This window comes from Photorhabdus heterorhabditis (assembly GCF_001280945.1).
Taxonomy (GTDB): Bacteria; Pseudomonadota; Gammaproteobacteria; order Enterobacterales; family Enterobacteriaceae; genus Photorhabdus; species Photorhabdus heterorhabditis.
Window position 1 is genome coordinate 1 of sequence record NZ_LJCS01000035.1, and the last position, 50,266, is coordinate 50,266.

Here is a 50,266-nt window from a genome sequence, read left to right on the forward strand (position 1 = left end):
GCGTGCTAAACTACTTATTACAGGCGGGAGATACTGCCGATCCAGAGGGTTTTATCCGGCGACTGGCAGAACAGTCCCCGAGGTATGAGGAGGTACTGATGACAATAGCGCAGAAACTGGAGCAGAAAGGGCACCAGAAAGGGTTTATTGAAGGACGGCAGGAAGGACTCCAAGAAGGATTAAATAAAGGCGAAAAACGGGGGATCCTGAAAATCGCGTGTGCGATGATCGACATGGGTATCGACCGTGAAACGATAATGAAAACGACCGGGTTGAGTCAGAACGAACTTGAGCAAATACGCCACTAACTCGTGCTGAGAGTTCTTAATCAGTATTCAATGATTCATGTTAAAAGAGGATCTTACGGTGACTGTCAGAACAGTCACCGAAGTGCGAGTATCGACCGTGAAACAGTGATGAAAATCACCGGACTAAGCTTGAACAAATGTCTGACAAACTTACTATTGATACGTTATCGGCATAAAAATGCTTGAGTCAATGCACGAAACGCATAGAAGCGGCGCATTTACATTCCAAGCGATAAGACTGGGTCTGAATCTACGTGCTTCTGAAATCTCTGTTCTTAAGCAGAGCTGAAGTTATTTATTTTCCAAACTGTTTAGTGGAATTATTGTCTTTTCATCTTTATTTGGACGGTTATTTTAGTAATAACAGTGGGAAAGGGAGCCGATATTTCAAATGGAATAAACGACAGGCTGAACCGAGGTATATGGCTCAGCCTTGGTTTTAGTGTTTTTTTAATGATTCATAATAACAATGGGCTAATCATCATATTCACTATGTACTATATTATCGTTACCAACATCCCAGGCTAATATCTGACCATTCTGTCGTAAGACTGCGAAAGATTTACCTGTTGTACTTAGGCTGACGATATCCTGTAATCGGGCTATCCCAGATGGGAGTTTGACGTTTGGACCACAGTGTCCCCAAGAGACCACGCTACCATTCGCCCGTAAGGCAGCGAACGCATCATTTGCTGCACTTAGGCTGACAATGTCCGTTAAGTTGGCGATTTCGGGTGGGATGCTGGTACTTGCCCCCCAGATGACTACGCTGCGGTTTGCCCTCAAGGCAGCGAATGAGCCTCTTACTAGATGTGAACTTATTGCGGGATGTAGGCTGACTATATCCTTTAATGAGGCAATTTCGGGTGGAACCTGACCGCCAGAGTTCGGATTACCCCAGGTAACTACACTACGGTCTGCCCGCAGGGCAGCAAATGCTTTGTCTGTTGCACTTAGGCTGACAATATCCTTCAAATTGGCAATTTCTGTCGGAACGCTGCCGCCTGATTCTCCATCTCCCCAGGAGAGTACGCTACCATCCTTTTGCAGGGCTGCGAAAGAAGCCCATGTTGAACTTAGGCTGACGAAATACTTGTAGTCTATATTAGAAGGTACAGAATATTTACCCCAGGAGACTACTTGATCATTCGCCCGCTGGGCCACGAATGTGTTCGCAGTTGTACTTATTCTGACAATGTCCTGGGCAATGTCAGATGGGACTTGCCCTCCTTGATATGGATTTCCCCAGGCGACCACATTACCATTCGCTCGTAGGGCGGCGAAGGCAGAATGTGTTGAACTTAGGCTGACAATGTCCTGTAATTCAGCAAGATCGGGTGGGATTGGGCTTCCACAATTTGGCGCTTTCTGATCTGGAGCTCCCCAAACGACTACACTACGGTTTTCCCGCAGGGCGGCGAAAGCACTCGACGTTGAACTCAGACTGACAATATCCCGTAATTTGGCAATTTCTGGTGGGACTTCGCCGCCCTTGTCTCGATCACCCCAAGCGACCACGCTACGGTCTGCCCGCAGTGCGGCTACAGCAGAGGTTGTTGAAGTCAGGCTGACTATATCCTGTAATTGAGCAATTTCGGGTGGGATATTTCTGACATCATCATCTCCCCAAGCGATCACTCTGCCATTTGGTAATAACATGGCGGTTGACCAGGCCGTAGGGACGATGCAGATCTTGTCGTTGGAGTTACTATTACCGTATGTCCCAAATTGTTGGTATAACTTTATAGAATTATCGCGGATATCCATGTTTGGTGAGAAATTGTTATTTTGGTTCATCTTCTTCTCCTAATAAGGTCATATCGGATTTACCTTTTCTGTACCGTAAAACTTCTGCTCAATGGATTAACTAACTATCATATTCATTATGTAGTTTATTGTCGTAAATAGAGCCCCAGCCTACCCTCTGACCATTGGTTCGCACTATTGTGAATGAGTTTCTTGATGCACTAAGGCTAACGATATCTTGTAATCGAGTTATCCCGGGAGGGACTTGATTGCCTTGATAATTGCCATATCCCCAGGCAACGACGCTACCGTTCATCCGTAGGGCTGCAAATGCGGTTTCTGTTGCACTTATACTGATAATATCCTGCAATACGGCAATTTCGGGTGGAGTTTTGATATCATTACCTTCCCAGACAACCACACTGCGATCTGCCCGTAGGGCCGCGAAAGCACTCGATGTTGTACACAGACTGACAATATCTTGTAATTGGGCAATATCCGACGGAATATTGCCATCCGAAGATGGGGCGCCCCAAGTAACGACACTGTGATTTTCCCGTAGAGCCGCAAAAGCAAAATTTGTTGCGCTTATGCTGACAATATCCTGCAATTGAATAATTTCTGGTGGGATTTGAGTACCTAAGTCTTGGAATCCCCAGGTGACGATGCTGCGGTTTGACCGTAGAGCTGTGAAAGCAGAAGCTATTGCACTAATACTGACAATATCCCGCAATTGGGCAATTTCTGGCGGAACCTGACCTCCCCAATTCTTAATTCCCCAGGCGACTACGCTGCGATTTGCTCGTAGGGCTGCAAATGCGTTTATTGTTGAACTCAGGCTGGTAATATCCTGCAATTGAGCAATTTCATCAGGTACTTGACCGCCAGAAAATTCATTGCCCCAGGCGACTATGTTTCTGTTTGCTCGTAGAGCCACGAAAGCAGAATTTGTTGCTTTCAGGCTGACAATATCCGTTAATTGGGAAATGTCGGGTGGAACTTGGCCATCGTTACCTTCGTTTTCGTTTCCCCAGGCGACCACGCTCCGGTTTTTCCGTAGTGCCGTAAAAGTATCATCTGTTGCACTCAGGCTAACGATATCCTGTAATTGAGCAATGTTGGGCGGGATTTGACTACTAGGGCCATTTCCCCAAGCGATCACTCTGCCATTTGGTAATAACATGGCAGTTGCCTCTTTAGTAGAGGCGATGGGCGTATTATTATCAGCGTCACTATTCCTGTTTGGTTGCCAATATTGTTTTATAGGATTATCGTTGGTATCCATATTTGGTGAGAAATCGTTATTTTGACTCATATTATTCTCCTAATGAAGGTTATATAGAATTTATCTTTTACCCACAGGGAGTCTATGTCATGAAATCTATCCCTTGCGGGTTAAGCTGCATTTCTACTGATATGAAGAACGTTGTCTATTCTTTAAATATAATAGGAAAAATAATTAATACCTAATGACAAGTCTATTTTTTAATCCGGCTTCAATTGTTTTTCTACCAAATAAGTGACAAAAACTACAATTTTTAAGTTTGATTAGAAGAACTTAGCGGAAATATAAATAACATTCCAAAATAGTGCTATACCTTGTACAACGTATAATCCTATGTATAGTAAGGGTCGAAGATCATGTGTGTATCAGAATTATGAAACCTTATTTATATCATTATATACCCTTCATCTTTCAAGCTGCTGCTTTGTTGGCTGCGTTTACTTACCCCAGTCACATCGTTATCTATGCTCCTGGGGATGCGTTCACTTGCCGCCGCACTGCAACTTGAAATCTATTGGGTATAGTTGCTAATAATATGTAAATGTATAAATTAATTTACTAATGATTAATCACAAAGCTGGAAATGTATAATTATTAATATTTTTGTCGTAATATTTGTTCTATATAATTTATAAAAAGTCCGTTATTTTTGGGTAGTGTTTTCTTTTCAAACTATTTCGTGAAATTATTGCCTTTTGATATTTATTTGAAAGTTGATTTTGATAATAACATCGGGAATACGCAATGAGATTTCAAATGAATATTCGATAGGCTGAGTTATTATATTTTATTCCGTCATTGATTAGTGGTTTGTGATAACAAAATAATACTTAATAGATTGACTAACCGTATCGCTATGCACTTTGGTATTGAAGCTTACCCAGCTAACCCTTCGGTTGTTCACCCGCATGGCTATTACAAAAGAAAACAAATATGAAAAACACCCGAAGATGCTTTTCTATATCGCTTGGATTAAATTGTTTTGAAACCAAAATGCAGTTCACAATTGCAAGCTCTGGCGTAGTTCAATAGTGTTTTAAGTGTTGGGTTTCCATTTCCTTTTTCAAGCCTGGAAATATTCGCTTCTTTCGTTCCCATCCGCTGTGCAACTTGATTTTGAGTTAAACCAGCAGCACGCCGCATGCGTAATAGAGTATTAATTAACTCGAATTCTGGTTCTAGCGCATCATACTCAGCTTTTACATCTGGGTTAGCTAATGCTTGGGATTTTAGAGACTTTAAGCTACTCATTTTGTAACCTCTTTCATTCGTTCATAAGCGAGATCAAGATCCTTTTTAGATATCTTCTGGTTTTTCTTAATAAACGCATGAAGGACAATGATATTTGAACCTTGTAGATAGCAAAACAATCCGCGTCCTAGACCTTCTTGCGCTTTGGCGCGAATCTTGAATAGACCTTTTCCCATTGACTTAGTGTGTGGCTCTCCAAGATTAGCGCCATGTTCTTCAATGAGCTCAAGCAGTTTTAGCATGCGAGCCTGAATTCTGGGTGGCATATTGAGGATTGCATCCTCGACGCCATCATAGAGTTCAATGTTCCAGTTCATATTCAATATTGCCCTTAATCTTATCTTATGTGATAAGTTTGTAAGTTGTCAAGACTCTGTTTTCGATGAAAACCACTGGGGGCGGAGATTATTGATAGCAGCACTGAACCAAGTATTAAATACATCAGGTTTTCACCATGATATTCGCTCTATGCAGTATATGAAAAAGTTCGTTATCTTGGGATTTCAGGAAGTTATTCCTTCGAACCGCTTCGCAAAGTTATTATTTCAGCCTTGGACAGCCTCTCTTTATCCTCTATTTTGTTGTTATGCATGGATAGTCAGGGAGCAACGGATGCTTAATTTATTGATATTAATTCTGTTCATTATTTTCAGTGCACCGATAGTTGTCGATGAGACATTGAATACAGAGAAAAATTGCCCGGATTGAGCGGGTATTTTTTACATTCTCCGCACGAAGGGGTCTGACGGTTCTAGTTATCTTTCTTCTCTTTGCGGGTTCAGGTGTTCGTTATGATGGCATCGAGGGCTGAGATAATTTCATTTCTGGATGAGGCTACGTTGCATACAAAATCTGATTTGTTGATTTTTTTTGCATCCAGAAACGTTATTGCTGGTGTAAATATATAATAACTATTATTATTAATGACCACCTGAGGGGTGATTCTTTTCTGGTTGAGGCTAATGTCATTTTTAGATACCAGAGGAACAATAATCCTTGTTGTTAAATCATCAAAATAATCATTCTGGATAATAAGGTAAAACGGCCAAAGCTTGTTTGTTTTGGCCGATGGATTACGATACACATCAAATTGCTGTGGCATTACAGGCTCCCGAAAAATTCATCGTCTGTAAGCATTCCAGCTTTCGCCATGAATATGTTCATAGCCTGCATATCTTCTTTCTCTTTCTCTCTCTCATCCTGTTTAGCTTTTATAGCCTGCGCCAGAAGGATATCTAGTGTTGCTGAGAGATTCATGTCCATACTACGGGCTTTATCGACCAGTGAAGCTGTCAGGTACACGTTGGTGCTTCTTTTGGTGCTGTTACGGGGAGAGGTAACGGTATTCATGGTGTTTACTCCTATGCGCAAAAGTATGCGCATAAGTATGATGGGTAACGGAAAAACAATCAAGTATCCTGCTTCTTGAAAGACTTAGAATTTAATTATTAATTGCAATGCAACAAATAGTTAAATGAATCAGATTTTCACCGTGATATCCGCTCTATGCAGTATATGAAAAAGTTCGTTATCTTGGGATTTCAGGAAGTTATTCCTTCGAACCGCTTCGCAAAGTTATTATTTCTGTCTTGGACAGCCTCTCTTTATCCTCTATTTTGCTGTTATGCATGGATAGTCAGGGAGCAGCGGATGCTTAATTTATTGATATTGGTTCTGTTCATTGTTTTCAGTACACCGATAGTTGTCGATGAGACATTGAATACAGAGAAAAATTGCCCGGATTGAGCGGGTATTTTTTACATGATGACATATTCAGGCGCTATGATCGTTCTAGCGCCAGCTCGCTCGCAGCTAGATGGATATACCCGTTATCTTTCTGGCTGCACTCGTTCACCCCGGTCACATAGTTCGCTATGCTCCCGGGGATTCGCTCCCTTGCCGTCGCGATCCATCTTGAAATCTATTGGGTATATATCAGAAACAATGTAAGAAAAATTTTATCACCGTGAATAGCTAGGGCCATTGCCGGGCGGTATGTAACACTCTGAGTACCTGTAAAAGGTTTCTCCGAACCTGGTAGATCATCACGTAATGGGGATGAACGACAGCCTCCCGTGTCCCTTTTACCCTACCAAGTTTATACATATTGGGATGTTGGCAGGCCATTTCTGCCGTCACTTCAAATTCATTATCCAGTTCAATTGCAGCCAGCGTATTATCCAGCGCGATATATTCCATAATAGCTTCACGATCAGCCAAAGCCATTGGCTTCCATTCCAGCTCCATTATATCTCCTTACGTAGGGCCGCTTTTTTGGCTGCAAACCGTGCTTTAACTTCCTCATGAGGAACACTGGGGTGGGGATCATCGATAGCTGCCTGAACTTGCTGACGGAACCATGCATCATAGGCAGCAGCCTTATGCGCCCGTTTCAGAGCTTCTGCACGGTCTGGACGGGCCGTTTTCGTTGGTGTACCCAGATTATAATTGGCTGCATCTACATTGAACTGTGCAATGCCTATGTCTTTAAGATAAGTGACAAGGGTTTCCAGTCGTTTAAACAGGCGTACTTGGCGGCTGCGCTGGGCAATCAGAGGACGCTCCACCGCGCCATATTTCACCATCAGAGTCCATCCATCGTTATGGCCTACCACATGTACCGAGTTAACAGCGCCGGCTTCAACCAGCCGATTTAGTGTGGAATGATCGATTGTTTCTGTGACCATAAATGCTCTCCTGAGTTATTTATATGCAAGTATACCCGTTATCTTTCAAGTTGCCTTTTTGTTGGCTGCATTCACTCACCCCGGTCACAGAGTTATCTATGCTCCCGGGGATTCGCTCCCTTGCCGCCGCGATCCATCTTGAAATCCATAGGGTATATTTAGAGTAGCATATGCATTTAATTATTAATTGCAATGCAACAAATAGTTAAATGAATTAGGTTGTCACTGTGATATCCGCTCTATGCAGTATATGAAAAAGTTCGTTATCTTGGGATTTCAGAAAGTTATTCCTTCGAACCGCTTCGCAAAGTTATTATTTTAGCCTTGGACAGCCTCTCTTTATCCTCTATTTTGCTGTTATGCATGGATAGCCAAGGAGCAACGGATGCTTAATTTATTGATATTAATTCTGTTCATTATTTTCAGTGCACCGATAGTTGCGGCTGAGACATTGGATACAGAGAAAGATTGCCCTGCATGGTCGCAAGACAAATTACAACGTGAAACAAAAAGTCTGATGCAACAGATGGCTCAATGGGATCAACTCTATCGTCAGAAAGGGATCGGCGAGATCGATGATGAAGTTTATGATCAATTAATGGCGGAGCTAATTCATTGGCAACTCTGTTTGAAACAAGTACCTCATTCAGATTTTCCTGTGGCAGTTATTACGGATAATAAGCTTGTTCATCCGGTTGCTCATACTGGATTAAGTAAACTAAAAGACGAACGGGAAATTAATCGATGGTTGCAGGGCAGATTACCTGTCTGGTTACAGCCAAAGATTGATGGCGTGGCGGTAACATTGGTTTACCAGAAAGGAAAATTAGTTTCATTAATCAGCCGGGGTAATGGTTCTGAAGGCATAGATTGGACAGCGAAAAGCCGACATATTCCCGGTATTCAGCAGAATATAGAAAATGCACCGCCTTATATGGTGTTGCAAGGAGAGCTTTTTCTGCATAAAGAGGGGCATAGACAACAATTATCCGGCAGTGATGGTGCCCGTAATCGTGTTGCGGGTTTGATGATGCGCAAGGAGCATTCGCCAGAATTAAAGCAAGTAGGTTTGTTTATCTGGAGCTGGCCGGATGGTCCTGCCGAGATGGAAAATAAATTGCGAAAACTAGCGGATATGGGTTTTCCATTAGCGCTTCGCTATAGCCATAAAATAGAGAAACCAGAACAAGTACAGAAACTGCGGATGCGCTATTTTGAACAACCTATGCCTTTTGCCACAGACGGTATCGTGCTGAAACAGGAAATTGAACCTAAAGGAAATCAGTGGCGGTCTGGATCTAACAGTTGGGCTGTGGCATGGAAACACCCTTTGCGCCATCAGGTCACACATGTCAGGGAAGTGAGTTTTACTATTGGCAGAACGGGCAAAATCTCAGTTGTGCTTGGGCTGGATAAGGTAAAACTGGATGACCGACAAGTCAGCCAAGTCAATATTGGGTCGGTCCGTCGTTGGCAACAGTTGGATGTGTTGCCGGGGGATCGGGTGACTCTTACACTAGCCGGTCATGGTATCCCGAAATTAGATCAAGTGGTGTGGCGGATTAAAGAGCGTCAGGATATTCAGCCACCCGATAAGCAGCGTTATCATGCGCTGAGTTGTCTGACGTTAACGGCGGGCTGTGAACAACAGTTTAATGCGCGACTGAAATGGCTTGGTGAAAATCTGCACATGACAGGTGTCAGTAGCGGTAGCTGGGCAATGTTGGCTGAACAGAAATTAGTCACTGATTTAACCGGTTGGTTAGCGCTTTCAGTTCAACAAATTGAGGCTTTACCGGGAATTGGGGATAAACGAGCACGGGCTATTTATTCACAATTCAGCAAGGCAAAAAATCAGCCTTTTTCTTATTGGATGAAAGGCATTGGGGTGCCTTATATGGCTAAGCTGTCCGACGATGTTGATCACTGGCGGCAGCTGGAGCAGAAATTAGCCGGAGCACAGTTAAAACAACAGTTCACTGCCGGGCAATTGAAAAAATTGTCTGATTTTATCAATGACGCACAGATTAAAATGATTGCAGATAAACTGTCAGTAGCAGGGATAACGGGTTTTGACCGGGAAAATGGGGTCGTGGTTAACCCCGTTGATATGGTTCAGTGATCGGAGTGCTCATAATTAAAGACAGGTAATCCAAGACGGTAGCGAATAGCAACCAATCTTGCTGTCAAACCTGCGATCAGGGTAATCAGAACAATGCCGTTTGGCGGTAACGGCGTGTGTTGTAAGCCAATATATAACCAGGCAGCGGCAAAGGAGACACCGGCATAAATCTCTTTCTGGAAAACTAACGGAATGGTGTTACATAACATATCGCGTAACACACCACCGAAAACGCCGGTGATAACCGCAGCAATAGAAGCAATGATCGGGCCATAGTTCATATCCAATGCAATCTGGGCGCCGATAATGGAGAAAACAATCAAACCAATGGCATCAAGGATCAGGAACAGACGGCGTAAATGTTTCATCATGGGGGCGACCCAGGTAGTTATCACAGCGGCGCAGGCGACGGTTACGATATATTCAGGGTGTTTAACCCAACCAAGGGGATAATGCCCAAGAAGTATGTCCCGAACGGAGCCACCGCCAATGGCAGTGACCGAAGCAATAATAATCACGCCGAACATATCCATCTTACGGCGGCCAGCGGCTAAAGCGCCTGTCATCGCTTCAGCAGTAATACCAATGATATAAAGAACACTCAGTAACATAGATTATTCGATGTGCACAGCGTAAAAAGATAAGGGTAATGTCGAAATGGTAAAGTCTCGACTGAAATTTTTTAGTTCTATCTATTTCGGATTACTATTATTTATCCGAAAAAAACCTGATATAAGGATAATGTAATGGCCTTTCAGGAACGGCAAATCACGTTTGACAATCGTAGCCACCAGCTTACTAATATTAATGTCTGGACACCAGACAGCCAGTGGTTAGTTTATGATGTTCGTCCCCATGGGGCTTCTTTTACCGGTTTAACAATAGAAAAAATTCATGCATACAGTGGCAAAACAGAAATTATCTATCAGGCCAAAGAGGGCGCTCATGTTGGCGTGGTGACGGTCAGCCCAACAGAACCCGTCCGGTACGCGTTTATTCATGGGCCTGAATTCCCAGATGAGCAATGGCATTATGATTTTCATCACCGGCGAGGGGTGATTGTCAGTGAGGATTTACCCAGAAAAGCGGTCACATTGGATGCCATGGATATTACCGCACCTTATACACCGGGAGCGCTACGCGGAGGTAGCCATGTTCATGTATTCAGCCCAGATGGTAGTCGTCTGAGTTTTACTTATAACGACCATGTTATGCATGAGCTTGATCCAGCATTGGATTTGCGCAATATCGCCGTAGCGGTGCCTCTCAAATCTGTTGAATCATCTAAACGACATCCCCGTGAACATGATGGTAGCTATTTCTCCGTTGTAGTCAGTAGTACAACACCTCAGCCAGAGCCGGGTAGTGATGAGATTAACCGAGCCTATGAAGAGTGTTGGGTCGGTCAAGCTGGATATCGTAAAGAGGATGACCGTTGGCAGCGTTGGGCGTTAGCATTTATTGGTGATACTATTTCCCCTGAAACAGGGAAAAAAGTACCAGAAGTTTATATTGTTGATTTACCCGAACAGGATGCTGATTATGCAATAGCAGGGGAAAAACCACTGGAAGGTACGGAAACAACATTGCCTGCTCCGCCTGCTGGCGTAAAGCAACGCCGTTTAACATTTACCAATCACAAACGCTGGCCGGGGGTGGTGATTAATCCGCGTCACTGGCTACGGGCTTCACCGGATGGTGAGCAGATTGGTTTTCTGATGAAAGATGACAATAGCATTATACAACTGTGGACAATATCGCCAAATGGGGGCGAACTGTGTCAGATAACTAAAAGTAATTATGGTATTCAATCTGCTTTCAGTTGGGATCGAAGCGGTCAGTATGTTGTTTTTATTTGTGATAACAGTGTGATGTGGTGTGATGTACAAAATAGTCAAATGCAGCGTTTGACAAAGCGTACCGAGAAAGCACCTGCGGCGGATGCCGTTGTGATTTCACCTGATAGCTGTCATGTTGCCTTTATGCGTGAAGTTGATGGCTATATGCAAATTTTCCTGGTGGAGACCGGACTAAAATAAATATATTTGCTACCAGTTGGCTCTATCCATTGGTGCAATCAATCAGAACGAGTGATTAATTGGTTTTAGGCTAATTTTGTGCTTTTTCTATTTTTTCAATGCGTTCTTTTGGTGAACTTGCTGACTGGTCCTCATCAGATTTTATATAGTCATAAGGTAATAAAAGGGTATCTAACAGCGCAGAAAAAGGGAGGTCAATCGCTAGCAATGGCCTCACTACCCAGCCAGTATCATTATCTTTCAGCATTTCGATATTTGCTTTGGTGCCGGGATAATAACCGCGGCTAGGTCCTGAGTGCATCATGATGCTGGTACATCCGCTGGTTAACAGCCATCCTAATGTGACGCAAAATAGAATTAATTTATTACTCTTCATCGGTTCTATAGATCTCGTATGGTCAAACAGCCAGAATATTCCACTTTACCTAAGTTCTCTGTTACTTGTCGGGTGACTAATATTTACCAAGAGAGCTTAGCTAAAGGCTTCTATATCAACTACTATAATCACACTATGCAACATTGAACATAGGACGAACACCTGAGAATGGTGAATTTTTTATGTCACACGATTTTTTCTATATCTTTTTGATGAATAAAAAGCAATTCAAGCCATATAATGCGTTATGTAGCCTATTAATTTAAACCATCTTTAAGGGTAAAGTAATTTGGTCTGAGCTAATACACTTAATTGTTTCCATTTTTTACCCGATTGACTAGTGGCATGTGAAATTTGTTGGAACACATCAGCAATATGATGCGATAGACGCCAACATAATTGAGCCGGAGTAAGCTATGAATATTAAACCAATCAGAACAGAGCAGGATTATAAGGCAGCTTTAAAAGCCATCTCACCATGGTTTGATAATCAGCCTGAAATTGGATCTCCCGAATTTGATTATATGGAAGTTATGGTTTTGCTGATTGAAGCTTACGAGACTGAACATTTCCCGATTGGCCCGCCAAACCTAATGCTTTGCACTAGCCCTCAGTAAACGCACAAAAACCGGCCTATTCAAGCTATTGGATTTATAATTTTCTGATTAAATAGCTACTGTTTAAGAAGAGTAGATAGATAAGGAATGTTTATTCTCTTTTTCTTAATGCATAACACATTCTACAAACTCTGATAATAATCATGTAAAAGTCCTCGTTGTCATTTAGCTCCTGCATTTCCCAGCAGGAGCTTTTTATTGTTAATGTCAGGCGGCTTGCTGATGTGCCAGTTCAATCTCTTCCGCCAGAATTGCAATACCTTTTTCGATACTTGTTGGGTCAGGAACATAGTTCATACGCATACATTCGTGAGCATGCGGCCAGTTCTGTTCCAGTCCGGGGAAGAAATAGTGACCTGGAACCATTAGCACACCGCGTTTTTTCAGTCTTTGGTAAAGCGTTTCTGTTGTTATCGGCAGGTTTTTAAACCATAACCACAGAAAAATGGCACCTTCTGGTTTATGGATAAGGCAAAGCTCTGTTGGCAGATAGCGACGGATAATCTTAATCACGTCCTGAACTCGTTGTTGATAGAACGGGAGGATAACTTCCTGTGACAAGCGAAGCAGGTCATTGCGACGGATCATTTCCAATGCCATTGCTGGACCAACACCACCTGGTGCAAGGCTGATGATACCGTTCATGTTACTGACCGCATTAATGATTTTATCGTTAGCGATAATAATTCCGCAGCGTGAACCCGGTAGACCTAATTTGGATAAGCTCATGCACAGAATAATATTGGGATTCCACAATGGCGTGGCTTCGCTGAAAATAATACCAGGGAAGGGGACGCCATAGGCATTATCAATCAGCAGTGGGACTTGATGTCGCTGGGCCAAGCGATCTAGCCGTTGTAGCTCTTCATCAGTGATAACGTTACCGGTTGGGTTGGTTGGGCGGGAAACACAAATCAAGCCAATATCTTTGGTAATATTCAGATGGTCAAAATCAACGTGATATTTGAATTGACCTTCTGGTAATAATTCAATATTGGGTTTATTGGCAACAAATAAGCCGTCATCTAGCCCTGAGTCAGAATAACCAATATATTCCGGTGCCAGTGGGAACAGCACTTTACGAATAGAACCATCTTCACTGCGCCCAGCAAGCAGATTAAACAGATAGAAAAATGCACTTTGGCTACCATTGGTCAGGGCAATATTTTGTGTGCCAATTTCCCAACCAAGCTTTTCGCGCAACATCTCAGCCAGTGCCTGAATTAGCGTATCTTTACCTTGAGGACCATCATAGTTACATAGCGTGTCAGCCAGTTGACCACTTGCGGCCATCTCAGTGAGTAATTGCTGAAAATAGTCATCCATTTTCGGGATATGTGCCGGATTGCCACCGCCTAGCATAATTGCACCGGGAGTCCTCAACCCTTGATTAAGATCATTCATCAGGCGGGTTATACCTGCATCTTGTGTGAATTTGTTGCCGAATTGAGAAAAAATCATAGCCGTGTTCGTTATCGGTGTGTTGTTTGAATTAGGAGAAATAACACCATACCCCGCGTATTATCGGGGTGCAATCTGGAAAATTATGACTATTGGTTATTTAATATTGCATTTAATTTAACATTTAAAATAAAGAGCTAAGCGTTTGTTTAAAGTCCATCTTTATTACTCGTTGAATCTAAGGAGACAATGGCAATTCACTGAATTTATTTTCTACAAAAACAGCTTGTTATGTGATCATTGATTAAACCTACAGCCTGCATAAATGCATAACAAGTGGTACTGCCGATAAATTTAAAACCTCTGTTTTTCAGCGCTTGTGATAATGCATCTGAAATCTCTGTTTTTACCGGGACCTCTGTAATTGTTTTCCACTGATTAATAATGGGTTTGTTATCGACGAAGCGCCAGATAAAAGTGCTGAATTCTTCTCCTTGTTGCTGCATCTTAAGATATGCTCGCGCATTGTTGATAATGGCGTTAATTTTGGCACGATTACGGACAATGGCGGGATCAAGCATCAGCCGTTCAACATCATTTTCATCCATAGCGGCAATTTTTATCGGATCAAATTGATGAAAGCATCGACGATAGCCTTCGCGTTTTTTCAAGATAGTCAGCCAAGATAACCCAGGTTGTTGGCCTTCCAGGCAGATCATTTCAAACAGCTTCTGGCTGTCTTTTTGTGGCTTTCCCCATTCGTGGTCGTGATAAGCCAGATAGCTAGGATCAGAGGTAACCCAATGACAGCGTGTTAATTCCATGGTTATAATTTCCTGTGCTGTTGGTTGAGAATTGATCATACTTTAACTGTATATACATACAAGTGAAATAGTCAGATGAGGATTTTTTTATTTCAGGGCCGAATTGAGCATTAATTCAGGGCTGTATATCTTAAGGTCAAAGGGTATACTGACCCACTTCCTTTTAAATTCATATGTATCGCGTGCGAATCCAACATGCAAAAGTTTGATACCAAAACCTTTCAGGGGCTGATCCTGACATTACAGGATTATTGGGCGCGCCAGGGCTGCACCATTGTCCAACCATTGGACATGGAAGTTGGCGCTGGTACTTCTCATCCAATCACTTGCTTGCGTGCACTTGGCCCGGAGCCAATAGCTGCGGCTTATGTGCAACCTTCCCGGCGTCCGACGGATGGCCGTTACGGTGAAAACCCTAACCGTTTACAACATTACTATCAGTTTCAGGTCATTATTAAGCCATCACCAGACAATATTCAGGAGTTATATCTGGGTTCTCTGAAGGAACTAGGATTAGACCCAACGGTTCATGATATCCGTTTTGTCGAAGATAACTGGGAAAACCCAACCTTGGGTGCTTGGGGACTGGGTTGGGAAGTGTGGCTTAACGGGATGGAAGTGACTCAGTTTACTTACTTCCAACAGGTAGGTGGCCTTGAATGTAAACCCGTCACCGGCGAGATCACTTACGGTCTTGAGCGTCTGGCAATGTATATCCAAGGCGTAGACAGTGTTTATGATCTGGTTTGGTGTGATGGCCTGCTGGGCAAAACCACTTATGGTGACATTTATCACCAAAATGAAGTGGAACAATCCACCTATAACTTTGAGCATGCGGATGTCGATTTCCTGTTTACCTGCTTCGAACAATATGAAAAAGAAGCTCAGGATTTGCTGGCGCTGGAAACACCACTGCCTTTGCCTGCTTATGAACGAATTCTCAAAGCCGGTCATACATTCAACTTATTGGATGCCCGTAAAGCTATCTCGGTGACTGAGCGTCAGCGTTATATCCTGCGTATCCGCACCCTGACCAAAGCTGTTGCAGAAGCGTATTATGCCTCCCGTGAGGCGTTGGGTTTCCCTATGTGTAAAAAGAATCAGAACTAAGAGGCTGTCATGACTCAACAGACTTTCCTGGTGGAAATCGGCACAGAAGAGTTGCCGCCGAAGGCTCTTCGTTCATTGGCTGAAGCATTTGCCGCTAATTTTGCGGCGGAGTTAGATAACGCGGATTTGGCGCATGGTGAGGTGAGCTGGTTTGCAGCCCCGCGCCGTTTGGCACTGAAAGTTGTTAATTTGGATGAAGCTCAGGCCGACCGTGAAGTCGAAAAGCGCGGTCCGGCGATTGCTCAGGCATTCGATGCCGAGGGTAAACCGACAAAAGCGGCAGAAGGTTGGGCTCGTGGTTGTGGTATTACGACGGCTCAGGCTGAACGGTTGGTAACAGATAAAGGTGAATGGTTACTGTATCGTGCGCTGGTTAAAGGCCGCAGTGTCAAAGAGTTGTTGGCGAATATGGTCAACCATGCACTGAGTAAGTTGCCAATTCCTAAACTGATGCGTTGGAGCGATAAAGAGACTCAGTTTGTTCGCCCGGTTCATACCGTTACCATGTTGTTTGGTAATGAATTGATTGAGGGAGAAATTCTGGGAATTAAATCCGCTCGTGTCATTCGTGGTCACCGTTTTATGGGTGAATCTGAGTTTACGATTGATAACGCGGAACAGTATCCAGAGATTTTGCAACAACGCGGTAAAGTGATTGCAGATTATACAATCCGTAAAGCGCTGATTAAGCAGGATGTAGAACAGGCGGCGATTAAATTGGGTGGCGTTGCTGATATCAGTGACAGTCTGCTGGAAGAAGTCACTTCTCTGGTTGAATGGCCGGTGGTACTGACGGCGAAATTTGAAGAGAAATTCCTTGATGTGCCCGCTGAAGCATTGGTTTACACCATGAAAGGTGATCAAAAATACTTCCCGGTTTACGACAATGCTGGCAAGTTGATGGCGAACTTTATTTTTGTTACCAACATTGAATCTTCTGATCCACAGCAAATTATTTCTGGTAACGAAAAGGTGGTTCGTCCACGCTTGGCTGACGCAGAATTCTTCTTTAAGACGGATCGTAAACAGCGTCTGGAAGATAATCTACCTCGGTTAGAAACGGTTCTATTCCAGAAACAGCTTGGTACTTTGCGTGATAAAACGGATCGTATTCAGGCGCTGGCTGGTTGGATTGCAGGGCAGATCGGCGCTGATGTTAATCATGCTACCCGTGCGGGCCTGTTGTCTAAATGTGACCTGATGACCAACATGGTATTTGAGTTCACCGATACGCAGGGTGTGATGGGGATGCATTACGCCCGTCATGACGGTGAAGCGGAAGAGGTTGCTCTGGCACTGAATGAGCAGTATCAACCGCGTTTTGCCGGTGATGAATTGCCTTCTTCTGGTGTTTCTTGTGCATTAGCCATTGCGGACAAAATGGATACTCTGGCGGGTATTTTTGGCATTGGTCAGCATCCAAAAGGCGATAAAGACCCGTTTGCGCTGCGTCGTGCTGCGCTGGGTGCTTTGCGTATTATCGTTGAGAAAAAACTGCCGCTGGATTTGCAGGCACTGACAGAAGAAGCGGTTCGTTTGTATGGTGACAAGCTGACGAATACCAAAGTCACAGATGACGTGGTGGAGTTTATGCTTGGCCGTTTCCGTGCTTGGTATCAGGAACAAGGTTACAGCATTGATACCATTCAAGCTGTGCTGGCCCGCCGCCCAACCCAACCCGCTGATTTCGATGCCCGCGTTAAGGCGGTGACTCACTTCCGTACCTTGGATGAAGCCGCAGCGTTGGCAGCTGCGAATAAGCGCGTTTCTAACATTCTGGCGAAGTCAGAGGAGACGTTGAATGAGAAAGTCAGTGCTTCTGTGCTGAAAGCGCCTGAAGAAGTGAAACTGACAACGCATTTGGTGGTTTTACAAGATAAGTTGACGCCTTTGTTTGCTGAAGGATGCTATCAGGAAGCTCTGGTTGAGTTAGCCTCTTTGCGTGAAGTTGTTGATGCTTTCTTTGACAATGTGATGGTGATGGATGAAGACCAGCAGGTGCGAGTGAATCGCTTAACTTTGTTAAGTGAATTGCGTGAGTTATTCCTGAAAGTTGCGGATATTTCGTTACTGCAATAATAACCTGAAATAGTCAATTCCGGCTGTTGTGAGATGCAATGGCCGGAATCTAATTGCTCTGGTGGATATCACCTTGACGAAAGTTGCGAAGGAAAAGGTATTTTGGCTAAGAGCGATTGCGGTGAAGATATTCATCAGACAAAGGATGCTGATGGTTTATTCGAGCAGCTTGGTATCTGATGAGTTAGCCAAAATATTCAGGTTAAGGAAGGAAAAGAAAAGTTCAAAATAGCTTAGTAGCCACGACATGGCTTTTACGTATGACGTATTTTTTGTAAAAACTGTGTGAGAGTGCGACATAACGGCATTCACGCTGTTTTTATCAGCAACTAACCCATGATTATCAAAAAGGTATTGACGGCCTGTAACGAGCGCAGTAAGATTCGCCTCGTTTTCGGCGAGTAGCGCAGCTTGGTAGCGCAACTGGTTTGGGACCAGTGGGTCGGAGGTTCGAATCCTCTCTCGCCGACCAGTTAATAGTTTGGGGATGTTGAATAAGTCCACAGACTTAAAAGAAAGTAGAAAAGCCTTACAGTTATCGCTGTAAGGCTTTTTGTCGTTATTGCTTTAAATTTGCCAGATTCCGTTTTGTGGATTATTTGTCTTTTTCATGGCTTTTTATTGCGGTCATTAAGATAGTCAATAATCGAATAACAAAGATTGATTTTCTTATAGGACATTTCTGTTCGGAGAATAATCGATAATTATCTAATTCATAATTATCGATTGGATAATTATTGAGATAAAATAACCTTATCTTTGGCTGAGTAATTAGGCTTGTATTTCGGCTGGCTCAGGAAAATATCCACCATTTTCCAGTGTTGACCGAATCATATTCTTTATTTCATCCTCTCCTAATTTTTCTCCCTCTTCATTTTCATAGTCTAATGTTAAAACAGCATTAACAAAGGGAGCGATATCAGCTTCTGATAAGTTTGTATTCCAGTTTAATGTGTTGGATGGGCCGCCTGGTTCTTCATTAATAAGTGTGACGATTTTTCCATAGAGATCTTGTGTAATAGTCCAGCGCATATCTGTACTGCTCCAGTACCATCTTCCCAGTAAAAAGTGATGCCAGAACTCTTCCCAGCTCTTATATTCTCGCTGAACGGTGTGAGTGATAATTTGTACAAAATTGTCTGCTTCTTCCCGACTCAGATATTCTGTACTGATACCATTGCAAATTAACTTGATATAACGGACGTAATCCCAGGCAAGAAAATTTACTGTTTGAATATTGTTTAAATTTTTACGAACAACTTCGGCCCGCCAGAGAAGTTCTTTAGCTTCTCCATCTTCATCATCTTCTTTTTGAATATCTTTCTTTATTTGCTCATAGTCTGATTCGGATATGTCAGAGAAGAAATAGACTTCTTGGCGGAATTTATGCCGATGACCATTAGTTAATAAATGAAATAATTGAGCAATCAGGCTTTCTCTGTCATTAATACCCCAGGCAGTCTGAAGTGAGCCTGCATCTTTGCTGCCGGGAATAATAATCGGATCATTACAGGGATATTCTTCAACAGCAGCATAGGGAGTTCCCAGTGTATAAGCCCAGTCTTTGGGTTCAAATTTTGGTAATTTGCCGGATGCTCGACTTTGGTATTCATTTCTCAAATTATTAAGGATTTTTCTCTCAACAATTGATTTCATAATGATAACAGCGAAGATAATAAAGAGAATAATAGAAACAATGGTAACTAAAGTATAGTGATACCATCTCCAATCTGAGAATAAATCTGAAAGCATGATTATGGCTATTCCTTATTTAATATAAAAAACGTGTTATTTGTATGAGTTAGTTAAATAGGTAACTTGTATTAGTCTCGATATAATGTAATACGATGTCCTTAAAAGATAAGATACCGGTGACGATATGGGTATTGGGTATTTAAATAAAATGAAAAAGTAACTCATTTTTTACATATTAACAATTTTATCATTAAATATAAAGCCTAATTATTAAATTTATATTAAGAAATTAATTATATTTCCAGAGCATCGATAAGAATGTAGGAGTTTCACTTAGTATGTTTACTGTTATTAGGAATTAATGAGTTAATACCCAATAGATTTCAAGTTGCAGGGCGGCGGCAAGTGAGCGCATCCCCAGGAGCATAGATAACTCTGTGACTGGGGTAAGTGAACGCAGCCAACAAAGCAGCAGCTTGAAAGATGAAGGGTAAATAAGGCGGTATTGATGCTCTGCTTAATTACAATTGCTGGATTTTTAATTTTAAAAACTGGATTAAGGATTAGGTAACATTTCCCAGGAACTACTTTGGGTTACGTGGTCAGGTTTGGCTGTTTGGATATTATCTGTTTGCTGGTAATATCATTAATAAAATGGGGGCCGCCAGAAGTTATAAAATTAAATAAACCACTAACAGGTTTTTATATTGATTGACATGATGAGTATTACACTTATTTGATTCACTTTTCAGGTGCCAATTTTATTCGGCATACAATATTTTGTGCCAGTTTTTACCTTTCCTACTGAAACAATCGTTTACTATTTAAGCATTTAACCGCAAATTTTGCGTATGGGCTAATAGTTACTCATGCTATAACCATCACCTTATTATGGTTTTTTTGGCTGCAAAATGTGCATTGTGTCATGTTTTTGTGCTAATTATGTTAATAATAGGTTTCCTTTGTGTTTTCCTGTTGCTTATGACATCTGTTGAGATCTTATTGACGCAAGAGACAACAGTTGTTTAATTGATAAGCTGAAAATAATAAAAAACCCCAAACAGCACAGTTCCTGAAACAAAATCTAGGTTCTTGCTGTACACAACAACATCACAAATGGAGTGCAAGAGAATGACAACTTCCTCTAAAAAGACAGGGTTATTGAAGCTAGGGATCAGCGTAATTGCATTGGCCGTCACTGCCAGCGTTCAGGCAAAAACATTGGTTTACTGCTCTGAAGGCTCACCAGAAGGATTTAACCCACAACTGTTCACGGCGGGTACAACTTATGATGCCAGTTCAAGACCACTGTATAACCGTTTGGTTGATTTCAAAACAGGTAAAACGGAAATTATCCCGAGTCTGGCTGAAAAATGGGATGTTAGTGATGACGGTAAAGTTTACACTTTTCATCTGCGCAAAGGCGTTAAGTGGCACGATAACAAAGAGTTCAAACCAAGCCGAGAGTTCAATGCTGATGATGTGATCTACACTTTCATGCGGCAAAAAGATGCAAATCACCCATACCACAAGGTGTCAGGCGGCAGCTATGAGTATTTTATTGGTATGGGTATGGGTGAGATGATCAATAAGGTTGAAAAAATAGACGATTATACTGTCCGAATTGAACTTAGCCGCCCGGAAGCGCCATTCCTGGCTGACTTAGGAATGGATTTCGCTTCTATTCTGTCCGCAGAATATGCTGATAAGATGATGAAAGCCGGTACGCCGGAGAAAGTCGATCTGAATCCAATTGGTACAGGCCCGTTCAAGTTGCTGCAATATCAGAAAGATTCTCGCATTCTGTATAAAGCCTTCAAAGAATACTGGGGAGATAAAGCCAAAGTTGACCGGTTAGTTTTCTCTATTACTCCTGATGCATCCGTTCGCTATGCAAAATTACAGAAAAATGAATGTCAGATCATGCCCTATCCAAATCCAGCGGATATTGCCCGCATGAAGAAGGATAAAGATATCGTCTTGATGGAAAAGCCTGGTCTGAATGTCGGTTATGTTTCTTTCAACGTCACCAAAAAGCCACTGGATAATGTCAAAGTTCGCCAGGCGCTGGCAATGGCTGTCAATAAAGACGCTATCATTGATGCGGTTTATCAGGGCGCTGGTCAGAAAGCCAAAAACCTGATCCCACCAACCATGTGGAGTTACGACAATGCTCTTAAAGATTACTCGTACTCTCCGGAAAAAGCGAAGCAGTTACTGAAAGAAGCAGGGATGAGTGATGGTTTTGCTATCGATTTGTGGGCAATGCCAGTACAACGACCATATAACCCGAATGCTCGCCGCATGGCTGAAATGGTTCAAGCTGACTGGGCGAAAATTGGTGTTAAGGCCAAAATTGTCAGCTATGAATGGGGTGAATACTTAAAACGGGCTAAAGATGGCGAACATCAGATTGTGATGATGGGTTGGACGGGGGACAATGGCGACCCAGATAACTTCTTCGCAACGTTGTTTAGCTGCGCAGCCAAAGAACGAGGTTCCAACTACTCTAAATGGTGTTACAAGCCGTTTGAAGATGTCATTCAGCCAGCACGGATCGCTTCTGAGCATGCTAAACGCGTTGAGCTTTATAAACAGGCTCAGGCTGTAATGCACGAGCAGGTTCCGGCGCTGATTATCGCTCACTCCACGGTTTATGAACCGGTACGTAAAGAGGTGAAAGGTTATGTCGTTGATCCTCTGGGCAGGCATATTTTCAGCAACGTATCTCTTGAATAATCTTATTTTTACTCGGTTGTGATAGGCCATCTTCCTGATTTTTTTACGGAGATGGCGGCTTTTCCCCGACTATCCGTTATCGCCGGGGAAAGGCTGACAAACAAGTAGAGGCAGGAAGTTCATTGAGTTGTGAGCGAAAGGGGGAAAGTCCTCCCCCTTATCAAGCCAAGCGGCCTGAGAGCTGTAACCGGCATTTAAAAAAAGAGAGTTCGGGATATGTTGCAGTTCATACTCCGACGTCTGGGGTTAGTGATCCCAACGTTTATCGGCATTACTTTGCTGACTTTTGCTTTTGTCCATATGATTCCCGGAGACCCGGTGACTATTATGGCTGGGGAACGTGGAATATCTGCTGAGCGCCATGCTCAACTAATGGCTGAAATGGGGTTGGATAAACCACTCTGGCAGCAGTACTTTCATTATGTAAACGGTGTATTACACGGAGATCTTGGCATCTCCCTAAAAAGTCGCATCTCTGTGTGGGAAGAATTTGTTCCCCGTTTCAAAGCAACCCTCGAACTGGGAATATGCGCCATGTTGTTCGCTATTGCTGTAGGTATTCCAGTTGGAGTACTGGCGGCAGTCAAGCGTGGATCGGTTTTTGATCATACTGCGATAGGGCTTTCCCTAACCGGATATTCTATGCCGATCTTCTGGTGGGGGATCATGTTGATCATGCTGGTTTCTGTCCAGTTGGATCTGACTCCGGTATCCGGGAGGATAAGCGATATCGTTTTCCTTGATGACAGCAATCCGCTGACGGGTTTTATGCTGATTGATACCCTTATCTGGGGGGAAGAAGGTGATTTCAAAGATGCCATGATGCACATGATCTTGCCTGCTGTTGTCTTAGGGACGATTCCACTGGCGGTCATTGTTCGTATGACCCGTTCTTCTATGTTGGAAGTGCTGGGTGAGGATTATATCCGTACTGCACGCGCCAAAGGCTTAAGTCGTATCCGAGTGATTGTGGTTCATGCCCTGCGCAATGCGTTGCTACCAGTTGTGACCGTTATAGGCTTGCAGGTGGGTATTATGCTGGCGGGGGCAATCCTGACTGAAACCATCTTCTCCTGGCCGGGGCTTGGGCGCTGGTTGATTGATGCCCTTCAACGCCGTGATTATCCGGTGGTGCAGGGTGGCGTATTGCTGGTGGCGCTCATGATCATTTTGGTGAATCTGGTGGTTGACGTGTTGTATGGCATTGTTAACCCACGTATCCGTCATAAGAAATAGGGGGGCACATTATGTCTCAAGTGACTGAGCCTGTAGCAAACAATGCGCCTAAGATTATGACGCCGATACAGGAGTTCTGGTATTACTTTAAGCGCAATAAAGGGGCGGTTGTTGGCCTGGTTTATATTGTCCTGATGTTATTGATTGCGCTGTTGGCGGGGGTACTTGCTCCGCATGGTGCAGCTGAGCAGTTCCGTGATTCCTTGCTGACGCCACCGGTGTGGCAAGAAGGAGGAAGCTGGCAGTTTATTCTGGGTACTGATGATGTAGGGCGTGATTTACTTTCACGTCTGATGTATGGCGCCCGGCTGTCATTGCTGGTGGGGTGTCTGGTTGTGGTGTTATCCCTGCTTATGGGGGTGATGCTGGGCGTATTGGCGGGTTATTTCGGTGGTGTGGTGGATATTATCATCATGCGTATCGTTGATATTATGCTGGCACTGCCAAGCTTGCTGCTGGCTCTGGTGTTGGTAGCAATATTTGGCCCATCAATTGTCAATGCTTCGCTGGCGCTGACTTTTGTCGCTCTGCCACATTACATCCGTTTAACCCGCGCTGCGGTGCTGGTGGAAGTTAATCGCGATTATGTCATGGCTTCACAAGTCGCGGGTGCCAGTTCCACGCGCCAGATGTTTGTCAATATTTTGCCTAACTGTCTGGCACCGTTGATTGTGCAGGCTTCTCTGGGGTTTTCTAATGCCATTCTCGATATGGCTGCTTTGGGTTTTCTGGGGATGGGGGCACAGCCACCCACGCCGGAATGGGGAACGATGCTGTCTGATGTATTGCAGTTTGCACAAAGTGCCTGGTGGGTGGTGACATTCCCAGGATTGGCAATTCTGCTGACAGTGTTGGCATTTAACCTGATGGGTGACGGTTTGCGTGATGCACTTGATCCTAAACTCAAGCAGTAGCGAGGTAGCGAAATGGCACTGTTAAATGTAGAAAAATTATCGGTTCACTTCGGTGATGAAGAGGCACCATTCCGCGCCGTTGACCGCATCAGTTACCGTGTTGAACAGGGTCAGGTTGTCGGGATTGTTGGAGAATCCGGCTCTGGTAAATCAGTCAGTTCATTGGCGGTGATGGGGTTGATTGATTATCCGGGTAGGGTGATGGCGGACAAACTGGAATTTAACCAGCGTGATTTAACCAAAATCTCCGAGAAAGAGCGCCGCCAATTGGTCGGTGCGGAAGTGGCAATGATCTTTCAGGACCCGATGACCAGTCTGAATCCCTGCTATACCGTTGGGTATCAGATTATGGAGGCGCTGAAAGTACATCAGGGTGGAAACCGTCGTACCCGCCGTCAGCGGTCGATTGATTTGCTGACATTGGTTGGTATTCCTGATCCTGCATCGCGTCTGGATGTTTATCCGCATCAGTTATCTGGTGGTATGAGTCAACGGGTCATGATCGCAATGGCGATTGCTTGCCGACCAAAATTACTGATTGCTGATGAACCGACAACCGCTTTAGATGTCACCATTCAGGCGCAAGTTATTGAACTGTTGTTGGAGTTACAACAACGGGAAAATATGGCGCTGGTACTAATCACCCATGACTTGGCATTGGTTGCGGAAGCGGCTCATCATATTATCGTGATGTATGCTGGGCAGGTTGTGGAATCCGGCAAGGCATCGGAAATCTTTCGGGCGCCACGCCATCCGTATACTCAGGCGCTGCTCAGAGCATTACCTGAATTTGCCACGGATAAATCCCGTCTTGCCTCTTTACCGGGCGTTGTGCCGGGGAAATATGACCGGCCTATCGGTTGCCTGCTGAATCCTCGTTGCCCATATGCTAGTGACTATTGTCGTCAAGCGGAGCCGGAATTAAAAACGGTAGGAGAACGCCAGGTGAAATGCCATATGCCGCTGGATGATGCGGGGAGGCCAACGATATGAGTGAACAGACTTATCAGGAACGGGAAACATCGACAGCGCTGTTATTAAAGGCGATAGAACTGAAAAAATATTACCCAATCAAAGGGGGACTTTTTTCACCTATCCGTACCGTAAAAGCGTTGGATGGTGTCTCTTTCGAACTGGAGAAGGGAAAAACGCTGGCAGTTGTTGGTGAATCTGGTTGTGGTAAATCCACGCTAGGGCGGCTGCTGACGATGATTGAAAAGCCGACAGAGGGTGAGCTTTATTATCAGGGACAGGATTTACTGGTACCAAATAAGGAAGCTGAAAAGTTACGTCGCCAGAAAATTCAGATTGTGTTCCAAAATCCTTATGGTTCACTCAATCCACGTAAGAAAGTTGGGCAGATCCTGGAGGAGCCACTGCTGATCAATACCAAGCTGAGTGCACATGAGCGTAAAGAGAAGGTATTGCAGATGATGGAGAAAGTGGGGCTGAAAACCGAACACTACAGCCGTTATCCACACATGTTTTCTGGTGGTCAGCGTCAGCGAATTGCGATTGCCCGTGGGCTGATGTTGAATCCAGATGTAGTCATTGCAGATGAGCCAGTTTCTGCGCTGGATGTATCGGTGCGGGCGCAGGTATTAAATTTGATGATGGACTTGCAGCAAGATTTGGGACTGTCTTATGTCTTTATTTCTCATGATTTATCTGTGGTCGAGCATATCGCTGATGAAGTGATGGTGATGTACCTTGGTCGCTGTGTGGAAAAAGGCAGTAAGGAGATGATCTTCAGTAACCCACGTCACCCCTATACGCAAGCGTTATTATCAGCAACGCCAAGGCTGAATCCTGAATTACGCCGTGAACGGATAAAACTGACCGGTGAATTGCCAAGCCCAATGAATCCACCACCCGGTTGTGCATTTGCGGCCCGCTGTCGCCGGGCACTTAGCGTTTGTACTCAGTTGCAACCAAAACTGAATCAACATGGTGATCAACTGATTGCTTGTTTTGCGGTTGATCAGGATGAAAATGTTGCTGTGGAATAATGGTTTGGTAAGGATTTAATAAAATATTTTTGGTGATAATGGGTTAGCCATTATCACCATATAAATATTTGTTTGTATTTCTAATAGTTACAGATAGCTACCAAAGGTAATTATTTCTGAAAAATAACGACTTAGATCAGTGAAACAGGGATCGTTAGCGATAAAATCAAGTATACTCAGTTCCATTGAGGGCATGTTATAACTGCAATATCCCATAGGCATTGGTTTGAGTGAAAATGAAATTGCGCGTCAAACGTTCGTTAACCATTAAACAGATGGCGGCAGTGACTGGCGTCACGTTGGTGACCATTGCTATTTTTATTGCTATTCAGTTATGCCATCTTATACAGCAACGTAAAGATGATTATATCAGCCAGCTTAATAATGCAGCGGTTCAGGTGCAGGCACCGTTAACAGAAGCACTGCTCAGTTCTGATCTCAGTAAAGCAAAAGAGTTGCTGATAGGGCTACGTACAGCGGGTATTTTAGGGCGGGCAGATGTGGTGTTACCGGAGGATATCCGGGTGATACGATTGAATTTTGCCACCCATCGCCCGATTCCCGAACTGGCTAAACGTGTTTTTGGGATACCGGTTGAAGTGAGCATTCCTCTTTATGCGTATGGCTCAGTACCAGCAAATGCCAAACCGTTGGGACATTTAATTCTGCAAGTGGATTCCAATCGGGTATATCGTTTTGCTATTAACACATTAGCACTGATGCTGACAGCTTATTTATTGCTAGCGCTTATTCTTACGGTATCAATAAGCTGGTGTATCAACCGGATTATTGTGCACCCATTGCGCGACATTGCACGGGATCTTAATAACGATCAACCACCGGAGCCAATGACTTGCCCTAAACACCATCAGGATGATGAGCTGGGCCTGCTGATCAGGGGATATAATCGTCAATTTGATAAGCATAAATTTCCGTCATCAAGAAACCATTCGGGGCGGTTTGAGGTCTAATCTTCAATTTATAATCCTGACAGGATCTCGCCTGCTAAAATTCAGGTTTTTGCTTTTTCTACCGATTGTTATTGATCAAGGGGAGCCTCTTCCATTTATCAATAGAAGGCTAAAACCAAGGATAGACATCTATAGGGGCTTACATGCAGGGTACGAAAATTCGTTATTTTATTGGTGGGATAATACTGGTCGTTGCAGGCCAGACGCAGGCAGAAGTCCTGCAACCTGACCCTGCCTGGAAACAGGGTAAGCTGGAGAACGGTTTTAACTGGCAAATTTTACAGACACCACAACGTCCTAATGACAGAATACAGTTGCGTTTGGTCGTGAAAACAGGTTCGCTAGCGGAGAAAACTCAGCAAACAGGTTATACCTGGCTGATTCCTAAAGTCGCTCTGTTCAGTAGTAAAAGTTTATCTTCTGCCAAACTGGAACAGCTATGGAACAGTGCCATTGATCCGAAATATCCGCTGCCTCCTGCTATTGTTTCATATGATTTCACCCTCTATAGCTTGAGCTTGCCACATAACCGCCCTGAATTACTGAAAAGTGCGTTAAGTTGGTTGGCTGATGCTGCGGGTAAAACGGCGTTTACGCCAGAAACCTTACAACATGCTATGAAAATGGCCAATACATCGGTAGCAACTTATCCACCGGATATACAGGACCCGGTATGGCGTAGACGCCTGAAAGGTTCAACCTTGTTAGGGCATGATCCAGCTCAGAGCGCTGCTCACCCTGTTGATTTAGATAAACTTAAGCAGTTTTACCGGCAGTGGTATACCCCTGATATGATGACGCTGTATGTCGCGGGCCACGTGGATAGCCGTACTCTACCGGAAAATATCGGCCAGGCGTTTTCATCATTGAAAGGCAAACGTCATACTCCAGCGACTGTTGCAACATTGTCACCCATGAAACCGGAGACAATCGGGATCATTAGCGATAAAAATAAAGGAGATACCTTATCCCTGATTTGGGATCTTAACTGGCAGCCGATTAATGATTCACAAGTGCTTAGCCATTATTGGATTAGTGATATTACCCGAGAGGCACTTTATCGCTACCTGCAACTGGGGCTTGAGAAAAAAAATGATAAGGCGCTGAAATTGGGATTGGACTGCAAAGTTCAGTATCAGCGTGCGAGTTGCGCTCTGAATCTCAATACTACGGCAGGTAATCTAAAGCCAGCAATGGAATATCTGGCGGCTGAATTAGTGACATTGCGTGATAAAGGATTACCGCAAGGGCAGTTTGATGAGTTGTATACGCAGAAACAGACACAGCTCAAGCAACTATTTGCCATGTACGGCCATACCAGCACGGATATTCTGATTAATCAGCGCCTTTTATCCCAACAAAGTAATGTTGTGGATATTGCTCCTGAACAGTACCAGAGTTTGAGGCAAGCCTTTTTGGCTTCCTTGACACCTGAAATGCTTAACCATGAACTAAAATATATCCTTTCGCAAGAAGTCGCGTTTGTTCTAATTCAGCCAAAAGGGGAGACAGAGATGGATGTGAACCAGTTAAGAGATAACTTTGATCAGATAATGTTGCCTGCATCGCATAAGGTTGATCCTCCGGCACAACCGCCGGAATCCAAACCGGAAGCAAAGGCTTCTTGAAAGATAACAGGTATACCTTTCCTACAGAATAAATAGGGTCATAGCACGCTCTTCTGCTTATTTTAAGCAGAAGAGCGGAGTGGCTAAAAAAATCAAACTAGTCCAACAAATACGGATATAAATAATGGCGCTAACAACGTTAGTACAAATCCACTTGCGATTGCATATTTAATATCCTCATTAGTACAATTTTCTTTAATAAATGGTAAAGCTGAGTCTAATGCTGCTGCACCAGATATCCCTATTGCGCCTTGAGGATAACTTTTCCCAAGAAAATAAAGGAAGAATATACTAAATATTTCTCTAAATAGATCAGTCATGAAAGACAAAGATCCATAATGAGGATTTGTCATTGATGTCACCATAGGTCCAGATAATGAAAACCACCCATATCCACTCGATATTAACATAGACTCACTGATAGAATAGTCAGTCAACATAGAAAACATCAGCGCGCCAATAACAGTACCAGCGATAGTGAAAATAGGGATTTTAATGTGATTAATTTTTATATCCTTAAAACTAAAATTAACCAAATCTAACCCTACAAGTAATATCAACGTGTATAACGCATAATTACTCGAGATATTGTATTCTGCTAAGGATAAATTTGTAAACTTATAAACTAAAACGCCTAAGCAGAAAAACATTATAGCTTTAAAACACCCAATAAATGGATCTAAGAATGATTGCTTCCCTTTTTTTTCAATCTGGCAAAGTTTTCTTTTAAATAATATCAAGAATGTTGATATTGATATTAAAGAAGATAACACTATGGATTCAATGATAATTGATGTTCCCAGGTTACTATTTATGAAAACTTCACCTAATTCAATTCCCATCATAAAAAGTAGAAGCATAACTATCATAGTTATACTTCCTACTAACTTTGCCTTGATATTTTCCTTGATTAATTTACCAAGAAAGAAACCTAGAGCCAGTAAAAAACAGATAATAAGAATTGAAGTGATTGACTCCTTCATTATATATCCTGTTTAGTCATTGAGAAGTCTATAAGGATCATGCTCCTTTCTGACTCGCCACCATCTTCTTTTAACGTAATATGAGAGATATAATGGCTGACTAATTCGTCGCATACCGCGAAACTCTCTAGGAAATTTTCTAATGTAAACTGACTGATTATTTCGTCGTTACTAACCTCTTCTATTTTTTTATTCCTAGCTGAAACTTTTCCTATATAATTTATTCCGCCATCGATATTTTCACTTCTATTTATTAAATGAGCAAACGTAAAAGGCTCACCGTCTTGGTGGAAACAATCAGGAGAACTAAATCCGGGTAGCTTATTATCCGAACACTTTACCTTAACAAAGTGTATTCCAACATATATGGGTAGATATTGCTCACTTAGCCCAAATGTATTCTTAAAATCATCAAGAATTATATTCTCTAATAGTGCATTATTTTTTACTTCATCACTTAATGCTCTAAAATATCTCATGTTTTTATGTTCTGGATTGTTACTTCCTTGATCATAACCAGATAAATTATTGCCGTTATCATCCTTTACTGTTGGTAACCAATACAACTTGGGTTCTTTTAACCATGGAATAATGATGGCATTTCCATACCGACGGAATCGGGAAACTTCGGCAGGAGCATAAGTGTCGGGTTCCAATTTACTGAATTCATTTAATAAGTTACTTTTATCTTTCTCTGAATACTCCAGATTTAGTTGATAATGGGAGAAGCCTACAGATTTTAAGTTATTCTTAGCCATATTATTAAAAAAATTTATGTTTTATTGTAATGTGATGATATCAAAAATGAATATTATGTCTATAATTATTTTAATTTTAAATTAACAAATACATAACTAAAAATGAAGCAATAAACGGAGGGGAAATCGCTAAAAACTTAGTAGATTTACTAATGCTTATTTGATGTCTGTAACTTAATTAGTCACATAAAGAAAGGGTTACATCACAATGACGTCAATGAGGACTCTTTGACGATAGGATATGCAGAAGAACAAGCCCATCCTGGAAAAAATTCTGGCATAATAAATAAACAGGCATAGAGCTATCTCATTGAATTATTGGAATAACTAATAAGATCACAAAACTCTATGCCTGCCTCGTTTTACGAGGATACCTTAGCGGAAATACCGCCTTTATCATACTAAAGTCGAGCTATTTTTTAGCTGCGGCTCTAAGTTCAGTCACATTCTGACCGCCGATTCCCCAGTTATCCGTTTCGACTTCATCAATGATAACAAAGGTTGTTGCAGGATTTTTACCCAATACATCGACCAGTAACTGAGTCGCTCCTTCAATCAATTGCTTCTTTTGTTCTGCTGTAGCACCTTCACGGGTAATTCTGATATTAACAAATGGCATAAACAGCTCCTTTCATGAGTTATTATTGGCAGATGAGATCTGCCAGGACACACTTATTCGGTATTTTTATCTTGATTATTATCTGCGGTGGCTATCCAGGCAGCGCAGAATAACGTTAAACGGGCAAAGAGATAGAAAAATGTCATCAAACCAATAACAGAGCCGAATGCGGCACCAGAAGGGGAACTGGCGAGGCGTGGCAGTGTCATGGTCATAATATACTTAATCACTTCAAAGCCGATAGCTGCCATCAACGTCCCTTTCAACAGCGCCTTGCGTTCTGGCTGGTGGTGGGGTAACACCCAGAATAGCCACAGGAACAGCAAATAATTAGCTGCAATAGAAATTGCCAAGCCAATCAGGAACCAAGATGGCCGCAGCCACTCAATGCCACTTAATCCTAATATTTCGACGATAATTGCCTGTGCAGATCCAGCGATAGAGGTCAGCGACAGCGTGATAACCAGCGCTAATAGTAGCCCAATTAAAGAAATGGCATCACGAATATATTTAAAATAGATCTTCTTTTCGTCTTCTTGATTACGTACCCAAACAGGGTGAAATTGAGCGAGAATAGCTTGGCGTAAATTACTTACCCAGTTCACACCGGAATAAAGAGCAATGGCTAAACCGGTTAACCCCACCGTAGTACGTTGTTTAATTGCGGTATCGACACTATTTTTCAGCGTATTGGCGAGCGTCGGATCACTAATACTGTTTGCGATACCATTGATCAGTTTTGCCAGCAAATCGGGATTAGAGGCCAGAATAAAACCCGCAATGGCGAAAGAAAGCATCAGGATTGGGATAAGTGATAAAAATGAAAAATACGTTATTGCGGCGCCAAACTGATTACCCATCCGATCATGAAAGCGCAGCGTTGCACGAATAAAGTGAGCGACGACAGGAATATTGCGGATGTAATTTCCTACTCTGACCGTCAGAGAAAAGGCTTTTTTACCGTGATGAATTCCCTTCTCCAAAGGTGTTCTGGATAACCTTTCCGGCTGATGTGCTGCTATTTCCTGTTTTTCTGCATCCTTTGGCATGTATAGCCTCAATAGTTACTTTGAATAAATATGAGTGATCTCATAATGCCATATTTCTACGAGATTACTCTGTTGTCAAATGTGAGCTTTTATCCAAGTGATATGTTGTCTGCTTAACGGGGAGAATGTGGTCACGATAAACTTTCGGTAACGCTGATTTTCCAGACGGCAGTCGAGGATAAAAATTAACCTTTCATTTATTAATCATATAGGTGTAATATTAACCATTGAAACAATAACTCAGGAGGTAATTAATATGGCTATACCGGTTTATCTTTGGCTTCAAGACGATGGTGGTTCAGATATAAAAGGATCTGTAGACGTAATGAGCCGAGAAGGTAGCATTGAAGTGTTGGAACTTATGCATACTGTCGAGTTACCAACGGATGATATGACAGGAAAGATTACAGGGAAATGTGTGCATGGTGGATTTGCTTTTGAGAAAGAAATCGATTCATCGTCACCTTATTTATATATACCCAATAGATTTCAAGATGGATCGCGACGGCAAGGGAGCGAATCCCCGGGAGCATAGATAACTATGTGACCGGGGTGAGTGAGTGCAGCCAACAAAGAGGCAACTTGAAAGATAACAGGTATAAAGCATTAAGTATAGGGCAAACCTTAAAGAAGGCTGAGTTTAGATTCTATAAGATAGATGACTCTGGTAAAGAAAAGGAGTATTTCAAAATTATATTGGAAAACGTTAGAGTTTCTTCTATTGCTACATTCATGCATGATATTAAAAATGGTGTTTTTGAAAAACACACCCATCATGAGTATATTGATTTAAGCTATGAAAAAATAACGTGGCATTACATTGATGGAAATATCATTCATTCAGATAGTTTGGTTGAGAGGGGATAAATATGTGGGTATTTCAGGTTAATTCGGGCAAGCTATATCATGATGGAACCTTCATTGCTAAAGGATATTCTGGTGCTGTTGGATTTAAAAATAATACAGACAATGAATGTATTCCCTTCAAAGGACCTCTGCCTCACGGAAGTTACAAGATAGGTGCCCCTCATTACAGTGTGAAAACAAAAGCTTATACTTTATCTTTATACCCGAATAGCAGCAATAGTATGTGTGGAAGGGATGCTTTTAAAATTCATGGTGACAACAGGAAACATCCTGGAACAGGCTCTGACGGTTGTATTGTTCTTAGTTTATCCATCAGGAAACAAATATGGTGCAGTGGCGATCACGATTTAACGGTCGAATAATATTAATGTCTGTGACTATGTTGTCACTGTCAATATCTGCTATTGCAGCGGGACCTGATTGCTCAGATATAAACGGATGGGCAACCCAGCTTACTGCGAATAGTTTGGATGACTTTGGGATTGATAGACATAATATCGATTTCGATAAAACGCAAACATCATTAATTCTTTCTGAGAAATTAAATGAAAGTGAAGTAGCTATTATTTTACAACGTGAAATAGCTAAGGCTGAAAGGGGCAAAGTACTGAATGATAAACATGAGTTTGATGATATTTATTTATCTCAGCCGATTTATAGGCAAATGTATCATGTAACATTTACCAACAAATCTAGGGGTAGACTCAGTTTCATAACAACGACTTTAGCTTCAGATGATGAATGTTCTATTGGTATAGAGAATATTTACCAAATTTTAAAGGAAATAAAAAAATATTGATGCTGGCTTTATTTAAAAGCCACCTTCATCAAGGTGGCTTATTATCTTATGATTTGATATATAAAATATTTGCATTGGATGGTCAACTGTTAAAGATGGTTTGCCTTGCTCATCTGCTGAAAAGAATATGAGTTATGAAATATCAACGGCAATAAAAAGATCCTTCCTTGGAAGGATCTTTTATAAAAGAAAAAATTATTGAGACTTATGGTTAATTATTTCACCATGAGTTATGCCATTTTCTGTCTCATTACTATAGGTTTTCACCAAAGGTATTTTGCCGGACAATACACCTTCCTGAACGGCTTTGACTATTCCGCTAACAGAATCAGGTAATGCAACGTTACCTCCTTTACCATTGTCATAACCTGTGACAGATTGTTGCTCTACATTTTGGGTATTAAGAATGACATTGCCTTTCTCGCTACTAATCTGCCCGCCGATCAAATGTGTATTTCCTTTTACCTCCAGATTAACGCCCTGATGACCGGAAATAACGGATTGTTCGCTGACACTTTCCCGATCTTTGATATCGACATTGCCTTTGAATTTACCTGTAACACCATTAATACCTTTAATGTTATTGATAGTGTTAAATGCGGAGGTTAGCCTTTCCTGCAATCCTTTCTGTTGTGGCTCTTCTGTTGGGGTTTTAGCTGGATCGTCTTTTGATACATCATCTTTAGACGAATCATCCAAAGACGTATTATCTTTCGTTACCTCATCTTTAGGTGCGTCGTCACTTTTTACTTTGGATTCTTTCGCGTAATTAAGACCCGCATCAACACCGACATTCAATCCATGTTCAGTGTCTTTACGGCTTTCGACCCGCAAGTCACCGCCAATGTTACCTGTTACGTGATCTGCGTCTATCCGTGCTCCGCTAATTGTTGTATCACCGCCACTGTTGATGATGACATTTTCACCTTTGATATGGCTATTATGCTGAGTTGTTGCTTGCAAGCGATCAACGCCGGCTTTTAGTTCTCCGCCAAAGTTCTGCTTTGTGGTGGTAGTTGTACTGTCATCTTCCGCTTTTTTGATGGAGCTTGAATGACCACCGTTGCCTTTCAGATTGAATTCCCAACCATCGTTATTCACTCGATCCTGAGCTGATACCAACTCAACATTACCTTGTTTAGCATTCAGGTCGATCTGTTTACCTGTCACTGCCGAGCCTTTCAGCGTCAGGTTATTACCTGCTTCCAGTTTGACACCTTGCTGACCACCAATTTCACTCACCTGAGCTGTACTGCTATTTTTGCTATCTGTGTTGTAACCGCCGCCGAGACCGATGTGAAGATTCTCGCCTTCTGGGGAGTTTCCGCCTTTAGCAGAAGCTTCACCGTGATAACCGGTTGTGGTTTTCGTTGTGCTGTTGGTGGCATGATCAAACCGGATATCACCTCCAGCGTCTATATTGGTTTTGCCGGTGTCAGCCTTCAAAGAGGTACCTTGATATTCAGCATCCCTTGCGACACGGATATTAATGTCATTGGCTGCGGTAATCTGGCTGGTAACAGATTGGGTTGTGGAGGTGTAGCTGCTTTGGGTGCCGCCTTTACCTTTACCATTCGCGGAGATATCTTCGCCGGTTGTGGTATAAACCCGCAGGTCAGCATTGCCGCTGGTTTCACTGTGGCTGCTTTCGTGGCGATTCTGCGCTGCTTCACTGGTATGGTTGCCGGCTCCCAATGTAACGTTACCCTTGTCGGCGTGGTATTGAGTACCTTGATCATACAATTCGCCATGGGTTTTAATAACGACATGGCTGGCTTGAACCGATGTCACAACGGCTTCGGACTTTTTGTTCTCTGTCTGAATGCTACTGCCGTTGGCTGCCAGATCGGCTCCCAGATTGGGGGTACCTTTCTTGGTGAATGTGCCATCCAGCGCGGCTTTAGCAGGTTCTTTCACGGCTTTCTCAACTGGGCGGGTGACCGCGCTGTAATCTATATTGACGCCAATATCGGTGCCAACCTGTAGTTTACTGTTGGAATGGGATGCCGTATTGGTGACGGCCAAATTGCTGACTTTACCTGCCTCAGCAGTGTAAGTGCCATTAACTTTATGGTTTGTACCTTCCTGAACTAACTCACCATTGGCTTTAATATTCAGATCACCTGCGATCTGAGAACCAGAAACCACGGCGGAACTATTGGTATGAGCGCTGTTATTGCCTTCATAGCCACCGTGAATACCGGAACCGACTTTATCTATTCCTCCGGTGAGATAAACACCGACATGTTTTTTACTCTGAAACTTCTCTGCAGATTTTTTATCTTCCGCAGCTAACAGATGAACATTGGTGCCGGTAATCTTCGCATCACCCTGAGTTGTCACCAGATTGGAACCACTGAGGATAACGTCTTTATCCGTATCGATAGTGATACTTCCTCCGCTCAAGGTGGACGTTTTCTGGATTATCGTCTGATTTTTCTGATTGTTACTGGTATGTTCAATCCCCACGCCAGCACGATACTGCTTATCCGTCTTTTGTTGGAACTGACTTTGCAGATCTAAAGAGGTGTTTTGTTTATCAACCTGTTGCTGTTCGCCATAAGAGCGTACCTTAATATTACCGGATGTCTTTAAGTCGAGAGTGCCAGCACTTCTTACCTGACTGCCAACAACATTGAAATCTTCATCACCGAGTAATTTGAGATCAGCTTCAGAAACTAACTCACTGCCATGGGATTTCTGTTGTTTGTTGTTGGTTTTTTGTGAGCCATTGGTAATGTTGAATACGGTTCCCGTTCGCTCGTCAATGTTCTGATTAAGATGACTGACCGCATTATCGATCGTTAATTCGCCGCTATTGGCATGAACAAAAGCACCTTGAACCGCTTTGACTTTACTGCCGGTAATGGATATACCCTTTTGGCCTGACAGCAATAAACTTCCGTTGGCCGTCAGTTCAGAGGCATGGCTGGTTTCTTTCAACTCATTGTTGTCTTTATTATCACCACCGCCAATCCCGCCCCAATATTTCTTATCATCACGTACAGCATGACTATCAGCGATTTTCTGAACATTGATTTGCAGTTCTTGACCGGCATTCACGGTCATATTTTGACCTGCGTGAACTTTCGCGCCAAGAATGTCAACTTGGGTTCCTGCTTTAATATTAAGATCAGTTCCTGCTTGTAATTCGCTGGCGATCAAACGCTGAGTTTGTTTACTTTCTTCCCAACCTCCTGTCTGCAATTTAGCTGTGTGATTTTTCTTATAACCTGTTTCTGCGGTTTTTTCTGTTTCAGTCAGACCGGCAATTTGGACACCTTTTTCCGCGGTAATAGTCAGTTTATCCCCGGCATCTATTTTGCTACCCAGGATCTTAACGTCACCTTCTGTCGCGTTTAAAGCCACACTTTTTTTCGCCTGAATATTGTTTCTTTCCTGATGCCGTTTTTCACTCTCTTGAGTCACATCGTGTCGCCAGGTATAACCCTGTTGGTTATCAATATTCTTAGTGGTTTGAATTAATTGCTGCCCATCTAAAGTCAGATTAGCGCCACTGAGATTAACACCGTCACCCACTATATCCGTGGCGGTAATCTGGTTATTATTATTAGCAACTAACGAGATATTTTTACCGGCTAATTTAGTCCGGGTCAGTGATTGGCTGCTTTTACTGTCATGTGTATAACGTTCATTGAAAAAGCTTTGGTAATTATTACTACCGTCACGATGATATTTCGATTCGCTGACTTGGCCTTTTACCTCAATATTATCGCCCAAGAGATCAACATTTCCGCCTTGTAGATGTGCAGCTGTTAAATTAAGGTTGCCATGAGAATTCACAATAATCTCGTCACTGGCAGTAAGAGAACCTTGTAGATTCACCCCGCTGCCTTTTGCTGTATTGAGCAGATGAATACGTCCGGCTTGCATACTGCCGAGATAATAGCTATCCAGTACGCCAGTCAGCTCTTGCTGAGAGTCAAGTACTTCTCTTGTGGCTGAGATTTTATTCGCACCACTGATAGCATGAATCGCTTTTTGAGCCGTGACGGTGCCCCGGTTATCAATTTTGGGTGCGATAAGATCAAGAACCGCATTGGCGGTTAGGCCACCTGATTTAATTTTCAAACTATTCTGATTATTAAAGGTGTTAAAACCTTGCAGATTGCCTTGTTCCACCAGTGGATTACCAACGACCAGAGAAGCTTGGTTGGTATTGATAAAACCACATCCATTACATGTAATACCGTTCGGATTTGCCAACACATAATCTGCGGCTATGCCAAAAACTTCCTGTTGCCCTAATAACAGGGAAGGATTTCGGCTGATAACTTCATTCAGAATCAGGCTGGCGGCTTGGCCATTTAGATTGGGGTTAGCCGCGAGTTGGCCTGCTAATTGTGATTGGCCATCCTGTAAAGCGTTATTCAGAACGGCACCTGCATGGCCGACGTTATAATCCAAATATTGGTTATGTGACAGCCCGGAAGCAGAAGGGGGCACGATATTAATAACCGTTGCTTTACCTTCGGTAGCTAAAATATCGGGACGATGTGCCGAATCGCCACCACCAACGATTTCATTGGCAAAGCTGGTAGAACAGGACACAAGGATGATTGCCATGGACGCGGCAAGCTTGCCGGTAGGAGATAACTTGAATTTTTTATTTTTCATACATGAGTCTCTATATATTATTTATATTTATGTGCACAACATTGGGTACTGCTTAAAACCATCAAAAGGTGTAAGAAAAACGGGTTAGGACTTGAACGGGTTCATCAACGGCTTTGCGGTTGGAAAGCCATTTCCCGCGACTGGCTTCGATATCGAACACCATGCGTTGGTATCTCAACGTGGCTCCGGTGCTTATACCCGCACTACTTTGCCAGCCTTGAGGGCTGCGATAGCCTTGAACTTGGCCGACATCAATACCGATACGCATTGATAATGTACTGTTGGCAATTGGGAACGTGCGGGACAGCGTATTTTGCAGATACCAGCCGTTATCGCCGGATAGCGTATTTTTGCTAAATCCCCGTACCGCATTTCGATCAGAGATATTCAGCCATTCGACACCGGGTAAACTGCGCCGGTTGTATTGCCCATAAAACAGGTTATTGAGCTGATAAGGGGAGTTGAATAACGTAAACCGCTGATACAGGTTGACCATCAACTTACCTTTGGTGAATTGTTCATTGAGATAAGTCGTGGCAGTTTGTGCACCGAACCAAGGTAACCCTTGCTCAACACTCAGATTCAGCGTGATTAAACCGGTAGGGATAATTTGTAAATGGTTAACACCGAGTTCAAATACACTCAGCGTCTGGCTGCTGACACCAATCTTGGCGTCACCAATATAATTGTTGTAATTCTTATAAATAAGTTGTCCGCTGACAGTATTAATCTGAGATTGATTACGATAGAAAGCAAAATCAGAACGCATCCCAACTTGCTGAGTATTCCCATAGATTTTTACGGTTTTGTTTTGCAAATGGGGATGACTGGCATATTGGGAATAACTGCCAAATCCACTGAATGTTGCTGCACCGTAGGGTACTGAATAGAGAAGGGTTGCCGCGCGACTGTAGCGATTGGATGGGCTATCCAACGTGCTGCTGACATTCAAGCTAATAAAGTCAGATAAACCAAACGGGCTATCGAAACTTGCATTTGTGCGAGCCAGCCATTTCCCGGTACTTTTCTGCCCATAATTATCAGTAATGATATTCAGCAACCAAGGTTTACTGTGCTGATTATGCAGTTTAATGACTGAACCGCCGTTCACTGTCCCCGGTAAAATATCCAGTGTGGTTTTATTGGACTGTAACCGATTAGCCTGATCTAAACCCTGATCAAGTTGCGTGATATTAAGAGGCTGTTTTTCCAGACCGGGGAACAACATACTGCTATTAACCCAACGATCACCGCCTTCGATTTTCTCAACAAACCCTTCAATAACATTTAGCCCTAACTCGCCATCTGCATCGGGAGCAATAAATTGAATACGGGCAGTGATATAGCCTTTACTGATATAGAGACGAGTAAGCTCATGGCTGAGCCGGTTAATATCATGACTACTGATACACTCTGGGGACAAAGCGCTGAGAGTATTTAAATCTCGTGCAGAGAGAAGAGAAATCCCTTTAAGGTAAACACCGGTTAATGGCAGGCACTGCCTGGATTCCGGCAATGCAGGCACAGGCGTTGATTCGGGGACGGTACTAGCCTGCTGTTTTAATTGCTGATATCGGCGTTGTTCTATTAATTGGTTAATTTCCCGAGAACTCTCTTGCAACGTTCTCCTGGCCTCAGTCATCGGCAGATTATCATTTATCTCTGCGGGTGAAGCGGTTATTTGAGAGGAAATACACCACAATATTAAAATAGATATTCTTTTTATCATACATTCACCAATAAGGATGATATTTTATTCCATAAAACAAAAGTATGGGGTTTTAGCCTGATAGGTAATTGCATGCGTATTGGCTAACTGATTAGTTATTAAAGCATATTCCAGGTTATATCATGCTCTGATTAACGAGTGGCGTTTCTTTTACATCTAGATTTTCTATTAGAAATTTCAATTAGTTGGTTATGCAGATAATAATAAGTTAATAAGAGCACTTATTTTATTGCTTATTAATGAATTAACTTAAGTGGAATGAATAACAGGAGGTGATTTTGACGGGTAATAGAATAATCATATTAGGAATATCTTTAAATAAATAGGGTGTTAAGTCAAATAAGTAATGATAAGATAAATTCCTATTCGATGTTATTTAACTTAAAAAATGATAGTATCTAATGTGATAGTTTTTATGAGTGATTTTTTATAGAAATGAATAATAGAAGGGATAGCGCTTAAATCTTAAATAGAATAATTGTCGTAAGATTGTTAACCCAGTCACATAGTTATCTATGCTATTGGGGATGTGTTCACTTGCCGCTGCGCTGCAAATTGGAATCTATTGGGTATAGGTGAAATTGATAAAACGGACAATACTGGAAAATTATTAAAATAATTTTCCAGTACAAGGTTATCTTATCTAAATACTTTTCTATTGGTTACATAGGTTATATTTAAATTAATTAATGATATTAATTACAGTATTGTCTGTAGTGTAATAACAATAACCAACTAATCCACTCTCAGGATCGCCTGTTGTTGGCGCTCTATTATAGATAGCTATATACCATGTGTACTCAACGTTACCTGGACCGGTTAGTGTAGATTGTTGATAGACATTTTTATCGCTTTCGGGTATAGGGGTATATGGTGTATTTGTTATTCCTTGTGAGGTTTCTATATTAGGCACCATAACCATAGACGTTTCTGGTAGTAATAATGGAGCCGTAATCAGTGTTGGGGGTGCTTTTGTCTCCATCTTATATAAAAATACTTGATGGTCAAATTGGGCAGATAGGCTTGAAGATCTCCATCTAACTATATCACCAATTCTACCTGTAAGTATAAGTTTATCTGAGGCATTCTGGCTTATGGAGTATATTTGATGTTGAGTGGTAATATAATAAAAATATTTCCCATTAACTTTAGTTGGATTATTTCTATCTTTGTTTAAATCAGGCATATCCGATAAGATCGATTCGACATCAGCAGCAACAAGAATATCAATAGTATTGTTGTTCATGATTTTTTCTCCATTGTTCGATATTTTTATATACTATTAACCCTTAACGATAATGAAAGGATCATGATCAATATATCCTATAAGATTTGATCCTTGGTATATAGACATATTCCAAAGATAATTTTCACTTCTATCAAATGTATCTTTAGTTGGAGCGATAGCTTCTGATTGATGATAATAACTTGTTACCTCATGACAGTTATTTGGGTCGTCGCTATCTGTATATGGAACATTAATGTTACTAATAATAAGTTGTGGCTTGCTTATATTAGGACCTACTTCTCCGCCTGACATTGTTTGTAAAAGTACTGCGTAGCCAAATTGTTGTGTTAAAGATATTGGTCTCCATCTGATAGAATCACCGCTATTAACTGTTATGATCATTTCCCCTGTAGCATTATCTGTAGGGGCATAATATGTACCTTTAGCTTTACTTCTAACTATATAGTACATATATTTATTATCTACCTGAATGGAATGGTCAGGAGACAGGTGATAGTTGTTAACGATAGATTCTGCATCTACACAAACAAGAATATCTACGATATTATTACTCATTTCTATGCTCCTTCGTTAAAAGTGCTAGATTGCTCATATTAGGTCGTTCAATAACTATTTATATAATTAATCATTAATGCTCAAAAAGCTACTAGTATAATTGATAGTTTATAAAAGAAAACTACTTATATATTTATCAATGTCTTTCTTAAATATATTTAAATCTTACCTTTAGCTCTTTTTAAGGGTGAATGCTGTTGAGTTATTTTATAGGTTGTTTCGATTTATTCTATAAATTTATATTGTTTTTTAAATCAATGAATTATTGATAAATAACAAAATCATATATAGATTCAGTACAGATATTTTAAGTAACAATAAGGCTTTTTTACTATACAGAGTTAGATATATTAAGGTGTATTTTTTATTATAATTAGTTTGCTACATACGAACTTGAGATTAACGAATTTAAATCCAATGTCGGGTTTATTATTCGCTTTATTTTATTGCAACTAGATTCAATAAAAATATTCAGTCAGTTGAACTACTAATCGTAACAGTAAGCGGCAGGCCATTTAAACCCTGTAGGCTTTCTTTGCTTGATAGACCATGAGAACAATAACCAATAAGTTTCGATCTATTATAAATAGCCAGATATAATGCATAATAAGAAAATCCTGTGTTAAGTAAAGTGGATTCCTGATAAGAAATATGCTCCTTTTGATAGGTAATAGATGGGGTTACGCTATTTTTTTGTGGAATGGGAATATCAGTGACCTCTTTAATAAGGTTTACAGGAAAAGAAATATTATTCTCACCAGTTATTTTTTTCATATCGTATAAAAGTACTTGGTATTCAGATTGGGCAGATAAGCTCGAAGCCCGCCATCTAACTATATCGCCAATGTTTCCTGTAACTTTAAGGTTACCTATATTATTATAGGTTTTCTGTTGACTTGTCATATAATAAAAATATCTACCATCACGTACGGTTGGTTTTTTGTAGTCTTGGCTAAAACTTAATTCCGATGTTTTGATATCTTGTATGATAAGTTCTACATCAACAACGATAAAAATATCAATTATTTCAATTAATTGATTGTTATTATTCTTGGGGGTTTTAAGGTTATTTGAACTATATATATTATTCATTGTGTTATCCTAATAATCATATAGGGAATGTTATTTTTCCTATTTCTAAAGGGGGATGTTTAATATATCCCTTTAGCTCTTTTTGTTGATATATAGCCATTAACCAAGAATATTTTCCCCCGCCTGATCCAATAGCCACTGATTGAAAAAAACTTTTCTTTTTTAATTCTTTTTCTATATCTAGTCTATCACTATTATTTACAATATAACTAGAGTTTATTTCACTTTGATCTAATTTTGGATTTGTTATAATCTTGTTGATAATTGTTCCTGTCATCTTATATAAAATTGCTGCATACTCAAATTGTTGTGATAGAGATATTGCTCTCCATCTAATATTGTCACCAATATAAGCTTTTATTTCCATTTTTCCATTAGTGTTATTTTCAGGAATATAGATGTTGCTAAAATTAGTAATATAGTAAAATAATTCATCGTTTATTAGAGTAGGATTTTCAGGATCTTGGCTTAAAGAAGGATATTTTTTAATAATAGATCTGGCATCTACACAAACAAGAATATCTACAATATTACTCATTCCCATGCTCCTTCACTGAACTAAGATGCTTGAAGAGTTAGTTATCACCTAATAATTGACCATTAAGGTTGAGATTTCTACTGGTATAAATCATAGTTTATATAAGAAAATTGCTGATATGGTTTAGAGGCTGACTTAGTACATGAAATACATTTGGCAATGTACCGGTGATTAATTATTTAAAAAAGAAAAAAATATTTATTTTAGATTAATATATTAAAATAATAGATTAAATTGCTTTAAAAGCAGTACAATATGCTTTTCAGATGGCTATGGAATGTGTGCATATATTGTTTGGATCAATGATAAAAATTTCAACCATATTGATATAATTCTTCTGGTTAATGAATAAAACATAGTTGGTTATCCAATTCTTCGCTTTTTTATCACAATAAATAAAAATTTTACTTATCAAATAAAATTTCTTCCACTATGATAAATATTGAGGTTCACTATCAATACTCTGAATTTCTAAGAGGGACTTGAATGAATATTCATCGACCGTATATTTCACCCTATAAATTTCATGAATTAGATGTAGATGCTTACTTTGTAGCTGAAATTTGTGAACTTATTGAAAAAATTTCAGGATTTAATTTGTTTTCTCTTGTATTAAAAACTCGTTTCCCGGTATCTGGCCGTGAAGTGCATTTTTTTGATAATTATCACGAATCTTGGAGGGCGCTTTATATAGAAAAAAAGTATTGGATGATCGATCCTATTCTACACTTCCGGCCTGTACCACCTAGTTTTTCAAGAGTATGGGATTTAGATTTTTTTTCGGAGTCCAATGGGAAAGAACTTTGGTATATGATGCAGAAACATGGGTTTCGGTCTGGGATTACATTTGGGCTGCCGGCATTTTCGGGAACTTATGGAATATTCTCCGTTGCAGGGAAAGATGGGTTGATTGATAACGATACAATGTATAAATGTAGTGGGGAGATTCTAAAGGTATATACTAGAATAATAAGATATTTAACATCACATACAAAGTATTTGCAAACATTCTATATAGATGAGACATCATTTTCGCATAGAGAATTAGAAGTACTACGGTATACCGCAGATGGTATGATCTCCAGTGAGATTGCTTCAACTATTTGCGTAACTAAAAGTACCGTTGATTTTCATCTAATGAATATCGTTAAGAAGCTGGGTTGTAGGAATAAATTCCAGGCAATCGCTAAAGCTGCATTATTTGGGTATATATAATTTTAGCTTTTGTTGTTACCGTAGTGAATAGGGATCAGGAATAGTTTTACCTGGCAAAATAGGAATAATATTTTTTTTAAGATCGAAGAGCACGTTTAATCAAATACTCTTTTCCTCTGGCAGAATTGTAATATCACAGTTCTGCTTGTTCTTTACTTAATGTTTTTATAGATATTGAGCTATATTTTATATTGTGAAAAATAAAAATACTGGAAAATTATTTTGATAATTTTCCAGTGAGAAATTACAGCATTTGGATGCTTAACTATTAGTTACTTCAATATAGGGATCATATCGATAATAACCCAGAAGCTTAGTGCCGTCATAAGCGGCAAAAAACCATGTATATTGTTCTACACCGGGTTTATGCGCTGTTGCCTGGAAATAACTATCTTTAGATTCAATAAAAATTACTGTAGGTTCATTCCCATCTGCATTAACTCCTGAAGGGACCATTGGAACTTTTTTGCCCATAGGGTTTTGTGACCAGATTTGTGATGGGACAGAGATAACATCTTCTGCTGTACTAAGCTTTTTGAATTTATACAATATAATCGTATAGTCGAAATTATTAGATACAGTTGTAGCTCTCCACCTAATATTTGCATTAATAGGAACAGTTACGCGGGCACCAGATGAACTCGCCACTTTCAGTCCAAGTGCTGGAGTATAATTAGCTATATATACATGCTGACGGATAGTTATTGGATTTGTAGGGTCCAGAGAATTTTTGATATTATTATCACGAAGATACTCAATGATTGAATCAACATCAATAACAAAGGTCACATCAGCTGTAACAGAGTTCCTGGCTGTAACAAAATCATCTTTATTCTGAATGACTTCACTCATCATAACACCTCTTTACACAATTAAATTATTCATCTGTAATTACAAGGTTAATTTGATTACTTATTATTATTCTAATAAATTTATTTTTATATAATTAACTATTAAAGTTAAAACTGCTACTGGTATAAATCATAGTTTATATGGAAAAATTACTCGTATATTTATTAGGTGATGACTTATATAGTTAAATTTATCTTAAATTACCTTGAAAATAGCTTAATATTATTCATGTGACTATATCCTTCATTTTTCAAGTTGCTGCTTTGTTGACTGCTTTCATTTACCCCTGTCACATAGTTATATATGTATGCTGGGGATACGTTCACTTACCACCGCGCTGCAACCTGAAATCTATTGGGTATATATAATTTCCTATGGTGATTAAAATTTCAATCCCATAGATATAATTTCTCTTGTTTACGAATAGCACATTTTGACGTATTAGATACTTTGCTCCTGTATAACAGAAAATGATCATTTTCTTTATTAAATGGAAGCTTTACTACTATAATAAATATTGAGATTTACTATCAATATTCTTCATTTTTCAGAGGACATTGAATGAATATTTATCGGGCATATACCTTACCATATAGATTCCATGAATTAGATGTAGATACTCATTTTGTGGCTGAAGTTTGTGAAACCATTAACAAAATTTCAGGGTTTAGTTTGTTCTCTCTGATATTAAAGGCGCGCTTTCCTATATCTAACCGTGAAGTGTATTTATTTAATAATTATCATGAATCCTGGAGAAATCTGTATATAGAAAAAAAGTATTGGATGATTGATCCTATTTTAAATTTCCGACCTGCTCCACCTTCTTTTTCAAAAGTATGGGACTTGGATTTTTTTTCAGAATCTAATGGGCAAGAGCTTTGGTATGTGAATCAGAAACATGGGTTTCGCTCTGGGATCACATTTGGGCTTCCTGCATTCTCAGGAACTTACGGAATATTTTCTGTTGCGGGGAAAGAGGGGCATATTGATAACGAGACAATGTATAAATGCAGTGGGGAAATTTTAGGTGTGTATATTAGGATAATAAGATATTTGACCTCACACACAAAGTATTTACAATTTTTCTATGTAGATGAAACTTCATTTTCAAATAGAGAATTAGAAATATTAAGATATACCGCAGATGGAATGATATCAAGTGAGATTGCATCGATTATCTGTGTAACTAAAGGTACCGTTGATTTTCATCTAATGAATATTGTTAAGAAACTTGGCTGTAGAAACAAATTTCAGGCAATAGCTAAAGCTGCATTACTTGGCTATATATAACTTATGTTTATATTTTACTTTGTACACTGATCTGGATTATTAATATTATTACTCGAATAGATTGATAGGGGGGAATAGACATTTATTTTTACCTCTGAATCTTTATTGGTACTATTATATACCCTATGGATTTCAAGATGCATTGCGGCGGCAAGAGAACGCATCCCCAGGAGCATAGATAACGATGTGACTGGGGTAAGTGAACGCAGCCAACAAAGAAGCAACTTGAAAGATGACGGGTATAAATAGGAATTGGAGAGATTTTCCCTAATGGATGAAAATAATATTTATTCAAAATATAAAAATAGGTTCAATCCAATACACTTCTCTTTAGGCAAAAATGGAATATTATAATTCTGCTTACCCTTTGCTGAATATATGTATAATTTTAAGGTTATTAATTCTCTGTAATGTGCCGATTAAACCAGTAAAGGATGAATGTTTTCTTCTAAAATGTTTATCAGTAGTGAGTCATTTCACCAGATAATCCACGGTGCTATTTATTCAATAATCCCCATTGTGCTAAGGAATCCCCCTCCTAAGTCACGAAGAGCAAAGGTGGGGGAGATACCCTCTTGTATGTCAACGCTAATCAGTTCAACCAATATTAACGCTGCCACCCCCAATGACTACGCCACCACAACTGACGGCGTCACCGGTTCTGGCTGCGGGTTTGCCATCAATAAAGACAGTGCTGGAACCGGCTGCAATAGTTCGTGGATGAGACGAATGTGGTGCTAAGCTATCGCCTTGGCGGGCGAGAGGAATACCATCGGCTTTCACACTGGTGGAGCCGGAAATCACCGATGTTGCTTCACAATCATCATGTGCTGTACCGATATCACCTATTTTTACTGCATTTCCCATCATGTTTTCCTTATTTAAGAGAAGTTAAGTTTATCTTGAAATATAATTTTCCTAGGTAGATTAACATAATAAGTCCTCTTTGTTTTTATTATTGTTTTTGTTAATAAATACAAGTGGTGAGGGAGACATAAAAACAACCCGACCATCAAGAGAAATATCAATTTTAGATTGACTAAAATCTAAAGATAAAAGCTGAATGTCAGGTAAATTTATAATTTCATCTAATCTTATTGATGAAAAATAATTATCATTATTGCTACCATTAGCTCTGACTGATTCATCTAAGAATTCTTTATGCAGTTGCTTCAATACTTTAAGATCCTTGCTTTTTAATAACGCCCAATATTCTTTATAAGCAGAAATAAGAGCTGATTGATATTTTTCTGGTAATGAGTTTATAACGTTATTTTCTGTTGAGAATTGGTATGAATTTACCCAGTTCCATACAGGCTAATCACTCTTTATGTCAAATTGTTGTGATGATTCATAATAATGTATTTCATTATTATGGTTAATCTTATTATGACCTAATGACCTTGCTAATTGTTCATTTATAGAGTTTATTTCAAGAGATGAATTAGAGGTATTATGCTCTATACTATCATTAGGATTGTATTTTATACTCATAACTGGTTTTAGATCAGGAGTTTCGAATCTATTTCTTGCTTCTAGTGTGAAGTTACATTTTGAACCAGAATCGAAAATATCCTTTTTTATATCAGGTGACTGAACTGATGACTGAGCATAAAATTGTATTGTATTATTTTTAGGTTTCAGATATTCACCTATGCCGATTAATGTATTCATCGGTTATTTATCATAATATGAAATAATTCTCATTCCATTAATAAATAACTCAATTGAGCATTTATTTACTTCAATTTCTAATCTGTAATCAATGGATTCTATTTTGTTATTTGTATAATTTCCACTTTCTTTAGATAAACCCAGTGATGGGTAATATAAATAATAATGCAGTTAGGGAGTTTTTATAATTAAACATAATGAGTTCTTATTGAGGATTAATCAATGTTGATGAATATGAGTATAAAATATTTCCTTATTAAGCTGGAGGGATAGCTCCTGTTTTAATGCTGAAAAATTGGGGCTAATCCGTATCGGTTTATAATCACGGTGAGATCTACAGATGTCACCGATTTTTATTGCATTTTCCATTAAAAAACAATATCGGGTTAAATAACCCGATATTGGTTAATTAAATCACCTGGACAAAGCGACCGTTAATTAATGAAAAAATGGGTGCGATAGTAGATAGAACAGTATCGCCATCTTCGTCAACGTAATAATAGGATATTGGAGAGTTCCTTAAATCAGATTTATTCACTAGTCTGACCATTCTACCCTGATTCATTATCTTAACTCTGTAATCATCCCAGTTAATTGGTATCATTTTGAAGCTTGTTGTTTTGATATTACGGTAAACAGATTGATCAGTGAAAATGCTCTCTTCACTTTCACCAGTTGACCAGGCCCAGGCTTTAAGCGCGACTTTTTTTTGCTCACGAAGCGTATTTAAATCTTTAGCATTATAGGCTTGCCAGACGGCCATATAAGCCTGTTGCAGTTGCTGACGTTGTTCCGGCGTATTGGTATAAGGCGTTGCTTTAATCCATTCCCAGTCAGGTAAGCCGCTGATTTTTACGTTGCGACTAAACCGATATAAGGTCATATTAGGTGGAAACTCTTTGGGATCAAAATATTGTTTCTCTATATGTCCGGGTTCTGTATTTTCGGCTTGTATTACATGGTGCACAACTGGGGTGCTGATAGCGGTGTATTTGGATTCATCCATTGGTGCTATTGCCACTGGCTGACCATTTTTATCAATCGCTACTTCAATTGCTGTTAGCACCTCGCTGTTTTTACCGCGCATGGCGATTAACTCTAACTTACATTTAGCCTCAGGGTTGAAATGATTACGGGCTTTATCTGACAGTTTATCTTGGGAAAACCAGCTTAGCGCCCCGAACTCTAGGCTGACTTCATTTTCGCCATTGGCCATTAATAGCATAGAGCCAGTGCTAGATGTGCCAAATCCCCGATTTGCTCGAGCCGAATTACGGTTACTGAACCCCGTTACGCCATTAGTTTTAATATCACAAAAGGCA

The 50,266-nt window shown here is 40.8% G+C and carries 47 protein-coding genes, 1 tRNA gene and 3 pseudogenes; 23 read left to right on the forward strand and 28 right to left on the reverse strand.

Going from position 1 to position 50,266, the window contains the following annotated elements; genetic code table 11:
• Positions 1-308: pseudogene (locus tag AM629_RS12785) on the forward strand (ISNCY family transposase); the annotation flags it as partial.
• Between the two features lie 474 nt (positions 309-782).
• Here AM629_RS12785 and AM629_RS12790 read toward each other — a convergent pair.
• The 4 genes from AM629_RS12790 to AM629_RS12805 form a co-directional block, all read right to left on the reverse strand.
• The gene (locus tag AM629_RS12790; RefSeq protein WP_054479509.1) at positions 783-2,105 is read right to left on the reverse strand and encodes an RCC1 domain-containing protein; all 1,323 of its coding nucleotides are present in this window, start codon (positions 2,103-2,105) and stop codon (positions 783-785) included.
• 70 nt (positions 2,106-2,175) lie between these two features.
• The gene (locus tag AM629_RS12795; protein WP_054479511.1) at positions 2,176-3,369 is read right to left on the reverse strand and encodes an RCC1 domain-containing protein; all 1,194 of its coding nucleotides are present in this window, start codon (positions 3,367-3,369) and stop codon (positions 2,176-2,178) included.
• Between the two features lie 942 nt (positions 3,370-4,311).
• A complete protein-coding gene (locus tag AM629_RS12800; RefSeq protein WP_054479513.1) occupies positions 4,312-4,590 on the reverse strand; it encodes a helix-turn-helix domain-containing protein in 279 nt (92 codons plus the stop codon).
• On the reverse strand, positions 4,587-4,907 hold the full coding sequence (locus AM629_RS12805) for a type II toxin-antitoxin system RelE/ParE family toxin (protein ID WP_054479515.1): 321 nt from the start codon (positions 4,905-4,907) through the stop codon (positions 4,587-4,589). The genes AM629_RS12800 and AM629_RS12805 overlap by 4 nt, the downstream gene beginning before the upstream one ends.
• A gap of 91 nt (positions 4,908-4,998) precedes the next feature.
• On the opposite strand from AM629_RS12805, the gene AM629_RS12810 reads away from it, so the two are divergent.
• Entirely contained in the window at positions 4,999-5,298 is a 300-nt protein-coding gene (locus AM629_RS12810) for a hypothetical protein (RefSeq protein WP_054479517.1), read from the forward strand.
• Between the two features lie 70 nt (positions 5,299-5,368).
• Here the strand turns inward: AM629_RS12810 and AM629_RS12815 are convergent, their stop codons facing one another.
• Together AM629_RS12815 and AM629_RS12820 are read right to left on the reverse strand one after the other, a co-directional pair.
• A complete protein-coding gene (locus AM629_RS12815) occupies positions 5,369-5,692 on the reverse strand; it encodes a CcdB family protein (RefSeq protein ID WP_054479519.1) in 324 nt (107 codons plus the stop codon).
• Positions 5,692-5,940 (reverse strand): type II toxin-antitoxin system CcdA family antitoxin, encoded by a 249-nt coding sequence (locus tag AM629_RS12820; protein WP_083451921.1) that lies wholly within the window; start codon positions 5,938-5,940, stop codon positions 5,692-5,694. Before AM629_RS12820 ends, AM629_RS12815 begins: the two co-directional genes overlap by 1 nt.
• Positions 5,941-6,105: 165 nt before the next feature.
• Here AM629_RS12820 and AM629_RS23960 point away from each other — a divergent pair, with 165 nt between their 5' ends.
• Entirely contained in the window at positions 6,106-6,336 is a 231-nt protein-coding gene (locus AM629_RS23960) for a hypothetical protein (RefSeq protein WP_149616156.1), read from the forward strand.
• A 228-nt stretch (positions 6,337-6,564) separates the two neighbouring features.
• Here the strand turns inward: AM629_RS23960 and AM629_RS12825 are convergent, their stop codons facing one another.
• Positions 6,565-6,837, reverse strand: coding sequence for a type II toxin-antitoxin system RelE/ParE family toxin (locus AM629_RS12825; RefSeq protein WP_054479524.1), 273 nt, complete (start codon positions 6,835-6,837; stop codon positions 6,565-6,567).
• Complete coding sequence (relB, locus tag AM629_RS12830; protein WP_054479526.1) at positions 6,837-7,277, reverse strand: type II toxin-antitoxin system RelB family antitoxin; 441 nt, start codon at positions 7,275-7,277, stop codon at positions 6,837-6,839. The genes AM629_RS12825 and relB overlap by 1 nt, the downstream gene beginning before the upstream one ends.
• Positions 7,278-7,662: 385 nt before the next feature.
• Between relB and ligB the strand changes: the two genes are divergently transcribed.
• The gene (ligB, locus tag AM629_RS12835) at positions 7,663-9,399 is read left to right on the forward strand and encodes an NAD-dependent DNA ligase LigB (RefSeq protein WP_054479528.1); all 1,737 of its coding nucleotides are present in this window, start codon (positions 7,663-7,665) and stop codon (positions 9,397-9,399) included.
• Here the strand turns inward: ligB and AM629_RS12840 are convergent.
• Complete coding sequence (locus AM629_RS12840; protein WP_054479529.1) at positions 9,393-10,010, reverse strand: trimeric intracellular cation channel family protein; 618 nt, start codon at positions 10,008-10,010, stop codon at positions 9,393-9,395. The two genes, ligB and AM629_RS12840, sit on opposite strands and share 7 nt — an antisense overlap.
• 135 nt (positions 10,011-10,145) lie before the next feature.
• Between AM629_RS12840 and AM629_RS12845 the strand changes: the two genes are divergently transcribed.
• Complete coding sequence (locus AM629_RS12845; protein ID WP_054479532.1) at positions 10,146-11,438, forward strand: YidR family protein; 1,293 nt, start codon at positions 10,146-10,148, stop codon at positions 11,436-11,438.
• Positions 11,439-11,508: 70 nt separating this feature from the next.
• Here the strand turns inward: AM629_RS12845 and AM629_RS12850 are convergent, their stop codons facing one another.
• Positions 11,509-11,814 carry a YceK/YidQ family lipoprotein gene (locus AM629_RS12850; RefSeq protein ID WP_054479533.1) on the reverse strand — a complete coding sequence of 102 codons (306 nt, stop codon included), beginning with the start codon at positions 11,812-11,814 and terminating at the stop codon, positions 11,509-11,511.
• On the opposite strand from AM629_RS12850, the gene AM629_RS24225 reads away from it, so the two are divergent.
• The gene (locus tag AM629_RS24225; protein WP_167338262.1) at positions 11,741-11,890 is read left to right on the forward strand and encodes a hypothetical protein; all 150 of its coding nucleotides are present in this window, start codon (positions 11,741-11,743) and stop codon (positions 11,888-11,890) included. The two genes, AM629_RS12850 and AM629_RS24225, sit on opposite strands and share 74 nt — an antisense overlap.
• 340 nt (positions 11,891-12,230) lie before the next feature.
• Positions 12,231-12,404 (forward strand): annotated as a pseudogene (locus AM629_RS12855) (helix-turn-helix domain-containing protein); the annotation flags it as partial.
• A gap of 234 nt (positions 12,405-12,638) precedes the next feature.
• Here the strand turns inward: AM629_RS12855 and AM629_RS12860 are convergent.
• Entirely contained in the window at positions 12,639-13,892 is a 1,254-nt protein-coding gene (locus AM629_RS12860) for a valine--pyruvate transaminase (protein ID WP_054479537.1), read from the reverse strand.
• 206 nt (positions 13,893-14,098) lie between these two features.
• Positions 14,099-14,656 carry a DNA-3-methyladenine glycosylase I gene (locus tag AM629_RS12865; protein WP_054479539.1) on the reverse strand — a complete coding sequence of 186 codons (558 nt, stop codon included), beginning with the start codon at positions 14,654-14,656 and terminating at the stop codon, positions 14,099-14,101.
• A gap of 195 nt (positions 14,657-14,851) precedes the next feature.
• Here AM629_RS12865 and glyQ point away from each other — a divergent pair, with 195 nt between their 5' ends.
• The 4 genes from glyQ to AM629_RS12880 all read left to right on the forward strand — a co-directional run bounded on the left by glyQ (position 14,852) and on the right by AM629_RS12880 (position 18,317).
• Positions 14,852-15,766, forward strand: a complete 915-nt coding sequence (glyQ, locus tag AM629_RS12870; protein ID WP_012776420.1) for a glycine--tRNA ligase subunit alpha — start codon at positions 14,852-14,854, stop codon at positions 15,764-15,766.
• Positions 15,767-15,775: 9 nt separating this feature from the next.
• Positions 15,776-17,845 (forward strand): glycine--tRNA ligase subunit beta, encoded by a 2,070-nt coding sequence (gene glyS / locus AM629_RS12875; protein ID WP_054479541.1) that lies wholly within the window; start codon positions 15,776-15,778, stop codon positions 17,843-17,845.
• Positions 17,846-17,878: 33 nt separating this feature from the next.
• Positions 17,879-18,025: a hypothetical protein gene (locus AM629_RS23965; protein ID WP_161804229.1), complete on the forward strand. Its 147-nt coding sequence runs from the start codon at positions 17,879-17,881 to the stop codon at positions 18,023-18,025.
• A gap of 215 nt (positions 18,026-18,240) precedes the next feature.
• Positions 18,241-18,317: transfer RNA gene (locus AM629_RS12880), tRNA-Pro, on the forward strand.
• 299 nt (positions 18,318-18,616) lie between these two features.
• Here AM629_RS12880 and AM629_RS12885 read toward each other — a convergent pair.
• A complete protein-coding gene (locus AM629_RS12885; RefSeq protein WP_054479543.1) occupies positions 18,617-19,597 on the reverse strand; it encodes a DUF1266 domain-containing protein in 981 nt (326 codons plus the stop codon).
• A 1,074-nt stretch (positions 19,598-20,671) separates the two neighbouring features.
• On the opposite strand from AM629_RS12885, the gene dppA reads away from it, so the two are divergent.
• The 7 genes from dppA to AM629_RS12920 all read left to right on the forward strand — a co-directional run bounded on the left by dppA (position 20,672) and on the right by AM629_RS12920 (position 29,037).
• Positions 20,672-22,279 carry a dipeptide ABC transporter periplasmic-binding protein DppA gene (gene dppA / locus AM629_RS12890; RefSeq protein ID WP_054479545.1) on the forward strand — a complete coding sequence of 536 codons (1,608 nt, stop codon included), beginning with the start codon at positions 20,672-20,674 and terminating at the stop codon, positions 22,277-22,279.
• A 216-nt stretch (positions 22,280-22,495) separates the two neighbouring features.
• Positions 22,496-23,515, forward strand: coding sequence for a dipeptide ABC transporter permease DppB (gene dppB, locus AM629_RS12895; RefSeq protein ID WP_054479547.1), 1,020 nt, complete (start codon positions 22,496-22,498; stop codon positions 23,513-23,515).
• 11 nt (positions 23,516-23,526) lie between these two features.
• Complete coding sequence (gene dppC, locus AM629_RS12900) at positions 23,527-24,429, forward strand: dipeptide ABC transporter permease DppC (RefSeq protein WP_054479548.1); 903 nt, start codon at positions 23,527-23,529, stop codon at positions 24,427-24,429.
• A gap of 12 nt (positions 24,430-24,441) precedes the next feature.
• The gene (dppD, locus tag AM629_RS12905; RefSeq protein WP_054479550.1) at positions 24,442-25,422 is read left to right on the forward strand and encodes a dipeptide ABC transporter ATP-binding protein; all 981 of its coding nucleotides are present in this window, start codon (positions 24,442-24,444) and stop codon (positions 25,420-25,422) included.
• Positions 25,419-26,438 carry a dipeptide ABC transporter ATP-binding subunit DppF gene (dppF, locus tag AM629_RS12910; protein WP_054479552.1) on the forward strand — a complete coding sequence of 340 codons (1,020 nt, stop codon included), beginning with the start codon at positions 25,419-25,421 and terminating at the stop codon, positions 26,436-26,438. The genes dppD and dppF overlap by 4 nt, the downstream gene beginning before the upstream one ends.
• Positions 26,439-26,674: 236 nt before the next feature.
• Positions 26,675-27,409: a HAMP domain-containing protein gene (locus tag AM629_RS12915; RefSeq protein WP_054479594.1), complete on the forward strand. Its 735-nt coding sequence runs from the start codon at positions 26,675-26,677 to the stop codon at positions 27,407-27,409.
• Between the two features lie 143 nt (positions 27,410-27,552).
• Entirely contained in the window at positions 27,553-29,037 is a 1,485-nt protein-coding gene (locus tag AM629_RS12920) for an insulinase family protein (RefSeq protein ID WP_054479554.1), read from the forward strand.
• 92 nt (positions 29,038-29,129) lie between these two features.
• Here AM629_RS12920 and AM629_RS12925 read toward each other — a convergent pair whose 3' ends face one another.
• The 4 genes from AM629_RS12925 to yhjD all read right to left on the reverse strand — a co-directional run bounded on the left by AM629_RS12925 (position 29,130) and on the right by yhjD (position 32,446).
• Positions 29,130-30,020 carry a LysO family transporter gene (locus tag AM629_RS12925; protein ID WP_054479556.1) on the reverse strand — a complete coding sequence of 297 codons (891 nt, stop codon included), beginning with the start codon at positions 30,018-30,020 and terminating at the stop codon, positions 29,130-29,132.
• Positions 30,020-30,778 carry a 2OG-Fe dioxygenase family protein gene (locus tag AM629_RS12930; RefSeq protein WP_083451922.1) on the reverse strand — a complete coding sequence of 253 codons (759 nt, stop codon included), beginning with the start codon at positions 30,776-30,778 and terminating at the stop codon, positions 30,020-30,022. Before AM629_RS12930 ends, AM629_RS12925 begins: the two co-directional genes overlap by 1 nt.
• 412 nt (positions 30,779-31,190) lie before the next feature.
• Positions 31,191-31,397 carry a 2-hydroxymuconate tautomerase family protein gene (locus AM629_RS12935; RefSeq protein ID WP_012776434.1) on the reverse strand — a complete coding sequence of 69 codons (207 nt, stop codon included), beginning with the start codon at positions 31,395-31,397 and terminating at the stop codon, positions 31,191-31,193.
• Positions 31,398-31,450: 53 nt separating this feature from the next.
• Complete coding sequence (yhjD, locus tag AM629_RS12940; protein ID WP_054479558.1) at positions 31,451-32,446, reverse strand: inner membrane protein YhjD; 996 nt, start codon at positions 32,444-32,446, stop codon at positions 31,451-31,453.
• A gap of 256 nt (positions 32,447-32,702) precedes the next feature.
• On the opposite strand from yhjD, the pseudogene AM629_RS25260 reads away from it, so the two are divergent.
• The 3 genes and pseudogenes from AM629_RS25260 to AM629_RS12960 all read left to right on the forward strand — a co-directional run bounded on the left by AM629_RS25260 (position 32,703) and on the right by AM629_RS12960 (position 34,112).
• Positions 32,703-33,313 (forward strand): annotated as a pseudogene (locus tag AM629_RS25260) (Hcp family type VI secretion system effector).
• 2 nt (positions 33,314-33,315) lie between these two features.
• Positions 33,316-33,675 carry a tlde1 domain-containing protein gene (locus AM629_RS12955; protein WP_054479563.1) on the forward strand — a complete coding sequence of 120 codons (360 nt, stop codon included), beginning with the start codon at positions 33,316-33,318 and terminating at the stop codon, positions 33,673-33,675.
• Entirely contained in the window at positions 33,639-34,112 is a 474-nt protein-coding gene (locus AM629_RS12960; RefSeq protein ID WP_152912000.1) for a hypothetical protein, read from the forward strand. The genes AM629_RS12955 and AM629_RS12960 overlap by 37 nt, the downstream gene beginning before the upstream one ends.
• Positions 34,113-34,307: 195 nt before the next feature.
• Here the strand turns inward: AM629_RS12960 and AM629_RS12965 are convergent, their stop codons facing one another.
• From AM629_RS12965 to AM629_RS12990, 6 genes are all read right to left on the reverse strand, one after another.
• Positions 34,308-38,750 carry a hemagglutinin repeat-containing protein gene (locus AM629_RS12965; protein WP_054479567.1) on the reverse strand — a complete coding sequence of 1,481 codons (4,443 nt, stop codon included), beginning with the start codon at positions 38,748-38,750 and terminating at the stop codon, positions 34,308-34,310.
• Between the two features lie 61 nt (positions 38,751-38,811).
• Complete coding sequence (locus AM629_RS12970; RefSeq protein WP_054479570.1) at positions 38,812-40,479, reverse strand: ShlB/FhaC/HecB family hemolysin secretion/activation protein; 1,668 nt, start codon at positions 40,477-40,479, stop codon at positions 38,812-38,814.
• 682 nt (positions 40,480-41,161) lie between these two features.
• Positions 41,162-41,725 carry an AidA/PixA family protein gene (locus tag AM629_RS12975; RefSeq protein WP_054479572.1) on the reverse strand — a complete coding sequence of 188 codons (564 nt, stop codon included), beginning with the start codon at positions 41,723-41,725 and terminating at the stop codon, positions 41,162-41,164.
• Positions 41,726-41,761: 36 nt separating this feature from the next.
• Positions 41,762-42,283 carry an AidA/PixA family protein gene (locus AM629_RS12980; RefSeq protein ID WP_054479574.1) on the reverse strand — a complete coding sequence of 174 codons (522 nt, stop codon included), beginning with the start codon at positions 42,281-42,283 and terminating at the stop codon, positions 41,762-41,764.
• Positions 42,284-42,754: 471 nt separating this feature from the next.
• A complete protein-coding gene (locus AM629_RS12985; protein ID WP_054479576.1) occupies positions 42,755-43,375 on the reverse strand; it encodes an AidA/PixA family protein in 621 nt (206 codons plus the stop codon).
• Positions 43,376-43,391: 16 nt separating this feature from the next.
• Positions 43,392-43,913 carry an AidA/PixA family protein gene (locus AM629_RS12990; protein WP_054479578.1) on the reverse strand — a complete coding sequence of 174 codons (522 nt, stop codon included), beginning with the start codon at positions 43,911-43,913 and terminating at the stop codon, positions 43,392-43,394.
• Positions 43,914-44,399: 486 nt separating this feature from the next.
• On the opposite strand from AM629_RS12990, the gene AM629_RS12995 reads away from it, so the two are divergent.
• On the forward strand, positions 44,400-45,128 hold the full coding sequence (locus AM629_RS12995) for an autoinducer binding domain-containing protein (protein ID WP_054479580.1): 729 nt from the start codon (positions 44,400-44,402) through the stop codon (positions 45,126-45,128).
• 261 nt (positions 45,129-45,389) lie between these two features.
• Here the strand turns inward: AM629_RS12995 and AM629_RS13000 are convergent, their stop codons facing one another.
• On the reverse strand, positions 45,390-45,983 hold the full coding sequence (locus tag AM629_RS13000) for an inclusion body family protein (protein ID WP_054479582.1): 594 nt from the start codon (positions 45,981-45,983) through the stop codon (positions 45,390-45,392).
• 558 nt (positions 45,984-46,541) lie between these two features.
• Here AM629_RS13000 and AM629_RS13005 point away from each other — a divergent pair.
• On the forward strand, positions 46,542-47,270 hold the full coding sequence (locus AM629_RS13005) for a LuxR family transcriptional regulator (RefSeq protein WP_054479584.1): 729 nt from the start codon (positions 46,542-46,544) through the stop codon (positions 47,268-47,270).
• A 597-nt stretch (positions 47,271-47,867) separates the two neighbouring features.
• On the opposite strand, the gene AM629_RS13010 is transcribed toward AM629_RS13005, so the two are convergent.
• The 4 genes from AM629_RS13010 to AM629_RS13025 form a co-directional block, all read right to left on the reverse strand.
• The gene (locus tag AM629_RS13010) at positions 47,868-48,137 is read right to left on the reverse strand and encodes a type VI secretion system PAAR protein (protein ID WP_054479586.1); all 270 of its coding nucleotides are present in this window, start codon (positions 48,135-48,137) and stop codon (positions 47,868-47,870) included.
• Between the two features lie 60 nt (positions 48,138-48,197).
• Positions 48,198-48,446: a hypothetical protein gene (locus tag AM629_RS13015; protein WP_054479588.1), complete on the reverse strand. Its 249-nt coding sequence runs from the start codon at positions 48,444-48,446 to the stop codon at positions 48,198-48,200.
• 141 nt (positions 48,447-48,587) lie between these two features.
• Entirely contained in the window at positions 48,588-48,944 is a 357-nt protein-coding gene (locus AM629_RS13020) for a hypothetical protein (RefSeq protein ID WP_054479590.1), read from the reverse strand.
• Positions 48,945-49,353: 409 nt separating this feature from the next.
• A partial coding sequence (locus tag AM629_RS13025) for a hypothetical protein (RefSeq protein ID WP_054479592.1) occupies positions 49,354-50,266 on the reverse strand: 913 nt, incomplete at its 5' end.

Excerpts from the sequence above, each read along its gene's own strand:
- AM629_RS24225 (WP_167338262.1), top strand. The coding sequence starts at position 11,741 with ATGATGCTGGTACATCCGCTGGTTAACAGCCATCCTAATGTGACGCAA.
- AM629_RS12865 (WP_054479539.1), bottom strand. The coding sequence starts at position 14,656 with ATGGAATTAACACGCTGTCATTGGGTTACCTCTGATCCTAGCTATCTG.
- AM629_RS12975 (WP_054479572.1), bottom strand. The coding sequence starts at position 41,725 with ATGAACAACAATACTATTGATATTCTTGTTGCTGCTGATGTCGAATCG.
- AM629_RS12840 (WP_054479529.1), bottom strand. The coding sequence starts at position 10,010 with ATGTTACTGAGTGTTCTTTATATCATTGGTATTACTGCTGAAGCGATG.
- AM629_RS12845 (WP_054479532.1), top strand. The coding sequence starts at position 10,146 with ATGGCCTTTCAGGAACGGCAAATCACGTTTGACAATCGTAGCCACCAG.
- AM629_RS12800 (WP_054479513.1), bottom strand. The coding sequence starts at position 4,590 with ATGAGTAGCTTAAAGTCTCTAAAATCCCAAGCATTAGCTAACCCAGAT.
- AM629_RS12805 (WP_054479515.1), bottom strand. The coding sequence starts at position 4,907 with ATGAACTGGAACATTGAACTCTATGATGGCGTCGAGGATGCAATCCTC.
- glyQ (WP_012776420.1), top strand. The coding sequence starts at position 14,852 with ATGCAAAAGTTTGATACCAAAACCTTTCAGGGGCTGATCCTGACATTA.
- AM629_RS12850 (WP_054479533.1), bottom strand. The coding sequence starts at position 11,814 with ATGAAGAGTAATAAATTAATTCTATTTTGCGTCACATTAGGATGGCTG.
- AM629_RS12820 (WP_083451921.1), bottom strand. The coding sequence starts at position 5,940 with ATGAATACCGTTACCTCTCCCCGTAACAGCACCAAAAGAAGCACCAAC.
- yhjD (WP_054479558.1), bottom strand. The coding sequence starts at position 32,446 with ATGCCAAAGGATGCAGAAAAACAGGAAATAGCAGCACATCAGCCGGAA.
- AM629_RS12935 (WP_012776434.1), bottom strand. The coding sequence starts at position 31,397 with ATGCCATTTGTTAATATCAGAATTACCCGTGAAGGTGCTACAGCAGAA.
- AM629_RS12790 (WP_054479509.1), bottom strand. The coding sequence starts at position 2,105 with ATGAACCAAAATAACAATTTCTCACCAAACATGGATATCCGCGATAAT.
- AM629_RS13000 (WP_054479582.1), bottom strand. The coding sequence starts at position 45,983 with ATGATGAGTGAAGTCATTCAGAATAAAGATGATTTTGTTACAGCCAGG.
- AM629_RS12965 (WP_054479567.1), bottom strand. The coding sequence starts at position 38,750 with ATGAAAAATAAAAAATTCAAGTTATCTCCTACCGGCAAGCTTGCCGCG.
- ligB (WP_054479528.1), top strand. The coding sequence starts at position 7,663 with ATGCTTAATTTATTGATATTAATTCTGTTCATTATTTTCAGTGCACCG.
- AM629_RS12920 (WP_054479554.1), top strand. The coding sequence starts at position 27,553 with ATGCAGGGTACGAAAATTCGTTATTTTATTGGTGGGATAATACTGGTC.
- AM629_RS12915 (WP_054479594.1), top strand. The coding sequence starts at position 26,675 with ATGAAATTGCGCGTCAAACGTTCGTTAACCATTAAACAGATGGCGGCA.
- AM629_RS12930 (WP_083451922.1), bottom strand. The coding sequence starts at position 30,778 with ATGGCTAAGAATAACTTAAAATCTGTAGGCTTCTCCCATTATCAACTA.
- AM629_RS13010 (WP_054479586.1), bottom strand. The coding sequence starts at position 48,137 with ATGGGAAATGCAGTAAAAATAGGTGATATCGGTACAGCACATGATGAT.
- AM629_RS12990 (WP_054479578.1), bottom strand. The coding sequence starts at position 43,913 with ATGAGTAATATTGTAGATATTCTTGTTTGTGTAGATGCCAGATCTATT.
- AM629_RS12970 (WP_054479570.1), bottom strand. The coding sequence starts at position 40,479 with ATGATAAAAAGAATATCTATTTTAATATTGTGGTGTATTTCCTCTCAA.
- AM629_RS23965 (WP_161804229.1), top strand. The coding sequence starts at position 17,879 with ATGCAATGGCCGGAATCTAATTGCTCTGGTGGATATCACCTTGACGAA.
- AM629_RS12980 (WP_054479574.1), bottom strand. The coding sequence starts at position 42,283 with ATGAGTAATAATATCGTAGATATTCTTGTTTGTGTAGATGCAGAATCT.
- AM629_RS12925 (WP_054479556.1), bottom strand. The coding sequence starts at position 30,020 with ATGAAGGAGTCAATCACTTCAATTCTTATTATCTGTTTTTTACTGGCT.
- dppB (WP_054479547.1), top strand. The coding sequence starts at position 22,496 with ATGTTGCAGTTCATACTCCGACGTCTGGGGTTAGTGATCCCAACGTTT.
- AM629_RS12795 (WP_054479511.1), bottom strand. The coding sequence starts at position 3,369 with ATGAGTCAAAATAACGATTTCTCACCAAATATGGATACCAACGATAAT.
- dppD (WP_054479550.1), top strand. The coding sequence starts at position 24,442 with ATGGCACTGTTAAATGTAGAAAAATTATCGGTTCACTTCGGTGATGAA.
- AM629_RS13020 (WP_054479590.1), bottom strand. The coding sequence starts at position 48,944 with ATGAATACATTAATCGGCATAGGTGAATATCTGAAACCTAAAAATAAT.
- glyS (WP_054479541.1), top strand. The coding sequence starts at position 15,776 with ATGACTCAACAGACTTTCCTGGTGGAAATCGGCACAGAAGAGTTGCCG.
- AM629_RS12995 (WP_054479580.1), top strand. The coding sequence starts at position 44,400 with ATGAATATTCATCGACCGTATATTTCACCCTATAAATTTCATGAATTA.
- dppC (WP_054479548.1), top strand. The coding sequence starts at position 23,527 with ATGTCTCAAGTGACTGAGCCTGTAGCAAACAATGCGCCTAAGATTATG.
- AM629_RS12885 (WP_054479543.1), bottom strand. The coding sequence starts at position 19,597 with ATGCTTTCAGATTTATTCTCAGATTGGAGATGGTATCACTATACTTTA.
- relB (WP_054479526.1), bottom strand. The coding sequence starts at position 7,277 with ATGGTCACAGAAACAATCGATCATTCCACACTAAATCGGCTGGTTGAA.
- AM629_RS12860 (WP_054479537.1), bottom strand. The coding sequence starts at position 13,892 with ATGATTTTTTCTCAATTCGGCAACAAATTCACACAAGATGCAGGTATA.
- AM629_RS12960 (WP_152912000.1), top strand. The coding sequence starts at position 33,639 with ATGGTGCAGTGGCGATCACGATTTAACGGTCGAATAATATTAATGTCT.
- AM629_RS23960 (WP_149616156.1), top strand. The coding sequence starts at position 6,106 with ATGAAAAAGTTCGTTATCTTGGGATTTCAGGAAGTTATTCCTTCGAAC.
- dppF (WP_054479552.1), top strand. The coding sequence starts at position 25,419 with ATGAGTGAACAGACTTATCAGGAACGGGAAACATCGACAGCGCTGTTA.
- AM629_RS12825 (WP_054479524.1), bottom strand. The coding sequence starts at position 6,837 with ATGGAGCTGGAATGGAAGCCAATGGCTTTGGCTGATCGTGAAGCTATT.
- AM629_RS12815 (WP_054479519.1), bottom strand. The coding sequence starts at position 5,692 with ATGCCACAGCAATTTGATGTGTATCGTAATCCATCGGCCAAAACAAAC.
- AM629_RS12955 (WP_054479563.1), top strand. The coding sequence starts at position 33,316 with ATGTGGGTATTTCAGGTTAATTCGGGCAAGCTATATCATGATGGAACC.
- dppA (WP_054479545.1), top strand. The coding sequence starts at position 20,672 with ATGACAACTTCCTCTAAAAAGACAGGGTTATTGAAGCTAGGGATCAGC.
- AM629_RS13005 (WP_054479584.1), top strand. The coding sequence starts at position 46,542 with ATGAATATTTATCGGGCATATACCTTACCATATAGATTCCATGAATTA.
- AM629_RS12985 (WP_054479576.1), bottom strand. The coding sequence starts at position 43,375 with ATGAATAATATATATAGTTCAAATAACCTTAAAACCCCCAAGAATAAT.